Annotated in this window: 51 protein-coding genes (2 of these 51 only partly in view); 22 read left to right on the top strand and 29 right to left on the bottom strand. The window is 66.5% G+C overall.

What is annotated here, in order from left to right; all coding sequences use genetic code 11:
* Positions 1-295 carry the 3' end of a GlxA family transcriptional regulator gene (locus tag ACF66B_RS05080; protein ID WP_111431359.1) on the top strand. It extends 749 nt beyond the left edge of the window, so 295 of the gene's 1,044 nt are visible here — the last part of the coding sequence; its start codon lies off the left edge, out of view; it ends in the stop codon at positions 293-295.
* Between the two features lie 53 nt (positions 296-348).
* Here ACF66B_RS05080 and ACF66B_RS05075 read toward each other — a convergent pair whose 3' ends face one another.
* A complete protein-coding gene (locus tag ACF66B_RS05075) occupies positions 349-2,070 on the bottom strand; it encodes a BCCT family transporter (RefSeq protein ID WP_111431360.1) in 1,722 nt (573 codons plus the stop codon).
* Between the two features lie 505 nt (positions 2,071-2,575).
* On the opposite strand from ACF66B_RS05075, the gene ACF66B_RS05070 reads away from it, so the two are divergent.
* The 7 genes from ACF66B_RS05070 to purU are packed head-to-tail and all read left to right on the top strand — an operon-like array spanning position 2,576 to position 11,315.
* Positions 2,576-3,829: a sarcosine oxidase subunit beta family protein gene (locus ACF66B_RS05070; RefSeq protein WP_111431361.1), complete on the top strand. Its 1,254-nt coding sequence runs from the start codon at positions 2,576-2,578 to the stop codon at positions 3,827-3,829.
* A gap of 14 nt (positions 3,830-3,843) precedes the next feature.
* Positions 3,844-4,146, top strand: coding sequence for a sarcosine oxidase subunit delta (locus tag ACF66B_RS05065; RefSeq protein ID WP_111431362.1), 303 nt, complete (start codon positions 3,844-3,846; stop codon positions 4,144-4,146).
* Positions 4,143-7,136: a sarcosine oxidase subunit alpha gene (locus ACF66B_RS05060; protein WP_111431363.1), complete on the top strand. Its 2,994-nt coding sequence runs from the start codon at positions 4,143-4,145 to the stop codon at positions 7,134-7,136. Before ACF66B_RS05065 ends, ACF66B_RS05060 begins: the two co-directional genes overlap by 4 nt.
* A 14-nt stretch (positions 7,137-7,150) precedes the next feature.
* Entirely contained in the window at positions 7,151-7,705 is a 555-nt protein-coding gene (locus ACF66B_RS05055; protein WP_111431364.1) for a sarcosine oxidase subunit gamma family protein, read from the top strand.
* A 17-nt stretch (positions 7,706-7,722) separates the two neighbouring features.
* A complete protein-coding gene (gene glyA, locus ACF66B_RS05050; protein ID WP_111431365.1) occupies positions 7,723-8,997 on the top strand; it encodes a serine hydroxymethyltransferase in 1,275 nt (424 codons plus the stop codon).
* Position 8,998: 1 nt separating this feature from the next.
* Positions 8,999-10,408: an L-serine ammonia-lyase gene (locus ACF66B_RS05045; RefSeq protein WP_111431366.1), complete on the top strand. Its 1,410-nt coding sequence runs from the start codon at positions 8,999-9,001 to the stop codon at positions 10,406-10,408.
* 22 nt (positions 10,409-10,430) lie between these two features.
* The gene (purU, locus tag ACF66B_RS05040) at positions 10,431-11,315 is read left to right on the top strand and encodes a formyltetrahydrofolate deformylase (protein ID WP_111431367.1); all 885 of its coding nucleotides are present in this window, start codon (positions 10,431-10,433) and stop codon (positions 11,313-11,315) included.
* Between the two features lie 102 nt (positions 11,316-11,417).
* Here purU and ACF66B_RS05035 read toward each other — a convergent pair whose 3' ends face one another.
* Genes ACF66B_RS05035 through cyoA form a run of 5 tightly spaced genes read right to left on the bottom strand, consistent with a single transcriptional unit; the run spans position 11,418 to position 16,262 of the window.
* Positions 11,418-12,104: an SURF1 family protein gene (locus ACF66B_RS05035; protein ID WP_111431368.1), complete on the bottom strand. Its 687-nt coding sequence runs from the start codon at positions 12,102-12,104 to the stop codon at positions 11,418-11,420.
* 14 nt (positions 12,105-12,118) lie between these two features.
* The gene (gene cyoD / locus ACF66B_RS05030) at positions 12,119-12,559 is read right to left on the bottom strand and encodes a cytochrome o ubiquinol oxidase subunit IV (protein ID WP_111431369.1); all 441 of its coding nucleotides are present in this window, start codon (positions 12,557-12,559) and stop codon (positions 12,119-12,121) included.
* Complete coding sequence (cyoC, locus tag ACF66B_RS05025) at positions 12,556-13,191, bottom strand: cytochrome o ubiquinol oxidase subunit III (protein ID WP_111431370.1); 636 nt, start codon at positions 13,189-13,191, stop codon at positions 12,556-12,558. The genes cyoD and cyoC overlap by 4 nt, the downstream gene beginning before the upstream one ends.
* A 2-nt stretch (positions 13,192-13,193) precedes the next feature.
* On the bottom strand, positions 13,194-15,188 hold the full coding sequence (gene cyoB / locus ACF66B_RS05020; RefSeq protein ID WP_111431371.1) for a cytochrome o ubiquinol oxidase subunit I: 1,995 nt from the start codon (positions 15,186-15,188) through the stop codon (positions 13,194-13,196).
* Positions 15,189-15,191: 3 nt separating this feature from the next.
* Positions 15,192-16,262 carry a ubiquinol oxidase subunit II gene (gene cyoA / locus ACF66B_RS05015; protein ID WP_392664218.1) on the bottom strand — a complete coding sequence of 357 codons (1,071 nt, stop codon included), beginning with the start codon at positions 16,260-16,262 and terminating at the stop codon, positions 15,192-15,194.
* Between the two features lie 299 nt (positions 16,263-16,561).
* Here cyoA and ACF66B_RS05010 point away from each other — a divergent pair, with 299 nt between their 5' ends.
* Positions 16,562-17,788 (top strand): MFS transporter, encoded by a 1,227-nt coding sequence (locus ACF66B_RS05010; protein ID WP_392664216.1) that lies wholly within the window; start codon positions 16,562-16,564, stop codon positions 17,786-17,788.
* Positions 17,789-17,999: 211 nt separating this feature from the next.
* Here ACF66B_RS05010 and ACF66B_RS05005 read toward each other — a convergent pair whose 3' ends face one another.
* The 7 genes from ACF66B_RS05005 to ACF66B_RS04975 all read right to left on the bottom strand — a co-directional run bounded on the left by ACF66B_RS05005 (position 18,000) and on the right by ACF66B_RS04975 (position 24,994).
* Entirely contained in the window at positions 18,000-18,839 is an 840-nt protein-coding gene (locus tag ACF66B_RS05005; protein WP_111431374.1) for a fumarylacetoacetate hydrolase family protein, read from the bottom strand.
* Between the two features lie 10 nt (positions 18,840-18,849).
* Positions 18,850-19,578 carry an SDR family oxidoreductase gene (locus tag ACF66B_RS05000; RefSeq protein WP_111431375.1) on the bottom strand — a complete coding sequence of 243 codons (729 nt, stop codon included), beginning with the start codon at positions 19,576-19,578 and terminating at the stop codon, positions 18,850-18,852.
* A gap of 10 nt (positions 19,579-19,588) precedes the next feature.
* Positions 19,589-21,139: an altronate dehydratase family protein gene (locus ACF66B_RS04995; RefSeq protein WP_111431376.1), complete on the bottom strand. Its 1,551-nt coding sequence runs from the start codon at positions 21,137-21,139 to the stop codon at positions 19,589-19,591.
* The gene (locus ACF66B_RS04990) at positions 21,136-22,146 is read right to left on the bottom strand and encodes a zinc-binding alcohol dehydrogenase family protein (RefSeq protein ID WP_392664212.1); all 1,011 of its coding nucleotides are present in this window, start codon (positions 22,144-22,146) and stop codon (positions 21,136-21,138) included. Before ACF66B_RS04990 ends, ACF66B_RS04995 begins: the two co-directional genes overlap by 4 nt.
* Positions 22,143-22,925 (bottom strand): ATP-binding cassette domain-containing protein, encoded by a 783-nt coding sequence (locus ACF66B_RS04985; RefSeq protein ID WP_392664210.1) that lies wholly within the window; start codon positions 22,923-22,925, stop codon positions 22,143-22,145. The genes ACF66B_RS04990 and ACF66B_RS04985 overlap by 4 nt, the downstream gene beginning before the upstream one ends.
* A gap of 76 nt (positions 22,926-23,001) precedes the next feature.
* Entirely contained in the window at positions 23,002-23,943 is a 942-nt protein-coding gene (locus ACF66B_RS04980; RefSeq protein ID WP_111431378.1) for an ABC transporter substrate-binding protein, read from the bottom strand.
* A 25-nt stretch (positions 23,944-23,968) separates the two neighbouring features.
* Positions 23,969-24,994 (bottom strand): ABC transporter permease, encoded by a 1,026-nt coding sequence (locus ACF66B_RS04975; RefSeq protein ID WP_111431379.1) that lies wholly within the window; start codon positions 24,992-24,994, stop codon positions 23,969-23,971.
* 138 nt (positions 24,995-25,132) lie between these two features.
* Here ACF66B_RS04975 and ACF66B_RS04970 point away from each other — a divergent pair, with 138 nt between their 5' ends.
* Positions 25,133-26,041: a GntR family transcriptional regulator gene (locus ACF66B_RS04970; RefSeq protein WP_111431380.1), complete on the top strand. Its 909-nt coding sequence runs from the start codon at positions 25,133-25,135 to the stop codon at positions 26,039-26,041.
* A gap of 20 nt (positions 26,042-26,061) precedes the next feature.
* On the opposite strand, the gene ACF66B_RS04965 is transcribed toward ACF66B_RS04970, so the two are convergent.
* Together ACF66B_RS04965 and ACF66B_RS04960 are read right to left on the bottom strand one after the other, a co-directional pair.
* Positions 26,062-27,024 (bottom strand): aldo/keto reductase, encoded by a 963-nt coding sequence (locus ACF66B_RS04965; RefSeq protein WP_111431381.1) that lies wholly within the window; start codon positions 27,022-27,024, stop codon positions 26,062-26,064.
* Positions 27,015-28,121, bottom strand: a complete 1,107-nt coding sequence (locus ACF66B_RS04960; protein WP_111431382.1) for a mannitol dehydrogenase family protein — start codon at positions 28,119-28,121, stop codon at positions 27,015-27,017. The genes ACF66B_RS04965 and ACF66B_RS04960 overlap by 10 nt, the downstream gene beginning before the upstream one ends.
* Before the next feature lie 83 nt (positions 28,122-28,204).
* Here ACF66B_RS04960 and ACF66B_RS04955 point away from each other — a divergent pair, with 83 nt between their 5' ends.
* A complete protein-coding gene (locus tag ACF66B_RS04955) occupies positions 28,205-29,041 on the top strand; it encodes an amidohydrolase family protein (RefSeq protein WP_111431383.1) in 837 nt (278 codons plus the stop codon).
* A gap of 1 nt (position 29,042) precedes the next feature.
* Positions 29,043-29,372, top strand: a complete 330-nt coding sequence (locus ACF66B_RS04950) for an L-rhamnose mutarotase (protein ID WP_111431384.1) — start codon at positions 29,043-29,045, stop codon at positions 29,370-29,372.
* 125 nt (positions 29,373-29,497) lie between these two features.
* Here the strand turns inward: ACF66B_RS04950 and ACF66B_RS04945 are convergent, their stop codons facing one another.
* The 7 genes from ACF66B_RS04945 to ACF66B_RS04915 form a co-directional block, all read right to left on the bottom strand.
* Positions 29,498-30,334, bottom strand: a complete 837-nt coding sequence (locus ACF66B_RS04945; protein ID WP_111431385.1) for an ATP-binding cassette domain-containing protein — start codon at positions 30,332-30,334, stop codon at positions 29,498-29,500.
* Positions 30,331-31,170 carry an ABC transporter ATP-binding protein gene (locus ACF66B_RS04940; RefSeq protein WP_111431386.1) on the bottom strand — a complete coding sequence of 280 codons (840 nt, stop codon included), beginning with the start codon at positions 31,168-31,170 and terminating at the stop codon, positions 30,331-30,333. Before ACF66B_RS04940 ends, ACF66B_RS04945 begins: the two co-directional genes overlap by 4 nt.
* A gap of 13 nt (positions 31,171-31,183) precedes the next feature.
* Positions 31,184-32,086 carry an ABC transporter permease subunit gene (locus ACF66B_RS04935; protein ID WP_111431387.1) on the bottom strand — a complete coding sequence of 301 codons (903 nt, stop codon included), beginning with the start codon at positions 32,084-32,086 and terminating at the stop codon, positions 31,184-31,186.
* Positions 32,083-33,090, bottom strand: a complete 1,008-nt coding sequence (locus tag ACF66B_RS04930; RefSeq protein WP_111431388.1) for an ABC transporter permease subunit — start codon at positions 33,088-33,090, stop codon at positions 32,083-32,085. The genes ACF66B_RS04935 and ACF66B_RS04930 overlap by 4 nt, the downstream gene beginning before the upstream one ends.
* 68 nt (positions 33,091-33,158) lie before the next feature.
* On the bottom strand, positions 33,159-34,754 hold the full coding sequence (locus ACF66B_RS04925) for an ABC transporter substrate-binding protein (RefSeq protein WP_392664812.1): 1,596 nt from the start codon (positions 34,752-34,754) through the stop codon (positions 33,159-33,161).
* Between the two features lie 260 nt (positions 34,755-35,014).
* The gene (locus tag ACF66B_RS04920) at positions 35,015-35,776 is read right to left on the bottom strand and encodes a GntR family transcriptional regulator (RefSeq protein WP_162683394.1); all 762 of its coding nucleotides are present in this window, start codon (positions 35,774-35,776) and stop codon (positions 35,015-35,017) included.
* A gap of 7 nt (positions 35,777-35,783) precedes the next feature.
* Positions 35,784-37,520 (bottom strand): glycerol-3-phosphate dehydrogenase/oxidase, encoded by a 1,737-nt coding sequence (locus ACF66B_RS04915; RefSeq protein ID WP_111431391.1) that lies wholly within the window; start codon positions 37,518-37,520, stop codon positions 35,784-35,786.
* Between the two features lie 284 nt (positions 37,521-37,804).
* Between ACF66B_RS04915 and ACF66B_RS04910 the strand changes: the two genes are divergently transcribed.
* The 9 genes from ACF66B_RS04910 (at position 37,805) to ACF66B_RS04870 (ending at position 48,212) form a co-directional block, all read left to right on the top strand.
* Complete coding sequence (locus ACF66B_RS04910) at positions 37,805-39,373, top strand: FGGY-family carbohydrate kinase (protein ID WP_111431392.1); 1,569 nt, start codon at positions 37,805-37,807, stop codon at positions 39,371-39,373.
* On the top strand, positions 39,370-40,458 hold the full coding sequence (locus ACF66B_RS04905; protein ID WP_111431393.1) for an ABC transporter ATP-binding protein: 1,089 nt from the start codon (positions 39,370-39,372) through the stop codon (positions 40,456-40,458). The genes ACF66B_RS04910 and ACF66B_RS04905 overlap by 4 nt, the downstream gene beginning before the upstream one ends.
* The gene (locus ACF66B_RS04900; RefSeq protein ID WP_111431394.1) at positions 40,458-41,555 is read left to right on the top strand and encodes an ABC transporter ATP-binding protein; all 1,098 of its coding nucleotides are present in this window, start codon (positions 40,458-40,460) and stop codon (positions 41,553-41,555) included. The genes ACF66B_RS04905 and ACF66B_RS04900 overlap by 1 nt, the downstream gene beginning before the upstream one ends.
* Entirely contained in the window at positions 41,542-42,405 is an 864-nt protein-coding gene (locus ACF66B_RS04895) for a carbohydrate ABC transporter permease (protein ID WP_111431395.1), read from the top strand. Before ACF66B_RS04900 ends, ACF66B_RS04895 begins: the two co-directional genes overlap by 14 nt.
* 109 nt (positions 42,406-42,514) lie before the next feature.
* The gene (locus ACF66B_RS04890) at positions 42,515-43,297 is read left to right on the top strand and encodes a carbohydrate ABC transporter permease (RefSeq protein ID WP_111431400.1); all 783 of its coding nucleotides are present in this window, start codon (positions 42,515-42,517) and stop codon (positions 43,295-43,297) included.
* A 19-nt stretch (positions 43,298-43,316) separates the two neighbouring features.
* Complete coding sequence (locus ACF66B_RS04885) at positions 43,317-43,598, top strand: DUF2160 domain-containing protein (RefSeq protein WP_111431396.1); 282 nt, start codon at positions 43,317-43,319, stop codon at positions 43,596-43,598.
* Between the two features lie 102 nt (positions 43,599-43,700).
* Positions 43,701-45,476: an ABC transporter substrate-binding protein gene (locus ACF66B_RS04880; protein ID WP_392664810.1), complete on the top strand. Its 1,776-nt coding sequence runs from the start codon at positions 43,701-43,703 to the stop codon at positions 45,474-45,476.
* Between the two features lie 103 nt (positions 45,477-45,579).
* Positions 45,580-47,412: a thiamine pyrophosphate-binding protein gene (locus tag ACF66B_RS04875; protein WP_111432145.1), complete on the top strand. Its 1,833-nt coding sequence runs from the start codon at positions 45,580-45,582 to the stop codon at positions 47,410-47,412.
* Positions 47,413-47,642: 230 nt separating this feature from the next.
* A complete protein-coding gene (locus ACF66B_RS04870; protein WP_111430281.1) occupies positions 47,643-48,212 on the top strand; it encodes a hypothetical protein in 570 nt (189 codons plus the stop codon).
* A gap of 236 nt (positions 48,213-48,448) precedes the next feature.
* On the opposite strand, the gene ACF66B_RS04865 is transcribed toward ACF66B_RS04870, so the two are convergent.
* Genes ACF66B_RS04865 through ACF66B_RS04835 form a run of 7 tightly spaced genes read right to left on the bottom strand, consistent with a single transcriptional unit; the run spans position 48,449 to position 56,247 of the window.
* On the bottom strand, positions 48,449-49,510 hold the full coding sequence (locus tag ACF66B_RS04865) for a glycosyltransferase family 4 protein (RefSeq protein WP_111430282.1): 1,062 nt from the start codon (positions 49,508-49,510) through the stop codon (positions 48,449-48,451).
* Positions 49,507-51,090, bottom strand: a complete 1,584-nt coding sequence (locus ACF66B_RS04860; RefSeq protein WP_111430283.1) for an ABC transporter permease subunit — start codon at positions 51,088-51,090, stop codon at positions 49,507-49,509. Before ACF66B_RS04860 ends, ACF66B_RS04865 begins: the two co-directional genes overlap by 4 nt.
* On the bottom strand, positions 51,087-51,890 hold the full coding sequence (locus tag ACF66B_RS04855; protein ID WP_111430284.1) for an ABC transporter ATP-binding protein: 804 nt from the start codon (positions 51,888-51,890) through the stop codon (positions 51,087-51,089). Before ACF66B_RS04855 ends, ACF66B_RS04860 begins: the two co-directional genes overlap by 4 nt.
* Positions 51,880-52,875, bottom strand: a complete 996-nt coding sequence (locus ACF66B_RS04850) for an ABC transporter substrate-binding protein (protein ID WP_111430285.1) — start codon at positions 52,873-52,875, stop codon at positions 51,880-51,882. Before ACF66B_RS04850 ends, ACF66B_RS04855 begins: the two co-directional genes overlap by 11 nt.
* Positions 52,876-52,901: 26 nt before the next feature.
* Positions 52,902-53,861 carry a lysylphosphatidylglycerol synthase transmembrane domain-containing protein gene (locus ACF66B_RS04845; protein ID WP_392664196.1) on the bottom strand — a complete coding sequence of 320 codons (960 nt, stop codon included), beginning with the start codon at positions 53,859-53,861 and terminating at the stop codon, positions 52,902-52,904.
* Positions 53,862-53,863: 2 nt separating this feature from the next.
* Positions 53,864-55,498, bottom strand: a complete 1,635-nt coding sequence (locus ACF66B_RS04840) for a sulfatase-like hydrolase/transferase (protein WP_392664194.1) — start codon at positions 55,496-55,498, stop codon at positions 53,864-53,866.
* Entirely contained in the window at positions 55,495-56,247 is a 753-nt protein-coding gene (locus tag ACF66B_RS04835; RefSeq protein ID WP_111430287.1) for a CDP-alcohol phosphatidyltransferase family protein, read from the bottom strand. Before ACF66B_RS04835 ends, ACF66B_RS04840 begins: the two co-directional genes overlap by 4 nt.
* Positions 56,248-56,370: 123 nt before the next feature.
* Between ACF66B_RS04835 and ACF66B_RS04830 the strand changes: the two genes are divergently transcribed.
* Positions 56,371-56,381, top strand: the 5' end (the start) of a protein-coding gene (locus ACF66B_RS04830; protein WP_111430288.1) for a cytochrome b. The gene runs 550 nt beyond the window's last position; only the first 11 of its 561 coding nucleotides appear in the window; its start codon is at positions 56,371-56,373; its stop codon lies off the right edge, out of view.

Below are 56,381 nucleotides of genomic sequence, written 5' to 3'. Positions count from 1 at the left end.
GCAGCAGAACATCGACACGCCGCTTTCGGTGACGGAGATCGCGCGGCGCATGGGGCACAGCAAGCGGCAACTCGAACGGCATTTCCGCACGGCGCTCGACACCTCGCCGCAGGCGGCCTTTCTCAGCATCCGGCTGTCGCTGGCCTATCATCTGATCGAGACGACGGACAAATCCATTGCGCAGATCGCGGTTGATTGCGGCTTCTGCGATTCCTCGCATCTCAGCCGGATGTTCCAGCGCCGCTTTGACATGGCGCCGAATGCCGTGCGCCAGATAGGCAAGCCGGACGCCTGACCCCACGCGGGGGGGGAGGCAAACCCGGGCCAGGCGGCCCGGGTTTCTTGGTGTCAGCGCGGTTCGCTGGCCAGGCCGCGCCAGATCGCGACACACATCAGCAGCAGCACCAGCGTGAAGGGCAGGCCGGTCGAGATCACCATGGCCTGGAGCGACTTCAGACCGCCGACCGAGAGCAGCAGCACGATGGCGACGAGGCCTTCGAAGAGGCACCAGAACACGCGCTGCGGCACCGGAGCATCGACCTTGCCGCCTGCGGCGATGGTGTCGATCACGAGGCTGCCCGAGTCAGACGAGGTCACGAAGAAGACGATGACCAGGACGATGCCGATCATCGAGGTGATCGAGGTCCAGGGAAGCGCATCGAGCATCGCGAAGAGCTGGAGCGGAAGCTCGGCGTCCTTGGCTGCGGTATAGCCGTCATGCACGACCTGGTTGATCGCGGCGCCGCCGAAGACCGACATCCAGATCACGCAGACGAGCGAGGGCACGAGCAGCACGCTGATGAGAAACTCGCGCACGGTGCGGCCACGGCTGACGCGGGCGATGAACATGCCCACGAACGGCGACCAGGAGATCCACCACGCCCAGTAGAACGCGGTCCAGCCCTGAACGAAGTTCACGTCGTCACGCCCGACCGGGTTGGAGAGGGCGGGGAGGTATTCGAGGTAGGCGAGGAGGTATTTGCCGACGCCGGTGAGGATCAGGATCGTGGGACCGGCTGCGACAACGAAGATGAGCAGCAGGAAGGCGAGCCCCATGTTGATCTCGGAGAGCAGCTTCACCCCGGCCTCGAGGCCACGCACGACCGAGAAGAGCGCGATCGCCGTGATGAGGATGATGAGGATGATCTGTGAGGTGGTGTCGATGGGCATGCCGAAGAGCTTGTTCATCCCGGCGTTGGCCTGCGCAGCACCGAGGCCGAGCGAGGTTGCGAGGCCGAAGAGCGTCGCGAAGACCGCAAGGATGTCGATGACGTGGCCAGGCCAGCCCCAGACGCGCTCGCCGAAGATCGGGTAGAAGGCCGAGCGGATGGTGAGCGGCAGGCCCTTGTTGTAGCTGAAGAGGGCGAGGCTGAGCGCGAGGATGGCGTAGATCGCCCAGGGGTGCAGCCCCCAGTGGAAGATCGCGGCGGCCATGCCGAGTTTGATCGCACCGGCTTCGTCCGAGGCGGCGCCGAGCGGGGACCAGTCGGTACGAACCCCGTCCGCCCCGACTGCGGTACCGCCGAGCGAGGAGGAGAAGTGGCTCAGGGGTTCCGAGACACCGTAGAACATCAGCCCGATCCCCATGCCGGCGGCAAAGAGCATCGAGAACCAGCCCGTATAGGTGAAATCGGGGGTCGCATCGCGCCCGCCGAGGCGGATCTTGCCGTAGGGGCTGACGATGAGAACGAGGCAGAGCAGGACGAAGATGTCGGCCGCTCCAAGGAAGAACCAGTCAAAGCCCTGGGTCACTTCCGAAAAGATCGCATTGAAGATGGTGCCCGCGAGCTCCGGCATGGCGATCGTGAAGACCACGAAAGCAACGACCGAGAGAGCAGAGATCGCGAAGACCGGGTTGTGAACGTCGAACCCGAACGGGCCGAAGCTCCCCTCGATATTGTCCTGTCCAATCGTGTAGTCGGTTTGAATCAGACCCTCTGGCTGGGTCTCGTCGCCGATGTCCGCGGCCGACGCATCTGCATTGGCTTGGTTTGTCAAGAATATCGCTCCTGTGTTGGAATTCGGGGATGTCCCCTTGGTCGGAAGCCCGGTTGGCCGGACCTTATTCATAGTTCTCTGGGCGTGAGGGCGCCGCCGTGGTCGCGGCGACCCCTCAGGCCCGCCCTTCGCCGTTTCTCCCTCTGACCCAGTATTCGGGCGCGCTCCGGCGGGAAGACTGCCGGAACGGCCAATTTTCAGGGTATTCAGTCAATCCGTCCGGTATCTATGGGTGAAGCACTGCGACACAGTAGTTTTGCGACGGGTGCGCGGTAGTACTACGACATGAAACGGCGCGGTGCGGCTGGTCGGCGGAATACCGCGCCCCGGGGTCTCGAGCCGGGGCCTCTTGCTGCCGATGGTCGCGGCGCACCCCTGTCAGACAAGGGGTGCGGCGCGATTGCGGCGGGGCTTGACGCCCGACCTGTCCGCCGCGAGCATGGCGGCGGAGCGCCTCAAGTCGGGTGCAACAAACGTTGGCGCGTATCTCCGGTCCTGATGTCGCAATCGTTCAATGAGGCTGAACCGGGAAACGCTACGTAAGCTGATACATTCCATCTGCGGTGAGGGGCAGCCCATGACGCGTTTCAACGCCTTCAACCTACTCAAGAACGCGCTGACCGGCCACAAGAACTGGACCGAGCAGTGGCCGGACAGTCAGCCCAAGGCGGAGTACGACGTCGTAATCGTCGGCGCCGGGGGCCATGGTCTCGGGACCGCCTATTACCTCGCCACTCAGCATGGCATCACCAATATCGCGGTGATCGACAAGGGCTGGCTCGGCGGCGGAAATACCGGCCGGAACACGACCATCATCCGCTCGAACTATCTCTATGACGAGAGCGCGCGGCTTTTCGATCATGCGTTGGATCTCTGGCAGAACCTGAGCCAGGAACTCAACTACAACGTCATGTATTCCAACCGCGGCGTGCTGATGCTCGCGCACAATGTGCACGATGTCCAGAGCTTCAAGCGCCACGTCCACTCCAACCGTCTGAACGGCGTCGACAACCGCTGGCTGACGCCCGAGGAGTGCAAGGAATTCTGCCCGCCGATCAACATCGCCAAGAACGCGCGCTATCCCGTGATGGGCGGTGCGCTGCAGGAACGCGCGGGCACCGCGCGCCATGACGCGGTCGCCTGGGGCTATGCCCGCGGTGCGGCGATGCGTGGCGTGGACATCATCCAGAACTGCGCTGTGACGGCGATCCGGCGCAACGCCGACGGGTCGGTTGCGGGTGTCGAAACCGCGAAGGGCTTCATCAAGGCAAAGAAGGTCGCGGTGTCGGCCGCCGGTCACACCTCGGTGGTCATGGACAGCGCGGGCGTTCGCCTGCCGCTCGAAAGCTATCCGCTGCAGGCGCTGGTTTCCGAGCCGGTGAAGCCGGTCTTCCCCTGCGTCGTGATGTCGAATGCGGTTCATGCCTATTGCAGCCAGTCCGACAAGGGCGAGCTCGTGATCGGCTCCGGCACCGACCAGTACACCTCCTATTCGCAGCGTGGCGGCCTGCCGCTCATCGAGCACACGATTGCCGCGATCTCGGAGGTCTTCCCGATCTTCAACCGCATGCGGATGCTGCGCAAGTGGGGCGGGATCGTCGACAACACGCCGGACCGCTCGCCGATCGTCGGCAAGACCCCGGTGCCGGGGCTCTTCGTCAACTGCGGCTGGGGCACCGGCGGGTTCAAGGCCACGCCCGGCGCCGCGCATACCTTTGCCTGGACCGTCGCAAAGGACGAGCCGCACCCGATCAACGCGCCTTTCACCCTCGAGCGGTTCCGCACCGGACGGCTCATCGACGAAGCCGCCGCTGCCGCTGTCGCGCACTAGAGGAGTCTCCGAACATGCTTCTGATCCACTGCCCCTACTGCAGCGAGACCCTGCCCGAGGTCGAATTCACCTATGCCGGTGAAGCGCATATCGTCCGCCCCGAAACGCCTTCGGCGCAGAGCGACGCGGACTGGGAAGGTTTCCTCTTCCTCCGGAGCAACGTGCGCGGGCCGCACTACGAGCGCTGGCGGCACCTTCACGGCTGCGGACGCTACTTCAATGCGGTGCGCGACACCGTCTCCGACAAGTTCCTGACCACCTACAAGGCGGGCGAACCGCGCCCCGACCTCTCGACGCTGACGGTGACCCAGAAATGAGCAACTATCGTGTTTCCGGCCGGGGTCGGGTGGATACCGCGCGCCCCATCTCCTTCACCTTCGACGGCAAGACCTATCGCGGCGCGAAGGGCGACACCGTTGCCTCGGCGCTGCTCGCGAACGGCGTGCATCTCATGGGCCGCTCGTTCAAGTATCACCGTCCGCGCGGCGCCGTCGCCGCGGGCTCCGAGGAGCCCAACGCGCTCATCGGCACCCGCCGTGGCCCGGGCCGCTTCGAGCCCAACACGCGGGCGACCGTGCAGGAAATCTGGGAAGGTCTCGAGACCACCTCGCAGAACAAGTTCCCGAGCCTGAAGTTCGACGTGGGTGCCGTGAACGACGCGGCCTACATGCTGTTCTCGGCCGGCTTCTACTACAAGACCTTCATGTGGCCGCGGAGCTTCTGGGACAAGGTCTATGAGCCCTTCATCCGCGCCGCTGCCGGTCTTGGCGTCAGCCCGAAGGAAGAGGATCCGGATCACTACGCCTCGCGCTACCTGCATTGCGACGTGCTGGTCGTCGGCGCCGGCCCGACCGGGCTTGCCGCGGCGCGTGCTGCCGCGGTGGGCGGGCTCAAGGTGGTGCTGGTGGACGAGAACGCGGAAGCGGGCGGCACGCTGCTCTCCGAGCCGCAGGCGCGGATCGACGGCCGGCCGGCGTGGGACTGGCTCACCGCCGAGCTTGCGGCGCTGAAGGAGCTCGGGGTCAAGATCATGACCCGCACGACCGCCATCGGCTACTATCACCAGAACATGATCGGCATGGTCGAGAAGCTCACCGATCATCTGCCCGCGCTGCCGGCGGACACGCCGCGTGAGCGTATGTGGCGGGTGCGGGCGCGGCAGGTCGTGCTTGCGCAGGGTGCGCTGGAAAAGCCGCTGGTCTTCCACGGCAACGACCGGCCCGGCGTCATGCTGGCAGGTTCCGCGCAGACCTTCCTCAACCGCTACGGCGTGCTCGTCGGCAAGAAGCCGGTGGTGATCACCTCGCACGATTCCGCCTGGTATGCCGCCTTCGATCTGCAGGATGCGGGCGCGAAGGTGCAGGCGATCGTCGACATCCGCGGCACGGTGTCCGAGGCGCTGCTCTCCGGGGCGCGCAGCCGCGGCATCACGGTGAAGCTCTCCCACACCGCGACCGGCACGTCGGGGCGCCTGCGCGTCTCCTCGCTCCGGGTCAATCCGGTGACGAACGGCGCCGTCGGCGCCGGCGAGGAGATCTCGTGCGACGCAGTGCTGATGTCGGGTGGCTGGACGCCGTCGCTGCATCTCTTCTCGCACACGAAGGGTTCGCTCGCCTGGGACGACGACCGCACCACCTTCCTGCCGAAGGACACGCCCGAGGATTGCGTCATTGCCGGTGCGAGCCGCGGGCTCTGGGGCATCGCCGCGGTGCTGGCCGATGGTGCAGAGAAGGGCCGTGCAGTGGCCGAGGCTCTGGGCCAGACGCCCGCGCCGGCCGCCGCACAGGCGGTCGAGGGGGATCGCACCGGCAGCGGCGTCTCGATGACGGAACTGCCGACCGACCGCAGCCCGGGCAAGGCCAAGGCCTTTGTCGACTATCAGAACGACGTGACCGCCAAGGACCTTCGGCTCGCGGTGCGTGAGGGCATGCGCTCGATCGAGCATGTCAAGCGATACACCACCAACGGCATGGCGACCGACCAGGGCAAGATGTCGAACATCAACGGCCTCAACATCGCGGCCGATGCGCTCGGCAAGAAGCAGCCGCAGGTGGGTCTCACCACCTTCCGGCCGCCCTACACGCCGACGACCTTCGGGGCCTTCGCGGGCTATCACCGCGGCGGGCATTTCGAGGTCACCCGCAAGACCCAGATCGACAGCTGGGCCGAGGAGCATGGCGCGGTGTTCGAGCCGGTGAGCCAGTGGCGCCGGGCCTGGTATTTCCCGAAGCCGGGCGAGGACATGGACACTGCGGTGCGCCGCGAATGCGTTGCGACCCGCAAGAGCGTCGGCATCTTCGACGCCTCGACGCTCGGCAAGATCGAGGTCGTGGGCCCGGATGCGGTCGAGTTCATGAACCGGATGTACACCAACCCCTGGACCAAGCTCGCACCGGGGCGCTGCCGCTACGGCCTGCTTCTGGGCGATGACGGCTACATCCGCGACGATGGCGTGATCGGCCGGCTGAGCGAGGACAAGTTCCACGTCACCACCACCACCGGTGGCGCGGCGCGGGTTCTGAACATGATGGAGGACTATCTCCAGACCGAGTGGCCCGACCTCAATGTCTGGCTCACCTCGACGACGGAGCAGTGGTCGACCATCGCGCTGAACGGCCCGGATGCCGCGAAGCTGCTCGCGCCCTTCGTCGAGGGGGTCGAGCTGACCGAGGACGCCTTCCCGCACATGTCCTGCGTGGAATGCACCGTTGCGGGCCTGCCCGCGCGGCTCTTCCGGGTGAGCTTCACCGGCGAGATCGGTTTCGAGATCAACGTGCGGGCACATGAGGGCCGCAAGCTCTGGGAGACGCTCTGGGAGGCCGGGCAGCAGTATGGCATCACCGCCTATGGCACCGAGACGATGCACGTGCTGCGCGCCGAGAAGGGCTACATCATCGTCGGCCAGGACACCGACGGCACGGTGACGCCCTATGACTGCGGCATGGGCTGGGCGGTCGGCAAGAAGAAGCCGGACTTCGTCGGGATGCGGGGGCTTGCGCGCCCGGATCTGGTGGCCAAGGGACGCAAGCAGTTCGTCGGCCTGCTGACCGAGGACAAGTCGCGGCTCGAGGAGGGCGCACAGATCGTCTTCGATCCGAAGCAGGCGATCCCGATGAAGATGGTGGGTCACGTCACCTCGTCCTACCTCTCGGACACCGTCGGCCAGCCGATCGCGCTGGCGGTGATCGAGGGCGGGCACGAGCGGATGGGCGAGACCGTCTACATCCCGATGCCCGACCGCATCATCGCGGCAAAGATCACCGATCCGGTCTTTGTCGATCCAGAAAACACCCGTCTGAAGATCTGAGCCGGAGACATGCGATGACTGCCCATACTTCTTCCCTGTCCTCCGGCGTCGCCGCTGTAAGCTCGGCCGCGCGGGTTTCCGTCGAGGCGCCCTGCGGGCGGCTCTCGCTGCGGGCGCGGGGCGATCTCTCGGCGCTCGAGGGCGCGCTCGGCCTTGCGCTTCCGCGCAAGGTCGGGGGGCGCGCCGCGGCCGGCGAGCTGCAGGCGCTCTGCCTCGGCCCCGACGAGTGGATGCTGCATGCCCCGCTCGCCGCGGTGTCCGGTCTCGTCGAGGCCTGCGCGGGCGTCTATGGCGCGCTGCCGCACAGCCTCGTCGACGTTTCGGGCCGCGAGGTGAGCTTCCAGATCTCGGGGCCCCGCGCCGCCGAGCTGCTGACCCTCGGCTGCGCGCGCGACATCGACACAATTGCCGTGGGCGAGGGGCGCCGGACGCTTTTCGACGGCTCCACCGTGATCCTCTGGCGCGATGCCGCAGACAGTTTCCGCATGGATGTCTGGAACAGCTTCGCGTCGCATCTTCTGCACCTTCTTGAAGTCGGCGTGCGCGAACTCGCCGCTGAGGCCCTCTGAGTCAAAGGACCCAACCCATGATCCATTCCCTTCCCAAGGCCGTCTTGTCCGACACCGTGATCGCGTCGGCGATCGCAGAGGAACTCGACCGCCAGCAGACCCAGATCGAGCTGATCGCCTCGGAAAACATCGTTTCCGTCGACGTGATGGCGGCGCAGGGCTCCGTGCTCACCAACAAGTACGCCGAAGGCTATCCGGGCAAGCGCTACTATGGCGGCTGCGAGTTCGTCGACAAGGTCGAGGAGGTCGCGATCGAGCGGCTGAAGCAGCTCTTCGGTGCGGAATATGCCAACGTGCAGCCGCATTCCGGCGCGCAGGCGAACCAGGCGGTGTTTCTCGCGCTGCTTCAGCCGGGCGACCGTATCATGGGCCTTTCGCTCGCTCATGGCGGGCATCTGACCCACGGCTCGCCGGTCACCATGTCGGGCAAGTGGTTCGATGTCGTCTCCTACGAGGTCGATCCGGAAACCCATATCATCGACATGGAGAAGGTGCGCGAGCGGGCGCTCGAGACCCGGCCGAAGCTGATCGTGGCGGGCGCCTCGGCCTATCCGCGCAAGATCGACTTCGAAGGCTTCCGCAAGATCGCGGACGAGATCGGCGCCTATCTGATGGTCGACATGGCGCATTATGCGGGTCTGATCGCGGGCGGCCAGTATCCGAACCCGGTGCCGCATGCGCATGTCGTCACCTCGACCACCCACAAGACGCTGCGCGGGCCGCGCGGCGGCGTCATCCTCACCAATGACGAGGCGCTGGCCAAGAAGCTCAACTCGGCCGTCTTCCCGGGCAACCAGGGCGGGCCGCTGATGCATGTCATCGCCGCCAAGGCCGTCTCCTTCGGCGAGGCGCTGCAGCCCGAGTTCCGGCAGTATGCCGCACAGGTGATCGCGAACGCAAAGGCGCTCGGGGACGTGCTGATCGCGGGCGGTCTGGGCATCGTCTCGGGCGGCACCGACTGCCACATGCTGCTGGTCGACCTGCGGCCCAAGGGCGTGACCGGCAAGGTGGCCGAGATCGCGCTCGAGCGTGCCGGGCTCACCTGCAACAAGAACTCCATCCCCAACGATCCGGAGAAGCCCTTCGTGACCTCGGGCATCCGTCTCGGCACGTCGGCCGGCACCACCCGCGGCTTCGGCGTGGCGGAGTTCGAGCAGATCGGGCGCCTGATCCTGCGGGTCATCGACGCGCTCGAGCAGAACTCCGAGGGCGATGCCGCGGTCGAGGCCGAGGTGCGGGAAGAGGTTCGTGCGCTCTGCGCGGCGCATCCGATCTACGGTTCGGCAGCCTGAGATGTTCCTGTCGGTCTTTGATGTCTTCAAGATAGGCATCGGCCCCTCGTCGTCCCATACGATGGGGCCGATGGTGGCGGCTGCGCGGTTCCTCGACGATCTGCGCAGCGGGGCCGAGAAGATCCCCGGTGCGGGCAAGCTGCACCGGCTCGGCGCGAGCCTGCACGGCTCGCTCGCCTTCACCGGCAAGGGCCATGCGACCGACCGCGCGGTGATCCTGGGTTTCTGCGGGCTGCTGCCCGAGACGCTCGATCCGGATCAGGCCGAGGCGCTGGAGGCCACGGTCCGGCAGGAAGGTGTCGTGCGGCCCGAGGGCCTGGGCGAGCTGATCTTCGTCCCGGACCGCGACCTTGTCTTCGACTATGACATGGCCCTGCCGGGCCATGCCAACGGCATGATCCTGCGCGCCTTCGACGAGGCGGGCAACGCCTACCGCCAGCAGATCTACTATTCTGTCGGCGGCGGCTTCGTGCTGACGGCGGAGGAGCTCGAGGCGCAGCATGCCGCGAAGGCGAGCCTGCACGACGAGAAGTCGGCGCATTCCTTTCCCTATCCCTTCGGCACCGCTCAGGAGATGCTGGAGATGGGGGCGCGCTCGCGTCTCAGCATCGCGCAGATGAAGCGCGCCAACGAGACGGTGCTGCACGGGGCCGCGCTCGATCAGAAGATCGACCGCATCCTCGATACCATGGATGCCTGCGTCGCCCGCGGGCTCACCCAGGAGGGCATCCTTCCGGGGGGGCTCAAGGTCCGGCGCCGGGCCAAGGCGATCCACGACCAGCTTCAGTCCGAGAAGGGCATGAACCTCGCGCAGCCGCACCAGGCCAATGACTGGATGAGCGTCTATGCGATGGCAGTGAACGAGGAAAACGCTGCGGGCGGGCGGGTCGTCACCTCGCCGACCAACGGCGCGGCGGGCGTGGTGCCGGCGGTGCTGCGCTATTACCGCGACCATTGCGTCGGCGCGACGCACCAGGGCTGCCGCGACCTGCTGCTGACCGCTGCCGCGATCGGCGGGCTGATCAAGCACAACGCCTCGATCTCGGGCGCCGAGGTCGGCTGCCAGGGCGAAGTGGGGAGTGCCGCGGCCATGGCGGCCGGGGGGCTCTGCGCAGCCCTCGGGGGCACGAATGCCCAGGTTGAGAACGCCGCGGAGATCGCGCTCGAGCACCATCTCGGCATGACCTGCGATCCGGCCGCCGGGCTCGTTCAGGTGCCCTGCATCGAACGCAACGCGCTTGGCGCCATCAAGGCGGTCTCGGCCGCGTCGCTCGCACTTCGCGGCGACGGAGACCATTTCATGCCGCTCGACAACTGCATCCGCGTGATGCTCGAGACCGGGCAGGACATGAACCTGAAATACAAGGAAACCTCCACCGGCGGGATTGCCGTCAACCTTCCGGAATGCTGATCCCTCATAAGGTCCAACAGACATGTCTCAGATCATCCTGACCGTTTCCTGCCCGGTGCGACCCGGCATCGTGGGAGCGATCTCCACCTTCCTCGCCGAGCAGGGCTGCAACATCCACGACAGTTCGCAGTTTTCGGATCTCGCGAACGACCGTTTCTTCATGCGGCTAAGCTTCGTCTCCGAGCAGGGCCGGACCCGCGACGCGCTGGGCGAGAGCTTTGCTGCGACGGCTCAGAAGCTCGACATGGATTATGCCTTCCATGACCCGGCCACGAAGATGAAAGTCATCATCATGGTCTCGCGCTTCGGGCACTGCCTGAACGACCTGCTCTACCGCTGGCGGATCGGTGCGCTGCCGATCGACATCGTGGCCGTGATCTCGAACCACATGGATTACCAGAAGGTGGTGGTGAACCATGACCTTCCGTTCCATTGCATCAAGGTCACCAAGGAGAACAAGCAGGAGGCCGAGGCCGAGCAGATGCGCATCGTGCGCGAGACCGGCGCGGAACTGATCGTGCTCGCCCGCTACATGCAGATCCTCTCGGACGAGATGTGCCAGGAGATGTCGGGGCGGATCATCAACATCCACCATTCGTTCCTGCCGAGCTTCAAGGGCGCGAACCCCTACAAGCAGGCCTATGAGCGCGGTGTGAAGCTGATCGGGGCAACCTCGCATTACGTGACCGCCGATCTCGACGAGGGTCCGATCATCGAGCAGGACACAGTGCGGGTGACCCATGCGCAGAGCCCGTCGGATTACGTGAGCCTCGGCCGCGACGTGGAAAGCCAGGTGCTCTCCCGGGCCATTCACGCCCATATCCATCACCGGGTCTTCCTCAACCGCGACAAGACCGTGGTCTTCGCGGCGAGCCCCGGCGAATACGCCTCCGAACGCATGGGCTGAGGCGGGCCAAGCCCGCCTGAAGCCTGTAGCCTTGCGCGCCCCAGAGACGGGGCGTGCCCTGCATTGAAGCCCCGCGCCGGACGTTTTCGGCGCGGGGCAATGCTATTTTGCGCGCCAGACCAGCACGAGCCCGCCGGAGAGCAGGGCTGCGAGCGAGAACCAGGTGATCGCGTAGACGAGGTGGCTGTTGTGGAAGCGGATCACGGTGAGCCCGCCACGGGGCCAGCCGGAGCCGTCTGCATCCGCATCGATGAAATAGGGCGCGATGTCATGCAGGCCGCGGGCCGCGGCAATGGCAGCGACATCGCGGGAATACCAGCGGTCCGCGCCGGGATCGTTGGCCCGCAGGAAGGCGCCGCCGGGCTCGCTGAGGCGCAGGAGGCCGGTAATTTCCGTCTCGTCGCCGGGAGGGGCGGCGGAGGGCTCCGCCGGGCGGCCGTCGCCCGTGGGGAGGAAGCCGCGGTTGACGAGCACGACGAACCCGCGGTCGGTCAGGAAGGGGGCGAGCACCCAGTCGCCGCCGCCGAGCTCGGTCACCGCGAGGACGCGGGTTTCAGGACTGTCGAGAAAATGCCCCGTCACCCGGACATGGCGGTATTCGTCGCGGTCGCGGGAGACGGAAGGCCAGTCGGCAGGGCCGGGGGCAGCGGCGGGCGCCGCATGAACGCGGGCCTCGACGCGGTCGATCAGGTCGAGCTTCCAGGCGCGGCGCTCGACCTGCCAGATGCCGAGCGCGAGGAAGACCGCGACGGCGAGGATTCCCAGCCCGAGATATGCGAGCCGGGCCATGGAGGGCCTTCGGCTCAATCGTGACCGCCGTGCTGCGCCCCGTTGGTGTCATCTTCGAGCCCGAAATCCGGCATGCCCTCGGTGGTGCCGGGCTGCATCGGTGCCGGTTCGTGCATCATGCCGGGCATCATGTTCCGGTCGAGGTGATACATCACCCAGAGCGAGCCGGTGAGCGCGATGAGGACGAGAATGAGGGTGAAGATGAGCGCCATGACCGACCATCCGCCCTCCGCCTTCGTGTCCATGTGCAGGAAGTAGACCATGTGGACGAAGATCTGGACGACGGCGAAGCCGATGACGAGCACGGCGGTCAGCGCCGCGCTGTCGAAGGGGCGGCCCATCACCAGCCAGAACGGGATCGCCGTCAGGATGACGGAAAGCACGAAGCCAGTGATGTAGCCGCTCAGGGTCGAATGGCTGGGGGCGGTATCGTGATGATGTCCGTGGGCGCTCATCGCATCACTCCCAGCAGGTAGACGAAGGTGAAGACGCCGATCCAGACCACGTCGAGGAAATGCCAGAACATGCTGAGGCAGAGCAGCCGCCGGCGGTTGGCCTCGATCAGCCCGTGCTTGCGGAGCTGGACCACCATCACGGCGATCCAGACGAGACCGGACGTCACGTGCAGCCCGTGGGTGCCGACGAGCGCGAAGAAGGAGGAGAGGAACGCGCTCCGTTGTGGCCCGGCGCCCTCGGCGATCAGCGAGCCGAACTCGTAGAGCTCGATGCAGACGAAGGCCGCGCCGAAGGCTGCGGTCACCATCAGCCATTTCTGCGTCCGCTGGTTGTCGTCGTCCTGCATGGCGAGGATGGCGAAGCCGTAGGTGATCGAGGAGAAGAGCAGCATCGCCGTGTTGACCGCGACGAGCGGCAGCTCGAAGACATCCGCCGGGGTGGGGCCCGCGGCGTAGTTCGCCCCGAGCACCCCAAAGGTCGCGAACAGCATCGCGAAGATGAGACTGTCGCTCATCAGGTAGATCCAGAACCCGAGCAGGGTGCTGTGGCCGGGTGGATGGTCCGGGCCTTCCGCGACGTGAAAGACCCGGCGGTCGGTTTCAGTGCCGTGCATCAATGTCGTATCCGTCATGTTCAGGCCCCGGCCCCCAGAAGTCGCGTCCGCTCGTTCTCGGAGGCGCTCACCTCGCCGGCCGGGATCGAGTAGTCCCGGTTGTAGTTGAAGGTGTGCCAGATGGTGACGCCGATCATGCCCACGAAGGCGACGATCGCGAGCCACCAGATGTGCCAGACCATGGCGAAGCCCAGGGCGACGCTGAGGCCCGCGAGGTAGACGCCGGTGCCGGTGTTCTTCGGCATGTGGATCGGGATGAAGCCGTCCTCCGGCCGGACGTAGCCGTGCCGCTTCATGTCGGTCCAGGCATCGAGATCATGCACCACCGGCGTGAAGGCGAAGTTGTAGGCTGGCGGCGGCGAGGAGGTGGACCATTCGAGGGTCCGGCCGTCCCAGGGGTCGCCCGTGGTGTCGCGCAGCGCCTCGCGGTTGCGGATGCTGACGAAGAGCTGCATGAGGAAGGCGCCGATGCCGACCGCGATCATCGCCGCGCCGCAGGCCGCGATCACGAACCAGACCTGCAGGCTCGGATCGTCGAAGACGCGAAGGCGCCGGGTGACGCCCATGAGGCCGAGCACGTAGAGCGGCATGAAGGCGACGTAGAAACCGCCGACCCAGAACCAGAACGAGATCTTGCCCCAGAACGGATCGAGCCGGAAGCCGAAGGCCTTGGGGAACCAGAAGTTCATGCCGGCAAAGAGCCCGAAGAGCACGCCGCCGATGATGACGTTGTGGAAATGGGCGATCAGGAACAGGCTGTTGTGGAGCACGAAGTCGACCGGCGGCACCGCAAGCAGCACGCCCGTCATCCCGCCGATCACGAAGGTGATCATGAAGGCGACCGTCCACATCATCGGCAGGTCGAAGCGGATCCGGCCGCGATACATCGTGAAGAGCCAGTTGAATATCTTCGCCCCGGTCGGAATCGAGATGACCATCGTGGTGATCCCGAAGAACGAGTTCACGCTCGCGCCTGAGCCCATGGTGAAGAAGTGGTGCAGCCACACGAGGTAGGAGAGTATCGTGATGACCACGGTGGCATAGACCATCGAGGTGTAGCCGAAGAGCCGCTTGCCCGAGAAGGTCGAGGTGACCTCGGAGAAGATCCCGAAGACCGGCAGGATAAGAATGTAGACCTCCGGATGCCCCCAGATCCAGATGAGGTTCACATACATCATCGAGTTGCCGCCGAAATCGTTCGTGAAGAAGTTCATTCCGACGTAGCGGTCAAGCATGAGCAGCGCGAGGACAGCGGTCAGCACGGGGAAGGCCGCGACGATGAGGATGTTGGTGCAGAGCGCCGTCCACGTGAAGATCGGCATCCGCATCAAGGTCATGCCCGGCGCGCGCATCTTCACGATGGTGCAGATCAGGTTGACGCCCGAGAGCAATGTCCCGATCCCCGCGATCTGCAGCCCCCATATGTAGTAATCCACCCCGACATCCGGGCTGTAGGCGATGCCCGAGAGCGGCGGATACGCCAGCCAGCCGGTCTTGGCGAATTCCCCGATGAACAGCGACATCATGATGATGACGGCACCGGACACGGTCATCCAGAAGCTGAAGTTGTTGAGGAACGGGAACGAGACGTCGCGCGCGCCGATCTGCAAGGGCATGATGTAGTTCATCATGCCCGTCACCATCGGCATGGCGACGAAGAAGATCATGATGACGCCGTGCGCGGTGAAGATCTGATCGTAGTGATGGGAGGGCAGGTAGCCGTCGGAGCCGTTGAAGGCGATCGCCTGCTGGAGCCGCATCATGATCGCGTCGGCGAAGCCCCGGAGCAACATGATGACGCCGAGCACCATGTACATGATGCCGATCTTCTTGTGATCGACGCTCGTGAACCATTCGCTCCAGAGATACCCCCAGAGCCTGTAGCGCGTTATGGCGAAGAGCACGGAGCTGCCAATGAGAGCGACGACAATGAATGTCACCACCAGAATCGGCTCATGATAGGGAATGGCAGACCAGGTCAGTTTGCCGAACAGGAAATGGGTCAGTGCATCCATCGCTCAGTGTTCCTCTTCGGATCCGTGATCCATGGCGGCTTCGTTCGTGCCATGAGCGTCCATCGGTCCGCCGCGCCGCGTGGTCTTGTCGTATTCGAGTGCGTCGGGTGGGGCCCAGCTGTGGTGGCCCTCGCCGCCGTGCGCCTCTGCGGCCTGCGCGCTGCCGTGCGGTCCGTGAATGTCGCGCAGGCAGAGCTTGCCGGGCTCGACACACATGCTCACCACGTCGTCGAAGAGAGACGGGTCTGTCGCGCCGAAGTATCGGACAGGGGCGTTCTCGCTCGGCTTTTCAAGTTCGAGATAGGCTGCGCGATCAAGGGTTCCCTCGCCGCCGCGCACCTTCGCGATCCACTGGTCGAAGGCCTGGCTGTCGACGCCGTGGAACTCGAACTTCATGCCCGAGTAGCCTGCGCCGCTGTAGTTCGACGAGAAGCCGCCGAACTCGCCGGGCTCGTTGATGACGGCATGGAGCTTGGTCTCCATCCCCGGCATCGCGTAGATCTGGCCCGCCAGTGCCGGGATGAAGAAGGCGTTCATCACCGTCGAGGAGGTGAGCCGGAACCGGATCGGCCGGTCCACGGGCGCGGCGATCTCGTTGACCGTGGCAACGCCGTATTGCGGGTAGATGAATAGCCATTTCCAGTCGAGTGCGACTGCCTCGATCTCAAGCGGCTCGGTGCCGGCGGCGACGGGCGTGTCGCTGTCGATGCGCTCGATCGGGCGGTAGGGATCGAGCAGATGCGTCCCCATCCAGGTGAGCGCGCCGAGCCAGATGATGATGAGGAGCGGTGCGCCCCAAATCACAAGCTCCAGTTGAGTTGAGTGGTCCCAATCGGGATCATAGCGCGCTTCGCGATTTGCCTGGCGGTACTTCCAGGCAAAGAAGACTGTCAGGAACAAGACCGGAATGATGACCAGAAGCATCAAGACGGTCGAAATGATCAGAAGATCTCGTTGCTGTGCTGCGATATCGCCGGATGGGGAAAGTACCACCCACTTACAACCAGCAACCGTCAGGAGAAGAACGAACGGCAATACATGCCGGCCTCGAAGTCGTCTCAAGAGATAGCCCACCTTGCCAGCGTCCATTAGCTTGGCGCAATTTGACCTCTGTTTAGAGAGTAGAGGTCGCCTGCCTGCTATGACATATTGCCCCGACTCATTTTCCTATGCCTCATCGGCGATCGGTTCAACCCGCCTTGACGTGACCGGGGAATGATCGTCAAAAGTTTGCTGCACCAATGGAAGGCTGTCAGATGAACACTGATCCATCCGCCGCTGCACTGCCGTCGTCCGGCCATGGAGGCTCAATGGGCGACGGAAGAGGGCACTCCGGCCAACACGGAATTGGCCCCGGGGAGACCGCAATCGGCGTGATCATCGGACGAACTTCCGAGTTCTTCGACTTCTTCGTCTTCGCGATTGCGTCGGTCCTCGTGTTCCCGCGCCACGTGTTTCCCTTTGTCGATCCCGTGACCGGGACGCTCTATTCCTTCGGGTTCTTCGCGATCGCGTTCCTCGCCCGGCCCTTCGGCACGGCGCTGTTCATGAAGATCGACCGGGCGCACGGGCGGGGCGTGAAACTCACCACGGCGCTCTTCACGCTCGGCACATCGACGGCAGGGATGGCGTTCCTGCCGAGCTACGAAACGATTGGAATTGCTGCGCCAATTCTGCTCGCGCTCTTCCGTATCGGACAAGGGCTCGCGATGGGCGGGGTCTGGGACGGGCTCGCCTCGCTGCTCTCGGTCAACGTCGATCCGAAGCGCCGCGGCTGGTATGCGATGATCCCGCAGCTCGGCGCGCCGCTCGGTCTGGTCGTCGCGAGCGGACTCTTCGCCTACTTTTACGGCAACCTGACCCGGGCCGACTTCTACGACTGGGGCTGGCGCTATCCCTTCTTCGTGGCCATGGCGATCAACGTGGTGGCGCTTTTCGCCCGGCTGCGCATCGTGGTGACGGAGGAGTATCAGAACCAGTTCGAGGCGCGTCACCTGCAGCCGACACCCATTTTCCAGACGATTCGGGAAGAGGGGATGACTATCGTTCTCGGGGCCTTCGTGCCGCTCGCAAGCTTCGCGCTCTTCCACATGGTCACGGTATTTCCGCTCTCCTGGGTCTTCCTCTACACCGAGGAATCGATCTCTCACTTCCTTGTGATCGAGATGATCGGGGCGCTGTTCGGCGTTGCGGCGATGGTTGTCGGCGGCTGGCTCTCCGATCGCCACGGCCGACAGTTGATGCTTGGGGCGACGGCGCTCGCCATCGCGATCTTCAGCGGATTCGCTCCGCTCCTGCTCAATGGCGGTGATATCGGCGAGCTCGCCTTCATGATCATCGGCTTCAGCATCCTCGGCCTCTGCTTCGGCCAGGCCTCGGGATCGGTCGCGTCGAACTTTGGGGTAAAGAACCGCTACACCGCCTCGGCGCTGACCTCGGACTTCGCCTGGCTGCTCGGCGCGGGATTCGCTCCGCTCGCGGCACTCTCGCTCGCCAGCGCCTTCGGGCTCGGCGCCTCGGGCGGATATCTGCTCTCGGGCGCGGTCTGCACTCTCATCGCGCTCTATGTAAGCTATCAGAAACGCGGCCGGCTCGACTGAGCCGGCACGCGCACCGGCAGGCCGATGGAGCGTCTGCCGGTGCGCCATCGCGGGTGCCCGCGAGTGCGGACCTTTTCCGGTGTACCGAAGCGGCAGCGGAGCGGGTTCTGTCGAGCCGGCCCGTGTTTTGCCTTTTGGCGGATATGCAAACGCCAGCATGCGGGGAGCATGCTGGCGTTGCGGTCTTCGAGCGCGCCTCCAGGCTCCGCCGTCAGGCGGGGATGCAGGTCTGGTGCTGGGTGCCGAGGCCCTCGATGCCGAGGGCCATCCGGTCGCCGGCTCTGAGATAGGCCGGCGGCTTCTGGCCCATGCCGACGCCCGGCGGCGTGCCGGTGGAGATGATGTCGCCAGGATGCAGGCTCATGAACTGCGAGAGATGGGAGATGAGCTGCGCGACGCCGAAATGCATGGTGGCGGTCGAACCGTCCTGATAGCGGGTGCCGTTGACCTCGAGCCACATCGAAAGGCGCTGCGGGTCGGCGATCTCGTCGGCGGTAACCAGCCATGGACCGATCGGGCCGAAGGTGTCGTGGCTCTTGCCCTTGACCCACTGACCTGAGCGATGAAGCTGGAAGTCGCGCTCGCTGAGATCGTTGACCACGCAATAGCCTGCGACATGGGCGAGTGCATCAGCCTCGGAGACGTATTTCGCGGGCTTGCCGATCACCACGCCGAGCTCGACCTCCCAGTCGCTCTTCACCGAACCGCGGGGGATCTCGACATCGTCATCGGGGCCGCAGATTGCGGAAACCGCCTTGGAAAACAGCACCGGCTCCTCGGGGAGCGCCATGCCGCTTTCGGCGGCGTGGTCGGCATAGTTGAGGCCGATGCAGAGAAATTTGCCCACCCGGCCCACACAGGGGCCGATCCGCTGGCCACTGACCGCGGGCAGGCTCGAGAGGTCGGTGGCGCGGAGCCCATCGAGGCCCGCGGGCGTCAGCACCTCGCCGGCGATGTCGTCCACAAGGCCGGAGAGATCGCGAACCGTGCCGTCGGTATCGAGAATGCCGGGCTTTTCCTGGCCTTTCGGGCCATAGCGCAAGAGTTTCATGCTGTTTCCTTCAAATCGCCCAGCCGCCGTCAATCACATGGGTCTGGCCGGTGACAAAGGCCGCCTCGTCCGAGGCGAGCCAGACCGCGAGGGCCGCGATCTCCGCGGCAGTGCCGATGCGACCCATCGGCTGGCGCGCGATGAACTCGGCAAGCGCCGTGTCGTAATCCCCGGTGGCGCGCAGCCGGTCGTGCAGGGAGGGACTGTCCACCGTGCCGGGGCAGATCGCGTTGCAGCGGATGCCGCGGGTCACGAAATCGGCGGCGACCGCTTTGGTGAGGCCGATCACGGCGGCCTTGGAGGCGGAGTAGGCGAAGCGGTTCGGCACGCCCTTGAGCGAGGAAGCGACGGAGGCCATGTTGATGATCGCCCCGCCACCCGCGGCCAGCATCTCCGGCAGGGCGCTGCGGATCAGGCGATACATCGAGGTCACGTTCAGATCGAAGGTGAAGCTCCAGTCCTCGGGCGCGCAGTCGAGGATCGTGCCGGAATGGACGTAGCCTGCGCAGTTGAAGAGGATGTCGAGCGGGCCGAGGCGCCCGATGAGGGCGGACACCGCAGCGGAGTCGGTCACATCGAGATGCACGGTCTCCGCGCCGGCAAGGCTCTCAAGCGCCGGGGCGTTGATGTCGCAGGCGATGACCCGCGCGCCCTCGGCCATGAAGCGTTCGGCGGTTGCGCGTCCGATGCCCTGGCCCGCCGCAGTGACCAGGGCGGTCTTGTTTTCCAGTCGTCCCACGGGATCTCCCCTACATTACGGCGCCGATCTGCCAGGGCACGAACTCGACCCCGCCAAACCCCTGCGCCTCGCTTTTCGTTTTTTCGCCCGATGCAACGCGCAGCATCAGCTCGAAGATCTCGCGGCCCTTTTCGGCGATCGGGACACCCTCGACGATGTCGCCGCAATTCACATCCATGTCTTCCTGCATGCGGGCATACATCTCGCTGTTGGAGGCGAGCTTGATGCAGGGCACGGGCTTGTAGCCCGAGACGCTGCCGCGGCCGGTGGTGAAGGCGATGAGGTTGGCGCCGGATGCCGTCTGGCCGGTGACCGAGCAGGGGTCGTAGCCGGGGCTGTCCATGAAGGCGAGGCCGGGGCTGTCGATGGGCTCGCCGTAGCGGTAGACGCCGGAAAGCGGCGCGGTGCCTGCCTTTGCGACAGCACCGAGGCTCTTTTCGAGGATCGTGGTCAGGCCGCCGCGCTTGTTGCCCGGCGAGGGATTGTTGTCCATCTCGCCGAAGTTCCGCGCCGTGTAGTCTTCCCACCATTCGATCAGATCGACGAGCCGGCGCCCGGTGGGTTCGTCGACCGCGCGGCGTGTGAGCAGGTGCTCGGCGCCGTAGATCTCGGAGGTCTCGGAGAGCATGGTGATGCCGCCCTGGCGCACGAGCAGGTCGGAGGCCACGCCGAGGGCGGGATTGGCGGTGAAGCCCGAGTAGCCGTCAGAGCCGCCGCACTGCATGCCGACCGAGAGGTGCCGGGCGGGTACGCTTTCGCGCCCGACCCGGTCGGCCTCGGCAGCAAGCTCGCGCAGGATCGCGACGCCTTTCTCAACCGTTGCCCTCGTGCCGCCGGTCTGCTGGATCGTCATGTAGCGGAAGCGGGCGCTGTCCTTCAGCGCCTTGCGGTCGATGAGATCGGGGATCTGCATCACCTCGCAGCCGAGGCCGACCATGAGGATCGCGCCAAAATTGGGGTTGTGGCCGTAGCCGGCGATGGTGCGGAAGAGCGTCTCGTAGCCATCGCCCTTGCCGGACATGCCGCAACCCGTGCCGTGGACGATGGGCACAACACCATCGACATTGGGAAACGCGTCGAGCCAGCCCGCGCGCTCGGCGGCCTCGGCGATGAAGCGGGCGACCGAGCCTGCGCAGTTCACCGAGGTGAGGATGCCGATGAAGTTGCGGGTGCCGACCCGGCCGGAAGGGCGGACATAGCCGCGGAAGCGCGCTTCGGTCTCGGCAGGCGGCAGCGGGCGCAGGTCGGCGCCGAAGGCATAGTCCTGCCGGTGGGCGCCCATGCCGAGGTTCTGGACGTGGACATGCGCGCCGGGCTCGATCGTGGCAAGTGCAGTGCCGATGATCTGGCCGTATTTCCGGATGGTCTCGCCCGCCGCGATGGTGCGCGACGCGACCTTGTGCCCGGCCGGGATATCCTCGCACGCAGCCGGTCCGCCGGGTTCGAGCACGGTGCCCGCCATGATGGCGCGCGGTGCGATCAGCACGTTGTCGTCGGGATGCAGGCGGACGGTTGCGGGGGCGGCTCCTGTACGGGCCGCCGCGTCTGGCAGCGAGGTCATGGTGTCACGACGATCTTGATGATGGTCTCCCGGTCCGAGGCAAGCCCGGCGAAGCGGTCAGGCAGGTCGGTGAGCGGAACGACCTCGGAAAGCAGCGCGCCGGTGTCGATTTCGCCGCCGCGGATCGCCGCGATCACCCGGGCGAAATCCGCCGCGAGCGCGTTGCGGCTGCCGATGATCCGGGCTTCGCGCTTGTGGAACTCGGGGTCGGAGAAGGTGATGTCGTTCTTCACCACGCTCACGAGGGTGTAGGTCGCGCCGTGGGCGAGGAGGGGGAAGCCCGCCTCGATCGCGGCGGCGCTGCCGGTGGCATCGAAGATCGCATCGAACCCGTCGGCGCGTTCGCCGGTCAGGATGTCGCTGCCCGTGAGATGGGTGTCAGAGAAGCCGAAGCGGTCGCGCGCCTGGGCGAGCCGTGCCGCACTCTGGTCGAGCAGGTGGACCTCGGCCCCCTCGGCGCGCGCGAAGAGTGCGGTGCCGAGACCGATCGGGCCGGCGCCGGTGACGAGGACCCGGTCTCCGGCGGAAAGCTTCGCGCGGGCGACGGCGTGGGCGCCGATGGCGAGGAACTCGACCATAGCGGCCTGGATCTCGCTGAGCCCGTCGGCCGGGACGATGTTGCCTTCGGGCACGGCGACGCGGGCGCACATGCCGCCGTCGCGATGGACGCCGAGAACTTCGATCTTCATGCAGCAATTGGGCTTGCCGCGCCGGCAGGCCCGGCAGGTGCCGCAGGAGAGGTAGGGGTTGATGGCGACGATCCGGCCGGCGTCGGGCCCGTCCGCGAGCCGTCCGCCAAGCTCGTGGCCGATGACGCGGGGGTATTCGAGATAGGGGTGCTTGCCCTCGAAGATGTGGTAGTCGGTTCCGCAGATGCCGATGGCGGCGATATCCACAAGCCGCCAGCCTTCGGGGGCCGAAGCCGGCAGCGTGCGGGGCGAGAGCGAGAAGCGGCCGGGTGCGTCGCAGGTGCCGCAGAGCTGGGTGGTGAGCACGTCGTCCATCATTGTGCCATCTCCGCGGAGCGCGGGGTCCAGTCGAGCGGCAGTTCGCCCTTGATGATGAGGCTCAGGATGTCGTCCTTGGTGACGTCCTCGATGTCATGTTCGCCGACGAGGTTGCCCTTGTTCATCACGACGACCCGGTCGCAGAGCTCGAAGACGTCATGCATGTCGTGGCTCACCAGCAGGATGCCGATGCCTTGAGCCTTCAGCCGACGGACGAGATCGGCGACCATCGCGGTTTCCGAGGGGCCGAGTGCCGCGGTCGGCTCGTCCATGATGAGGACCTTCACGTCAAAGTAGATCGCACGCGCGATGGCGATCACCTGGCGCTGGCCACCGGAGAGGCTCAGGACGGGATCGGTCAGGTTGCGGAAATTGGGGTTGAGCGTGGCGAGGACCTTGCGGGCCTCGCTCAGCATCCGGGCGTCGTCGAGATTGCCGAAGCGGGTCTTGATCTCGCGCCCGAGGAAGAGATTGGCCGGCGCATCGAGGTGATCGGCGAGCGCCAGTGTCTGGTAGATGGTCTCGATCCCGAGGTCGCGGGCATCATTGGGCGAGTCGAAGCTCACCGTCTTGCCGCGGATGCGGATCTCCCCGCCGGTCGGCAGCATGGCGCCCGAAAGGATCCGCATGAGGCAGGATTTTCCCGCGCCGTTATGCCCGAGCACGCCAACGATCTCGCCGGGGAAGAGCTTGAGCGATACGCCGTTCACGGCATGCACGCCGCCGAAGTGCTTCTCGATGCCGATCATCTCGACGAGAGGGGGCGCGGGGGATGTCATGGCGGGCCTTTCGCAATTCCGGTTCAGGTTCGGCCCGCCCCCCGGGGGGAGGGGGCGGGCGTGGCGCAGAGCGGGCTCAGTAGAGAACGTTTTGTGCGCTGTCGCTGTCGACGTTGTCCTTGTCGACGAGGACGACACCGGTGTTGATGAAGGGCTCGACCTCGCCGCCGTTCAGCACATCGAGGACCGCGCTGACGCCCTTCTCGCCCATCTGGAACGAGCCTTGGACGGCGATGGCATCGAGCACGCCGTCGCGCACGAACTGCTGGAGATCGGCGTTGCCGTCGAAGCCGATGGCGGTCAGGGTCCCGGCGCGGCCCGACTGGACGAGCGCCCGGCCCATGCCGACGGCCGTAGGCTCGTTGGCCCCGAAGATGCCGACGAGGTCCGGATTGGCGGCGAGCACGTCGGTCGTCTGGTTGAGCGCGGTCGCCATCTGCGACTGCGAGTAGTAGGGGCCGACGATCTCGAGCTTGGAATTGGCCTCGATATACTTCACGAAGCAGCCGACACGGCCGATCTCCGAGCCGACCCCGGCCACGTAGGACATGACCGCCACCTTGCCCTCGCTGCCGGCCTTGTCGATCATGCGCTTGGCGACTTCCTCGCCCGCGGCGCAGTTGTCGGTTGAGAGGAAGGACTGGTAGGCGCCCTTGGCCTCGTCGGAGAGCGCACTGTCGATAATGACGACGGGAATGGCGTTCTCGTAGGCGCGCTTGACGACGGGCACGAGCGCCTCCGGATCGGAGGGCGCGAGCACGATGCCCGCGACGCCGCGATTGATCGCATTCTCCACGAGGTTTACCTCGTCGGCGACGGCGCTCTCGGTGGCGGGGCCGTCGAAGCTCATCGTGTGTTCGTTCTGGCCGGCAATCGCGGCCTCCGCGCCGAGATTGACGTTCTGCCAGAAGTTCGAGTTGGTCGTCTTGACGATGACGGCGATCTCTCCCGCCTGCGCCTGGGCAGCCGTGAGGGCCAATGCCGAGGCCGCGAGCATGCCGGCTTTCTTGAAGGTCATTTCAGTTCTCCCTGGACGTTGTTTTTCAGTTTCTGTTGCGCAGCTGATCGATCCAGACCGCGCCGATGACGACGAAGCCGATCACGATCTGCTGGATGAACGCGGAGACCCCGGCCATGTTGAGACCGTTGCGCAGAATGCCGATGATGAAGGCGCCGATCATCGTGCCCGAAATGCCGCCGACCCCGCCCATGAGAGAGGCACCGCCGATCACCGCCGCAGCGATGGCATCGAGCTCGTACATCACGCCCTCGCTGGGCTGGGCGGTGACGAGGCGCGACATCAGCACGTTACCCGCGAGCCCGGCCAGTGCACCCGACATCACGTAGGCCATGATCTTCGTGCGGTCGACGAGCACGCCGGCGAGCCGGGCGGCTTCCTCGTTGGAACCGGTCGCATAGATGTGGCGGCCGAGTTGGCGGCGGCGGAGCAGGTAGGCCGCCGCTGCCGCGACGATGACAAGGAGGATCACCGGGTAGGGGATGCCGGGAAAGACCACGCGGGGAAAACCATTCTCGCGCAGTTCCACGACCCGGAACAGGCTGCCGTTGCCGAGAATGCCGAAGGGCTCGCCGAGCCCGGAGACCGGCGCGGCCCCCGTCAGCTGAAGCGCGAGGCCGCGGGCGATGAGCATCATGCCGAGCGTGGCAACGAAGGGGGTGATGCGCATCCGGGTGATGACAAAGCCGTTGAAGGCACCGCAGAGAGCCCCTGTCACGACGCCAAGCATCATTGCCGGGATGACCGGGAGGCCCGCCTTGACGCTGAGGCCGGTAATGACGCCCGAGAGGGCGAGGACCGATCCGACGGAAAGATCGATGCCTCCGGTGATGATCACCATCGTCATGCCAATGCCGAGCAGGCCGATGACGGATGTCTGCAGCAGCACCGTGAGGCCGTTGTTGACGGAAAGGAACGCAGCGTTGCCGAAGGCAAAGACGACGATGAGAAGCGCCAGCGTCATCAACGCTGTCAGGCGATGAAAGGTGTCGGCGGAGAACTTCAACGCGCCCGCCGTCTCGCCACCTCCGGCCTGGGTTGCCTCAGTCATGGATCCTCCCCGGGTATCGCTGAATGCGAAAACGGAACTTTATGATTAAAAACAATTTGCGTGGCACTGGTGGAGATGTCAAATGTTTTTAATAATTGCTGGCCCGGGATCAGGTCGGAAACAGGCAGGAGGAATGCCATGGCACGGACGGACGTGCGGTTCAGGCGGGCGTACAATCGCCTGATCGAGCTCTGTGGCGCACTGGCTCCGGGCGGCTCGCTGCCTTCGGAGAATGCCCTGGCGGCAGAGTTCGGCGTAAGCCGCACGGTGGTGCGCGCCGGGCTCAAGCGACTCGTCAAGGTCGGCATCCTTTCCTGGGACGGCCGCGAGAAGACCGTGCTCAGGTGCCCCGAAGAGCGTGACAGGCTGGCGCTGGATGGCGCGGCCTCCGGCGATGACATGGAGGAGCTCGAGGCGCGGTTTCTCGACTGGGTGCTGCGCTTCGACGTGCCGGCGGGCACACCGCTCAACGTGGCCCAGCTTTCGCGGGATTTCGGCGTGGCACCGCACCGGTTGCAGGAGTTCCTGTCAAGCTTCACGCCCTTCGGGCTCGTCGAGCGGCGCCCGCACGGCGGCTGGACGCTTCTGGGCTTCACCCGCGACTTCGCGGTGGAGCTGTCAGAATTCCGGTCCGTGCTGGAGCTGAATGCCGTGCGGCATGTGGTGAACGCCCCGGTCGATCATTCGATCTGGCGGCAGCTCGGGCAGATTCGCGGCGAGCATCTGGCGCTCAAGGAGCAGATCGACGCGAAGTTCCACGACTTCTCGAAACTTGACGAGCGGTTTCACACCGCGCTGAATTCGGTGGTGCGCAACCGGTTCGTGGCCGAGTTCCAGAAGGTGATCTCACTCATTTTCCATTACCACTACATGTGGGACAAGACCGACGAGCGCCGCCGGAATGCGGCGGCGATCGAGGAGCATCTGGCGCTTATCGATGCGCTCGAGAAGCGGGACGCGGCGGCGGCGGAGGAAGCGGCGCGCGGCCATCTCCGCACCTCGATGACGACGCTTCTCTCCTCGCTCCGCGACCATCAGCTCGGCTGATACGGCGGACGGGCCCCGTTTCAGGCGAGGGCTGCGTTTGCCTCCTCGGGCAGCGGCCTTGCCAGCAGTTCGAGGTTGCGCAGGAGGGAGCTGGGCTTTGCCGTGCCGAGGAGGACCGAGGCGGTTGCGGGCGCGCGCCGGGCGAAATGGAGCGCGGCGGCGGCGAGGGAAATGCCGGAGGCTTCTGCGCGGGTCTGGAGCGTACGCACCCGCGCAAGCACTTCTTCCGGCGCGCGGCCGTAGTCATAGGTGGCGCCCGGAACCGGGCCGGTGGCAAGGATGCCGGAGTTGAAGATCCCGCCGAGTACGAGGCTGGTGCCGGTTTCGAGGCAGCGGGGCAGGAGGGCCGCCTCTGCGCTGCGATCGAGCAGCGTGAGGCGCCCGGCCAGAAGGATGACGTCGATCGGCCCGTGCGCCATCACCTCGAGGCAGACGTCGCATTCGTTAACCCCGAGGCCGAAGGCGCGGATCCGGCCGCGCTCCTTGAGGCGGACGAGGCGCTCGTAGCCGGTCTCGAAAAATTCTTTCATGTGCAAGTGGTTGCTGGCACCGTGGGTGTAGGCGCCGATGTCATGGACATAGACGATCTCGATGTGGGTGCGGCCGGTTCGGGCAAGGCTCTGCTCGAAGCTCTCCTCGATCCCGTCGCCGCTGTAGTCGTAGCGGACATCGTTCTGGGCGGGACTCACGAAGCCGTCGGCCTCGGCGATGGGCGCGCGCGCCGGGGAAAGCACGCGGCCGACCTTGGTGGAGAGGATGGCGTCCGGGTGGGCGGCGAGGAAGGGGGCGAGCCGCATTTCAGAAAGGCCGCGTCCGTAATGCGGCGCCGTGTCGAAATAGCGGATGCCGCTTTCCCAGGCCGTTTCGAGAACGGCGCGAACGTCGGCTTCCGCGACCTCGCGATAGAGATTGCCGATGCTTGCGCAGCCGAAGGAGATCTCGCTGACCGAAAGGTCGGTGCGGCCCACGAGGTTCATGCGCATGTAATGGCCTCCAGTGCTGCCGAGAGACGGGGCTTTGCGACGGTATCGCCCTGCGACCGGGCCCAGTCGAGGAAGGCCACGATCCGGCGCTCGACCTTCTGCACGTGGTTCTGGGCGATGTCGGCAAGCGGATGATCCAGGAACGGGTTGGCGAAGCGGTCGAGAATAACGGCGACATAGTGCCGGGCTGCTTCACCCTCGCCCGCTGCGATGAAGGCGGGCAGCACCTCCTCGCCGTAAAGGTCTTCGAGCCGCTGCGCCCAGGCAGGATCGCAGACCAGCTCCCGGACGAAGCGATGAGGACGGCCTTGCCTGAGCCATTCCGAGACGAGCCAGGTGTGGCCGAGATTGAGGAAGAAGAGCTTGAGCCGGGCGACGGCGTCGAGATCCTGCACGACGCGAATTGCTGGATGGGTGCAGGGGAGTCGCAAGCCAGGGCGGGACTGGATCGCCCAGAGCGCGTAAGGCTCGGCGACTGCGCCCGCGGGCTCAAGAGGTTCGGAAACGATGCGGTCGACGAGGGAATCGACCCAGGTTACCTCGTCACGCAGCCAGGCGCAGAAGTTCGGGTCCATGGCCTCGGCGGCATCCAGCGTCAGGGCGCAGAGTGCGGCGCCGTTCCGCTCGATGAGCTCGGTGGGCATGACCTGGATCCGGCGTCCGCCCGCCTCGAACCGTGCGCGCAGGAGATGGGCGAGCTTGGCCGGATAGGACATTCCCTGCTCGAAACTCTGCGCGCGATCGGTCGGGCGGGGAGCAAAGCCCGCGTCGGAGGTGTTCGAGAGGATAATCTCCGCCTCCTCGGCGATGATCCGCTCGATCTCGGGCAGATCCGTTGCGGTCGAGAGGCCGCGGACGACGCTGGTGACGTGCGCATCCTCCTCTATCACCGCTCCATTCTCGAGACCGCGGACGCGAACAGTGTATCCCGCGACGAGACCGGCGAGGCGCCGCGCGCGCCTCGGATCGCCGCTGCTCTGCACCACCGTGACCGGCCCCAGCGCCCTGCCGCGCGCCATGGCGTCGGAAACGAAGAGATCGGCATGGGCCTGCAGGAAGCGGCTCGTGCCGAACTGAATGATGGGCGTTGTTGACATGAATGTCCTCCCTTGAAATAGTGTTTAAAATCATAAAAGACATTCAGTCAACGGATTCCGTTGGCGCCCGTGGAGGACAGTTGATGATCGACGCGCACCACCATCTCTGGCGCATTGATCGCGGGGATTATTCCTGGATGGATGACAGCGTCGCCGCGATCCGGCGGGATTTCCTGCTGCCGGATCTCGCGGCGGTCACGAGGCCCGCCTGCATCGCGGGGACGATGATCGTGCAGGCCGCGCCGACGCTTGAGGAAACCGAGTTCCTGCTCTCGCTCGCGGATGCATCCACCACGCCCGAGATCCTCGGCGTGGTGGGCTGGGTTGACCTCGAGGGCAATATGGAGGCGCAGCTTGACCGTCTCCGGCATCCGAAACTCAAGGGCATCCGGCCAATGCTGCAGGATATCGAGGACACTGGCTGGATTCTGTCGCCCGATGTGATGGCGGGGCTCGAAACCGTTGCCCGGCGCGGGCTGGCGCTCGATGCCCTGATCACACCGCGCCATCTCGAGGTCCTTGCGCACGTGGCGGCGCAGCTGCCGCGGCTCCGGATTGTCATCGACCATTGCGCAAAACCGGTCTTTGCAGGCTCCGGTCCGGGGGAGGCATGGCGGACGGGTATGGCGCGGCTCTCGGCGCTTCCGCAGATGCATTGCAAGCTTTCGGGTCTTGCCAACGAATTCGGGCCTGGCTGGTCGGAGGCCGGACTGCGGCCGGTCTGCCGCCACGTTCTGGAGCATTTCGGTCCGGAGCGGGTCATGTGGGGCAGCGACTGGCCGGTTCTCGACCTTGCGGGGTCTTACGCCGACTGGTTCGCCGCCGCGCGGGCCCTGACGGCACATCTGCCGCAAGCTGCGCGCGAGTCAGTTTTCGGGGGTACCGCAACCCGGTTCTACCAGCTCGGAGAGGGGGCCTGACATGCAGAGGATGGGACTGGTGATCGGCATCGATCCCGCGCAGATAACGGAATACCGGCGGCTTCACGCCGCCGTCTGGCCGGAGGTGCTCGCCCGGCTTACGACGTCGAATATCACCAACTACTCGATTTTCCTGCGCGAGCCGGAAAACCTGCTTTTCAGCTACTGGGAGTATGTCGGTACGGATTTCGCCGCCGACGATGCGGCCATTGCGGCTGACCCGGTGACGCAAGAGTGGTGGAAGCTCTGCGGTCCGATGCAGCGGCCGCTCGCAACGCGCGCCGAAGGGGAATGGTGGGCCGGGATGCTTGAGGTCTTCCACCTCGACTAGACTGAAAATGGTTCGGAGCGAAACACTCCGAACCATTTTGGCGCCAGATCATTGGCCAGACCAAAAGCCTTGGTCGGGCCGCGCTACACTCCGAAGCGGCTTTGCTTCGAGAACTCGTGCCGGCGTCAGTGCGCGTGCAGAGCGCGGCGACGTGCCACCCGGGCCCGGATCGCCTCGATGTCGGTTTCGGGCGTCGCGGCGAAGAGCTGGCGCGTGTAGGGGTGTTGCGGGTTGGAGAAGACCGTATCGCGGCTGCCCTGTTCCACCACCTCGCCCTTGTTCATCACCATGACTTCATCGGCGATGTAGCGGACGACCGAAAGGTCGTGGCTGATGAAGACATAGGTGAGGCCGAATTCCTCCTGGAGATCGGCCAGCAGGTTCAGTACCTGTGCCTGCACCGAGAGATCGAGCGCGGAAACCGGCTCGTCGAGCACGAGGAGATCGGGATTCAGCATGAGGGCGCGGGCGATGGCGATGCGCTGGCGCTGACCGCCCGAGAACATGTGCGGATAGCGGTTGAAGTGCTCCGGGGCGAGTCCGACCTTGATGAGCATCGCCTCGGCGCGGGTTCGGCGTTCGGCAGCGGGCAGGTCTGTGTTGAGCTGGAGCGGCTCCATCAGGACGTTGCCGATCTTCTGGCGCGGATTGAGGCTGCCGTAGGGGTTCTGGAACACCATCTGCACCTTGGACCGCAGGGCCGGCGACGGCCGGCGGGTGCCGATGTCGACCTCGTCGCCATCGATGCGGAGCGTGCCGCCCGATTGACGGTCGATCAAGGCGATGATGCGGGCGAGGGTCGATTTGCCTGAGCCCGACTCGCCGACGATCGCAAGCGTCCGGCCCTTCTCGACCGCAAAGCTCGCGCCCTTCACCGCACGGATGGTCTCGGCCTTGCCGAAGAGCCCGCCGGCGACAAAATAGTCCTGCGTGAGGGCGTTGCCCTCGACGACAATACTCATTGCGCGCCCTCCGCGCCGAAGAAATCGGAAACCGTGGGGAGCCGGTCGCCCGTCGCATTCTCTGGCAGGGCGGAGAGCAGCGCGCGGGTATAGGGGTGCTGCGGCGCCTCGAAGAGGCTGAGGACGTCGGCCTCTTCCATCTTTCGGCCCTTGTACTGCACCACGACCCGGTCGGCGGTCTCGGCAACCACGCCCATATCATGGGTGATGAGGATGAGCGCCATGCCGTGCTCCTCCTGGAGTTTCATCAGCAGGTCGAGGATCTGCTTCTGGATCGTCACGTCGAGAGCCGTGGTGGGTTCGTCGGCGATGAGCAGGCGGGGGTTGGTTGCGATCGCCATCGCGATCATCACGCGCTGGCACTGTCCGCCGGACATCTGGTGCGGATAGGACTGGATCTTGGCCGCCGGTTCGGGAATGCCCACCGCCTGAAAGAGCTCGATGGCGCGGGCATGTGCCTCGCGCCGGCTCATGCCGAGATTGAGCCGGAGCACTTCCTCGATCTGGAACCCGACGGTGAAGGAGGGGTTGAGCGAGGCGATCGGCTCCTGGAAGATCATGGTGATTTCCCGCCCGATGATGCGCCGCCGCTCGGCCCTCGAGAGGCGCAGCAGATCCGTGCCGTCGAAGATCATCTCGTCGGCGGTGACGGTTGCGGTGTCGGGCAGGAGCCCCATCACCGCGAGCATCGACACGGATTTGCCCGAACCCGACTCGCCCACGATCGCGAGCACTTCGCGGGGCGAGACCGAGACGTCGATGCCATCGACGGCGGTGAAGGCTCCGGTCGCGGTGGCGAAGCGGACCGTGAGGTTGCGGATGGTGAGAATGGGCATCGGCGTCCTCCGTTCAGCTCTTCTTGAGCTTGGGATCGAGCGCATCGCGCAGCCCGTCGCCCATCAGGTTGATTGCGAGCACCGAGACGAGGATCGCGAGGCCGGGGAAGGTCACCACCCACCAGGCGCGCAGGATGAACTCGCGGGCCTCTGCGAGCATCGTGCCCCATTCGGATGCGGGCGGCTGTGCGCCCATCCCGAGAAAGCCGAGTGCGGCGGCATCGAGCACGGCGGAGGAGAAGGAGAGCGTTGCCTGCACGATGAGCGGTGCGAGGCAGTTGGGCAGGATGGTGCGGAACATGAGCCGCATGTTGCCCGCCCCTGCGACCTGCGCGGCGGTGACATATTCCCGCCGCTTCTCGCCCATTACCGCGGCGCGGGTGAGGCGGGCAAAATGCGGCTGGTAGACAATGGCGATGGCGATCATCGCGTTGGTAAGCCCCGGCCCCAGCACTGCGACGAGCACAAGGGCGAGAAGGAGCGAGGGAAAGGCCAGGATCACATCCATCACGCGCATGATGACCGCGTCGACCCACCCGCCGAAGAAGCCGGCGACAAGGCCGATCACGATACCGCCCGAGAGGGCGATCGAGACCACGACGACCCCGATGAAGAGCGAATACTGCGCGCCGAAGATCAGCCGCGAGAGCATGTCGCGGCCAACCGCATCCGTGCCGAGCAGGAATTCGGCGCGCCCGCCCTCCTGCCAGACCGGCGGCACGAGCAGCGCGTCGCGGAACTGCGCGGCCGGATTGTGCGGGGCAATGAGCGGCGCGAAGACCGCCATGATCACGAGGCAGATGAAGACGGCGAGGCCTGCAACCGCGCCGCGGTTCTGGCGGAAGTGATACCAGAATTCCGCGAGCATCCGGCGCCGGATTGCCGCACTGCTGAGCTTTACGGTCGTATCGGTCATCGGCGGCGGATCCTCGGATTGATGAGGCCATAGGTTAGATCGACGAGAAGGTTCACGATCATGACGAGGCCCGCGATCAGCAGGAGCCCGCTCTGGACCACCGGATAATCGCGCCGCGAGATCGAATCGATCATCCATTTGCCGATGCCGGGCCAGGAGAAGATCGTCTCGGTCAGGATTGCGCCGGCCATCAGCACGCCGACCTGAAGCCCGATGGTGGTAATGACCGGGATCATCGCGTTGCGTAGCGCATGGACCATGACCACCCGGCGGAATGGCAGGCCCTTGGCCTTCGCGGTGCGCACATAGTCCTCTCCCATGACCTCGAGCATCGCCGAACGGGTCTGGCGGGCGATCACCGCGAGCGGGATCGTCGCCAGCACGATCGAGGGCAGGATCAGGTGCGATACAGCGGAGGCGAAGGCGCCCTTCTGGCCAGAGAGCAGGCTGTCGATCAGCATGAAGCCGGTAACGGGCGGAAAGAAATACATGAGCGAGATACGCCCCGAAACCGGCGTCCAGCCGAGCGTGCCGGAGAAGAAGATGATGAGAAGCAGGCCCCACCAGAAGATCGGCATGGAGAAGCCGACGAGCGCGACGGTCATCGAGATCTGATCGAACCAGGAGCCGCGCTTGATCGCCGCGAGCACGCCGACCGGCACGCCGATGACCGTCGCGATGACGATGGCGACGAAGGCGAGCTCAAGCGTTGCGGGGAAGAGTGCCAGAAATTCGGTCAGCACCGGCTTCTTGGTGACAAGCGAATTGCCGAGATCCCCGTGCAGCAGCCGGCCGAGGAAGTCGAGATACTGCTGCCAGAGCGGGCGATCGAAACCGAGCTGCGCCGCCAGCTCGGCATGCCGCTCCGGCGACAGACCGCGCTCTCCCGCCATCAGCAGGACCGGGTCGCCGGGCAGGACGCGGACGAAACCGAAGGCGATGATGGTGATCCCGAGAAAGGTCGGGACGAGATAGAGCAGCTTGGTGAGAAAGAACCGGATCATGATGTCGCTCCCCTTTCCGGGCGCGCGGCGGAGAATGGCTCGCGCGCCCGGTCCCCATGTCCGAGCGGTTACTCGGCGAGATCGACGGTATCGAAGGCGAAGTCCCCGAGCGGGCTCATGACAAACCCGGTCACGTCGGCGCGCATCGGCACGAACTGTGTCGAATGGGCGAGCGTGTCCCAGGGGGCCTGTTCCTTGAAGATCACCTGGGCCTCTTCATAGAGGCGGGTGCGCTCGGCAATGTCGTTGGTGGTCTTGGCTTCGGACAGGAGTTTGGAGAAATCCTCGTTGCACCACTGCGCGCGGTTCGCACCGCCGTCGCCCGTCGCGGCGCAGGAGAGCAGCACCCCCATGAAGTTGTCCGGGTCACCGTTGTCGCCGGTCCAGCCGAGAATCACGGCGCCGTCGCGGTTCACTTCGGTGGATTTCTTGAGATACTCACCCCACTCGTAGCTGACGATTTCGGCATTGACGCCGACTTTCGCCAGATCGGACTGCATGAGCTCGGCCGTGCGCCGCGCATTCGGCATGTAGGGCCGCTGTACCGGCATGGCCCAGATCTTCATCGAGAGACCGGAGGCACCTGCCTCCTCGAGCATCGCCTTGGCGGTATCCGGGTCGTAGGGATCATCCTCGATCGCGTCGTTGTAGGACCACATTGTCGGCGGGATCGGGTTCTTCGCGATCTGGCCCGCGCCCTGAAACACGGCATCGATGATGGCCTGCTTGTTGATCGCCATGTTGAGGGCCTTGCGCACCTTCGGATTGTCGAAGGGGGCGACAGTGGTGTTGTAGGCGAGATAGGCGACGTTGAGCCCCGGCTGCTCGTCGAGCTTGAGGCTGTCATCGGCGCGGATCGAGTCGAGATCGGCCGGCGCAGGGTAGGGCATCAGGTGACATTCGCCCGCCTTGAGCTTCTGAAGGCGGACCGAACCGTCCGGGGTAATGGCAAAGACCAGATCGTCGATCTTCGGCGCTTCGCCCCAGTAGTCGGCGTTCTTCTGATAGCGGATCACCGCATCCTTCTGGTAGGCGACGAAGCGGAACGGACCGGTGCCGATCGGCAGGTTGTTGAGGTCTTCCTTCGTGCCGGCCTCCGCCAGCGTGTCGGCATATTCTTTCGATACGATCGAGGCAAAGGGCATCGCGATATTGGCCAGGAAGGGAGCCTCCGGCCGGTTCAGCACGAACTTGACCGTGTGGTCATCGACCTTGACGATCTCCTTGACGAGGTCGGGCATCTCCATGGCGTCGTAATATTCGTAGGTTATGCCGGGGATATACTGGTGCCACGGGTCATCGGTGCTGGCCTGGCGCATGAAACTAAAGATCACGTCGTCGGCGTTGAAATCTCGGCTTGGGGTGAACTTGTCATTCGAATGGAATTTGACCCCTTCGCGGAGGTGGAAGGTATATTCCAGCCCGTCCTCCGAGACCTCCCAGCTTTCGGCAAGTGCGGGCTCGACTTCGGTCGTCCCGGGCTTGAACTGCGCGAGGCGGTTGTAGACGGCGTGCGCCGAGGCGTCAAAAGTGGTGCCCGCCGTATAGGGGGCCGGGTCGAAACCTTCGGGTGAGGCCTCGGAGCAATAGACAAACGTCTTGGCGGCAGCGGGCATTGCTGCGCACAAGGCAAGGATAGAAGCGGCAATCAGGCTTCGGGACATGCGTCTCATGGTCGTCCTCTGTCGCTGTTGGGGCCCGGATTCCTTCACCCTGCCGAGATTTCGGATGATGCGATCTGCTGATGCCCGGCCCCGTTCTCGGTCCATGACAATTTTTTGACCATTTGCTCAAAACTGCAAGCACGGAGTTTCGGGACACGCCGTCGCGTCCCGCCCGCTGGACGGCGGAGCAGGGTGCATGACCCTGCAAGGCGATGCTCTGCCGGGTGAAAAGAGTTGTGAAGGCCGTGTCCTGACCGGCGCTATTTCACATAGAAATGCAGCCGTGCACGGTCAGTACGGTGCGTTGCAAAATAGAGTTCGACCGGCGTTCCGTGCTGATCGCTCGAAAGCGATTCGATTCCCAGAAGTGGCGTGCCGGGTTCGACCTCGAGCAGCGCCGCGGTCTCTTCCGACGCGCTGATCGCCTCGATCCAGCGTTCCGCGCGGGTGAGGACGATGCCGTAGCGCCGCCGCAGTGTCTCGTAGAGCGAGCGGTTCTCCATTGGCGCCGCCTCCATGCCGGGAACGGCGGAGGGGCGCAGCAGGGCGAGGACCCGGGTGCGCGGCTCGTCATCGACGCAGAGCACGCGGTCGAGCACGGCGACGTTCGGCTCGTCATCGCGCAGGCTGAGCTTGTGCGCTTCATCTGCGGTGGCCGGGCGCAGGCCCTGGAACAGGATCCGGCGCGAGACGATCTTGCTCGTGCCGACAAAATCGCTGGTGAAGGAGATCGTCGTGCCGATGAAATCCTGATCGGTGCGGGCTTCGGAGACGAAGGAGCCCTTGCCCTGCATCTTGTAGACCCGGCGTTCGACCACGAGCTGGTTGAGGGCTTCGCGCACCACGGTGCGTGACACGCCGAACATGCGGCAGAGCTCCGCTTCAGATGGCAACTGGTCGTGGGGCGAGAGGTTGCCCGAGGCAATCATCTCGATAAGGCGCGCCTTTGCCTGGGCCCAGAGCGGCGCGCTGCCCTCCTCGGCGGAGCGGTGCAGCACGGCGGTTGCGATACCGGCCCTCATGGCGGCTTCAGGCTTGGGCGCTTGCGACATGGCGAATCTCGGTTTGCGGTTGGGCCGGCACGCGATGCCTGCTGGCCAGAAGGTCGAGGGTGGCGGCGATCTCGGCCTCCTTGCGCTCGGGGCTCCACCCAAGCAGTGTTGCCGCAATCTCCGCGCAATCGCAAATTGTTGCAGCGCTCGTATGGCCTTCGAACGCCATCAGGGTCCGGCGCAGCACGATATCCTCGAGGCGGGTGACGCGCTCGCGGGTCGTGATCCAGGCAATCTCGCCCGCGTGGTAGGCAGGGGCGCCGGCAAGCGGACGTCTGCCCTCGGCATCGAAGCTGGCCGCGACCTCGGCGCCAAGGCTGCCATACCGGTCGAGCAGGCGCTGCGCGTCCTCCGGTGTTATCCGCCCCTTGCCGGCGATATCGCCAATGGCCGCTGCGCGGCCTTCGGGCGTGCGGGGGAACCCGTGTCCGCCGCCGATTGCGAGGGCTTCCGTCGAGGCGCTCCGGCTGGCATCGATCATCGGCAGGATCTTGTCGGTGAGTTGCTCGGCGCAGGCACGGTACGTGGTCCATTTGCCGCCGATCAGCGTGACGACGCGGAAAGGGCGGCCGGGGGCGGGCTCGAAGACGCGGAAGGTATGATCACGGCTGATGGCGCCCGTGGCACCATCCCCGCTGAGAGGCAAGGGGCGCACACCGGAATAGACGAAACGGATCTGATCCCGCGCAGGGGCCGCCTCAGGCAGCAGATCGGTCAGCACATCGAAGAGGTAGTCGATCTCCGCATCGGTGCAGACGCTCTCGTCGGGGTTCGTCACCCTGAGATCGGTGGTGCCGAGCAGGACCATGCGCTCGTCGAGCCGGAAGATCAGGCAGGCGCGGTGATCGCGGGTTTCGAAATAGAGCATGACATCACCGAGTTCGGCGGCGAGATCGGGGCGCTCAAGGACGAGATGCGATCCGCGGGTTCCGCCGATCAGCCGGTCCGGCACACCGATGCGCTTGTCCACCCTGTCGGCCCAGGCGCCTGCGCAGTTGACGACGAGGCTCGGACGGATGGTGGTGGAGCGGCCGGTCTGGCGGTCGAGCAGCTCGACGGCACCGTCGATCATGCTCGTAACTTCCGTATAGGGTGCAGCGAAGGCGTCCGGGCAGGCCGCCTCGGCATCGGCGACGAGTTCGAGCGACAGGCGCTCCGGCGAGTGGATCCGGGCGTCCCAGTATTCAAGTACGGCCCGGACATCCGCGGCGAAGGGGATCTGCTTCCGGGCTGTGGCGATCGGCACCGGACGGTGCCGCGGCATGGTGCGCTTGAGCTTGCCGAAATGATCGAAGATCACGAGGCCCGCGCGTACGGCGAGCGCGCCCTTCGGGCCCGGCGTGCGCTTGAGCTTGAGGAAGCGAAGGCCGGCGTCGATGAGCCCTCCCGTCCAGCTCAGCGCGGGCACCCAGACCGGAATCGGCCGGACGAGATGCGGGGCGTTGAGGAGGAGGCGATTGCGCTCCTCGACGGATTCGCGGACGAGAGCAAATTCGCCGGTCTCGAGATAGCGCAACCCGCCGTGGATGAGCCGGGAGGGGGCCGAGCTGGTTCCGGAGGCAAAATCACCACGCTCGACGAGCACCGCAGGGATGCCCTGTGCGGCGAGATCGCGGAATACGCCGATCCCGTTGATTCCCCCACCGATGATGAGAACCCTGCCATCCCCTTCGCCGCGGGCGAGGCGCCCCATCACTTCATCTCGGCTTTGCATGTTGTCCTCCGGTCATTTCGCAGCGTCTCCGCGCCCTTGCTTGTTATTACAACTTAGAACGGAAGTCCGATCAAGGGGATGTTTTCGCTGCAATGCGGGAATAAATGTTGCGGATGCGGCACGAAAAACGCCATATTTCAGTCATATTTTGCTTCTTGACAGGTCGATCGTTCTCCCCTTCTATGAACATATCATAACAAGTTGGCTTGTGGCCTCAGGCGAGGCCGGCCGTAAAGACGAGCTGCGCCGGGGAAGAGCGCGGCCGAATCAACGGGAGGAAAGGAATGGCCGCTCGGCTGTTGGGAATCGATTCTGGCGGAACCATGACCAAGGTCGCCCTCTTCGACGAGGAGGGGAAAGAACTCGCCTGCGACCATCGCCCGAACCGCATCATGTTTCCGGCGGCAGGCTGCACCGAGCGGGACCCCGATGCGATGTGGCATAGCACGGCGGAGGCGATTGCCTCTGTGCTCGAGCGAAGCGGAACGGCGCCCTCCGACATCGCTGCGGTGACGCCTTCGGGTTTCGGCGCCGGACTCTACATGGTCGATGGGGCAGGGCGCTCGGTGCGACCTGCCTTCGGATCGACGGATTCCCGCTCGGTACCCGTGATCGAGGAATGGCAGCTCACGGGCGTCACGCGCGAGATCGAGCCGCGCATCAGCCAGCAGGTCTGGTCCGGTCAGAGCCTTGCCATCCTCGGCTGGCTTCAGCGCCACGAGCCGGAGACGCTGGCGGCGACCCGTCACCTTCTGCTCTGCAAGGACTTCCTCCGCCTCCGGCTCTGCGGCGATATCTCGACCGATCCGACGGACGCGGGCTGCGCAGGCTTTGCCGATATCGAGGCCGGTGCCTATGCCGAGGACGCCTTCGCCGCCGCCGGACTCGAGGGCTGCATTCCGAAATTGCCGCCAATCGCGCCCTCCACTGCGGTGGCGGGCCGTGTTTCGGCCGAGGCCGCGCGCGCCACGGGGCTGCTCGAGGGCACGCCGGTCGCGCGGGGGGTCTACGATGTCGTGGGCTGCACGCTCGCCTCTGGCGTGAGCGCATCCGACCAGCTTGGCGTGGTCGCAGGAACCTTCAGCATCAATTCGACCCTGCACCGGAAGCCCTGCCTCGATCCGAACCCGACGCTTCAGGTCCCCTATCCGCTCAACGATCTCTATCTCGCCACCATCGCGACGCCGACGTCGGCGAGCAATCTCGAGTGGTTCTGCAAGACGCTGCTCGGTGCCGAGGCGGAACGCGCCCGCGGCAAGGGGCGCTCGATCTACGAGGTCTGCAGCGATCTCGTCTCGCGCAGCCTCGACCGGCCGCGCGACATGCTGTTCTTCCCCTATGTCTTCGGCGGACCGCAGGGCGCGCCGGCGGGGCTTCTCGGTGCGACCGCGCGCTCGGGGCTTGCCGATGTGATGCGCGCAGTCTTCGAGGGTATAGTCTTCGCCCACCGCGCCGACATCGACTATCTTCTCGGCGGGCCGGATTCGGCGCCCGTTGCCTCCGTTCGCCTCTCGGGCGGCCCCTCGAAGAGCTCGGTCTGGTCGCAGATCTTCTGCGACGCCCTGGGCCTGCCGCTCTCCATCGCCAACGGTTCGGAATTCGGCGCCAAAGGGGCGGCGATGTGCGGCGCCGTGGCAACCGGGCTCCATGCCGACATGCAGACCGCTTCGCGGAAGATGATCCGCGTTGCCCGCGAACATACCCCCGATCCCGCGCGGCATGAGGATCTCGACCGCGCCTACCGTCATTACCGGCGGGTCGGAGCCCGGATGGCGGAGGTCTGGGCCGATCCGGCGCCCGCGGCTGAGGCCCGCGCGCGCGCGGACAGCCGCCTTGCGGGAGCCTCGGCATGAGCATCGTCCTGAAAGGGGTCGGCCGGAGCGTCAACGGCGCGGCCTGGCTCTCCGACATCAATCTCACGCTCGAGCCCGGCGGGCTCTACGTCATCCTTGGCCGCACGCTTGCGGGCAAGACCTCGCTCCTGCGCATTCTTGCCGGGCTCGACCGTCCGAGCCGGGGCGAGATGCAGGACGGGGCGGAGAACCTCGTCGGCGTGCCTGTCCGCAAGCGCGACGTGGCCTTCGTCTACCAGCAGTTCGTCAATTACCCGTCCTTCACCGTCTACGACAACATCGCGGCCCCGCTGCGCCGTCAGCGGCTCGACCGCGCCGAGATCGACCGGCGGGTGCGCAGCGTGGCGGAAATCGTGCATATCGACGGCTTTCTCGATCGTTTGCCGCAGCAGCTTTCCGGTGGCCAGCAGCAGCGGCTTGCGATTGCCCGCGCGCTTGCCAAGCGCGCGCACCTGCTGCTGCTCGACGAGCCACTGGTCAACCTCGACTACAAGCTGCGTGAAGAGTTGCGCGCCGATCTCCGCAACATCTTTCGGGATGCCGAGCACACGGTGGTCTATACCACGACAGAGCCTGACGAAGCGCTGCAGATTGGCGGCACCACCATCGTGCTCCACGAGGGCAGGGTGCTCCAGATCGGGCCGGCGGCAGAGGTGCATCGCAATCCTGCCTCCACAACCGTGGCCGAGGTCTTCTCCGATCCGCCGATGAACATCTTCGAGGGCCGGATCGAGGAGGGGCTTCTGGCCTTCGCGGGGCTTCGTGCGCCGCTGCCCTTTCACATGCAGGGTGGCCCCTCGGGGCCCTGCCGCCTCGGCCTGCCGCCGCACCGGATCACCGAAACCGCAGCACCAGGACGGGTGCAGCTCACCGGCACCGTCACGCTCGCCGAGGTCGACGGCTCTTCGACTTTCACGCATTTCGAGGCGGCCGGTGGGCACTGGGTCATGCAGCGCGATGGCATCCGCCCCAAACCGGCGGGGAGCGCGTGCACCGTCCATCTGGACCCTGCCGACTTCTTCCTTTTCGGCACGGACGGCATGCTGCGCACAGCGCCCGGCGCCAGAACGCGGAAGGTGGCGTGATGGCCGAGATCGCAATCGACAACCTCCGGCATTCTTATGACAATGACCTGTCGGACCCTTCGCGCCTTGCGCTGAAGCGGGTGGATCTCACCTGGAAGAACGGCAGCGCCTATGCGCTGCTCGGGCCTTCGGGCTGCGGCAAGACCTCGATGCTCAACATCATTTCGGGGCTCGTGCGGCAGACAACCGGCCGCGTGCTCTTCAATGGCAATGACGTGACTGACCTGCCAACAGAGGCACGCAACATTGCCCAGGTCTTCCAGTTCCCGGTGCTCTACGACACGATGACAGTGGAGCAGAACCTCGCCTTCCCGTTGCGCAACCGCGGCGAGGACAAGGCGACGATCCGCCGCCGGGTCGGCGAGGTGGCCGAGATGCTCGATCTCGTGCCGCTGCTGAAGAAGCGAGCCGCGGGGCTCGGCGCCGCCGAGAAGCAGAAAATCTCGCTCGGCCGGGGGCTGGTGCGCGAGGACGTCGCGGCGATCCTTTTCGACGAGCCGCTCACGGTGATCGACCCGCATGTGAAGTTCGAACTTCGCCGCAAGCTCAAGCTCGTCCATGACGCGCTGAACCTCACGCTGATCTACGTCACCCATGATCAGAGCGAGGCGCTCACGCTCGCCGACGAGGTGGTGGTGATGTCGGATGGCGAGGTGATGCAGGTCGGCACGCCGCAGGATCTCTACGAGCGGCCGAAACACCGCTTTGTCGGAAATTTCATCGGGTCGCCGGGCATGAATTTCATTCCCTGCACGCTCGAGGGCGAACGCCTGGTCTTCGCGGGCGGGGCGCTCGCAGCACCGAACTGGCTCGGACCGCGGCTGAAGCCGGATCAGAAACTCGCCATCGGTGTGCGCCCGCAGGCGCTGTGCGTCGCCGGTGCGGGGGAGGAAGCCGTCGCGGGCCGGATCGTCGAGGCCCAGCTTCGCGGCGACAGCTACATCGCCGATGTGGCGATCGGCGAGACGCTGGTGAAGATGCGCCTCCCCGACCATGTCGCGCTGCCGACGGATGTCTTTGGGGTGCATTTTCCGCCCCGCTCCACACTCGTCTTCGCGGATGACCGGCTCCTGGGAGATCTCCATGAACAAGATTGAGGACAATCGCGCCTGGTTCCTGATCCTGCCGGTGGTGCTGCTCGTCGCCTTCAGCGCCGTTGTGCCGCTCATGACAGTGGTCAACTACTCGGTGCAGGACATTTTCGGCCCGCACCAGCGTGCCTTCATCGGCGTCGAGTGGTTCCGCGAGATGTTGCGCGATCCGGATGTGCAGGCCTCCTTCGTGCGCCAGATCCTGTTCTCGGTCATCATTCTCGCAATCGAGATCCCGCTTGGCGTGCTCGTCGCGCTCGGCTTGCCGCGCAAGGGGTGGAAATCCTCCCTCGCGATCGTGCTGCTTGCCATCCCGCTGCTCGTTCCCTTCAACGTCGTCGGCACGATCTGGCAGGTCTATGCCCGCCCCGAGATCGGGCTGCTCGGCTCGACGGTGAACGCGCTGGGCATTCCCTACAACTACACCGCTGACGGGATCTCCGCCTGGGTCACCATCGTCGCGATGGATGTCTGGCACTGGACGCCGCTGGTGGCGCTGCTGGCGTTCGCCGGTCTCCGCTCCATCCCGGACGCCTACTACCAGGCGGCCCGGATCGATGCGGCCTCGCGTCTGGCGGTCTTCCGCTACATCGAGTTGCCGAAGATGCGGAGCGTGCTCACGATCGCGATCCTGCTGCGGTTCATGGACAGCTTCATGATCTACACCGAACCCTTCGTCGTTACCGGTGGCGGTCCGGGCAGCGCGACAACCTTCCTCTCGATCCGGCTGGTGAACATGGCGGTCGGCCAGTTCGACCTCGGTCCGGCGGCGGCGTTCTCGCTGATGTATTTCCTCGTGATCCTGCTCGTCTCCTACGTCTTCTACACGATCCTCCAGCGGATCAATGCGAGCTGAGAAAGGACAGGCGATGGTTTCCGATGCTAATGTGACCTCTCTCGCGGACGCAGCTACGCCCCGGTCGAAGGCCCGCTCCAGCGGCGCGCGCCGCCATCTTGTCGGTGCGATGCTCCTCGGGCTCTTCCTGACCTTTCAGATGCTGCCGATCTACTGGCTCGTGCGCATGTCGCTCATGAAGCCCGCGGACATCATGGCAAGCGCAGACTTCCTCCCAAAGGCGCCGAGCTTCGACAACTACATGACGATCTTCACCGATCCGACGTGGTACAACACCTACATCAATTCGCTGACCTACGTGATCCTGAACTCGATCATCTCGCTCAGCGTGGCCCTTCCTGCCGCCTATGCCTTCTCGCGCTACAAGTTCATCGGCGACAAGCACGTCTTCTTCTGGCTCTTCACCAACCGGATGGCGCCGCCGGCGGTCTTCCTGCTGCCGTTCTTCCAGCTCTATTCGGCGGTGGGCCTGTTCGACACGCCCTTTGCCGTGGCGCTCGCGCACTGCCTCTTCAACGTGCCGCTGGCGGTCTGGATCCTTGAAGGCTTCATGTCGGGTGTGCCGAAGGAGATCGACGAGACGGCCTATGTGGACGGCTATTCCTTCCCGCGCTTCTTCATCACCATCTTCCTGCCGCTGATCCGCGCCGGGATCGGGGTGACGGCCTTCTTCTGCTTCATGTTCTCCTGGATCGAGCTGCTGCTCGCCCGGACCCTGACCTCGGTCGAGGCCAAGCCGATCGTGGTGGCGATGACCCGCGCGGTATCGGCGTCGGGGCTCGACTGGGGGCTGCTCGCCGCGGCCGGTGTGCTCACCATCCTGCCGGGCATGGCCGTGATCTGGTTTGTCCGCAACTACATCGCCAAGGGCTTCGCCCTGGGCCGCGTCTGAGACGGGAGGAGGCTTTCTCATGGATCTCGAATGGATGGCCTGGACGGTCCCGACCGCAACCTTCTTTGCCGTCATCGCCCTCATTCTGGTTGCGATGACGCTCGCGGAGATCCGCTGGCCTTCGGTGCCGCGGCGGGGCCTCATTCCGATGGTGACGACGCGGGGCGACCGGCTGTTCCTGAGCCTGATGCTCGCCGCCTTCATTCATCTCGGCTTCGTCTATGCGACCGATATGGAGGCTCTGTGGCTGCCTCTCGGAGTTTCGGCGGCGCTGGGCATTCTTATCCTGCGGTTCGGCTGAGAGCCGGGCTGCAAGGTGTGTCGGCGCGCGCAGCGTGGTGGCGCAAAACAAGGCCAGGCCCGCAGAGACCTGGTTCAACAAGGGAGAAAATGGATGAGACACATGGAGCGATTGCGGCCGTCCTGGCCGCAGGCCGGCCTCATTGCGGTGTTGCTCGCAGGCGCCGCTCTGCCGCCCGGTGCAGCCTTTGCCCAGGATTACCAGGCTGCCGCGGCACGCTGGATCGACGACGAGTTCCAGCCCTCGAGCCTGTCGCGCGACGAGCAGGTTGCGGAACTCCAGTGGTTCACGGACGCCGCCGAGCCCTTCCGCGGCATGTCGATCAACGTGGTCTCGGAGAACATCCCCACCCACACCTACGAATCCCAGACGCTCACCAAGGCCTTCGAGGAGATCACCGGCATCAAGGTGACCCACGACCTCTTGCAGGAAGGCGACGTGATCGAGAAGCTGCAGACGCAGCTCCAGTCGGGCCAGAACGTCTATGACGCCTATATCAACGACAGCGACCTGATCGGCACGCATTACCGCTATGGCGCCGTCGTGCCGCTCTCGGACTTCATGTCGGGCGAAGGCGCCGACGTGACCAATCCGGGGCTCGATATCGACGATTTCATGGGCATCTCCTTCACGACCGCGCCCGACGGCAAGGTCTACATGCTGCCCGACCAGCAGTTCGCCAACCTCTACTGGTTCCGACAGGATCTATTCACCGATCCGGACCTGATGGCGCAGTTCAAGGAGAAATACGGCTACGATCTGGGTGTTCCGGTGAACTGGTCGGCCTACGAGGACATCGCCAACTTCTTCTCGAATGACGTGGGCGAGATCGACGGCAAGAAGATCTACGGCCACATGGATTACGGCAAGAAGGATCCCTCGCTCGGATGGCGCTACACCGACGCGTGGTTCTCGATGGCCGGCAGCGGCGACCGGGGTCTGCCGAACGGCAAGCCGGTAGACGAATGGGGCATCCGCGTCGAGGATTGCCATCCCGTCGGCTCCTCGATCGAGCGCGGCGGCGACATCAACGGGCCCGCGGCGGTCTACGCGCTGACGAAGTCGATCGAGTGGCTGAAGGACTATGCTCCGGCCGAAGCGCAAGGCATGACCTTCTACGAATATGCCACCGTGCCGACCCGTGGCGACATCGCCCAGCAGGCTTTCTGGTACACTGCCTTCACCGCCGACTACGCCAAGAAGGGCATCCCGGTCGTGAACGAGGATGGCACGCCGAAATGGCGCGTCGCGCCCTCGCCGCACGGTGCCTACTGGCATGATGGCATGAAGCTCGGCTACCAGGATGCGGGCTCATGGCTGCTGCTGAAGTCGACGCCCGTCGACCGTCGCAAGGCCGCCTGGCTCTATGCACAGTTCGTGGTCTCGAAGACCGTCGACGTGAAGAAGTCGCACGTCGGGCTCACCTTCATTCGCAACAGCACGGTCAACGACGAGAGCTTCTCCGAGCGCGCTCCATATCTCGGCGGTCTCATCGAGTTCTACCGCTCGCCCGCCCGGGTGATGTGGACGCCCACGGGAACCAACGTGCCCGACTATCCGAAGCTCGCGCAGCTCTGGTGGCAGAACATTTCCACCGCGATTTCGGGCGAAACGACGGTCCAGACCGCACTCGACAATCTCGCCGATGCCCAGGACAAGATCATGGAGCGTCTCGAGCGGGCGAACGTGATGGCCGTCTGCGGGCCGAAGATGAACCCCAAGACCTCGGCCGAAGACTGGTATGAAAAGGCCGAGGCCGAGGGCACGCTCGCGCCGCAGCGCAAGCTCGAGAACGAGAAGCCCGAGGGCCAGACCGTCGCTTATGACGAGCTGCTGAATGCCTGGGCCACCGGAAAGGCGATGCCTGACAACATGTAGGCTCCCCCTCGGCGGGGGCTTGAGGGCCCCCGCCAGCGGACATCGTCCGGCGTGACGATGTCCGCCTTTTTTCAACCGAACATGTGAGAACGAGGACCGATTGATGCCGCATATAGGCGATCTTGTAGCGGAGATGTTGGCGCAATATGGCGTTGAGCTTGTGTTTGGGATGCCTGGAGGGCAGACGACGGCGCTGCATGACGGGATATCCCGGCGGCAGGATCGGATCCGCCACATTCTGATGCGGGACGAGCGGAACGCGGCGTATGCGGCGGATGCCTATGCGCGGCTGACGGGCAAGCCCGGGGTGTGCGACGTGACGGTCGGCCCGGGGGCGAACCTGCTTCCGGCGGGGTTTCTGGAGGCGCTGAACGCGTCGATCCCGATGGTTGGGATCGTGGGTGAGCTGCCGCTCGACTGGCTGCCGCTGAAGGAGAAGGGGATCGCGAGCCAGGGCTTCGATCAGCTTTCCTTCTTCAAGACCTGCACGAAGGATGCCTGGCTGGTGCCCTCGATCACCGCCCTGCCCGAGCTCATCCGGACGGCCTTCCGGGTGGCGACGGCGCCGCGACCGGGGCCTGTGGCGCTGATCATTCCCCATGACATCTTCGATGCGGAGTGGGACGAGGATCTGGTGAAGATCGCGGTGGACGACCGGGCGAAGGCGATCCCCTATCTGCGCTCGACGGCGCCGGGGGAGGACATCCAGGCGGCGGCGGATCTGATCCGGCGGGCGAAGCGGCCGGCGCTGGTCTGCGGCGGCGGCGTGCACGGCTCGGATGCGGCGCGCGAGGTGACGGGGTTTGCCGACCGTCTCGGCGGTCTGGTGGTGACCTCGCTCTCGGGCAAGGGATCGGTGCCGGAGACGCGGGCCTATGCGGCGGGTGTGCTGAACCCGCTCGGGTCCTGGGCGGCGATCGAGCTGATCAAGGAGGCGGATCTGGTGATCTGGTGCGGCTCGAAGGTGAGCCAGAACACCGGGATGAACTGGTCTCTGCCGACGCCGGAGCAGGCGACGATCACCATCGATTCCGATCCGCTGGAGCATGGCCGGACCTTCCGCCCAACGATCCCGCTCCTGGGGGATGTGCGCGAGATCGTGACCGCGCTCGATGCGGCGCTGGGGGCGAGCCTTGCGCCGGTGAACCGGGACTGGCTGGCGCGGATCGCGGAGGTGAAGGCCGAGGGCGAGCGGGTGAAGGCGGCGGAGACCGCCTCGGCGGCGATCCCGATCGCGCCGCCGCGGGTGATGGCGGAGATCGCCGCGCGTCTGGGCGAGGACGACATCGTGGTCTCGGACGCCTCGTTCTCGGCGGGCTGGATCGCGGGCTACATCCCGGCGAAGACGCCGGGGCGGCAGTTCCTGTTTGCCCGCGGGCAGGGGGGGCTCGGCTATTCGGTTCCCGGTGCGATCGGGGCGGCGGCGACGCGGCCGGAGGCGCGGATCGTGACGGTGGCGGGGGACGGGGCGTTTTCCTACACGGTGGGCGAGCTGGCGACCCAGGCGCAGTTCAACCAGAAGATCGTGAACGTGGTGATCAACAACGGCCGTCTGGGCTGGATCCAGCTCTGGCAGGAGATCTTCTTCAAGAACGTGCAGTCTGCGATGCTGGAGACCCAGAGCGTGCAGCCGGGCTATGCCGGGGCGGCGGAAGCGCTGGGGCTGAAGGGGATCTACGTCGAGAAGCCGGACGACATCGGGGCGGCGCTCGATGCGGCCTTTGCCCATGACGGGCCCTCGGTGGTGGAGGTCCGGATCGACGACCGGGCGACGCCGATCCACTCGTTCAAGCGGCGGATGCAGGAGGGCGAGGACACGGCGCGCCCGCGTCCGGGCACGGTCTACAAGCTCCGGGACTGGAAGATCTCGCCGGACCTTCCCGAGCCCGAAGCCCGGGCTGCGGACCCGGCGGAGACCGAACCGGCGGAGGGCTGATCGGGGCCTGCCTGCACGTCTGGAAACCATATGGAAAGCGTATGGAATCCATATGGCAGGAAACTCCCCACCACCTGATCCCCGCGGCGCCCCGAAAGGGCGCCGCGCTCCCTCTCAGGGACACCCGCAACAGAGCGAGAACCGCCCCTCGGGACCGCACGCTGAAGCCGACCTCCGTTTCGTGACGCCACCGACCTGACGATCGAAATGATCGAAGACCGGTGCGGGAGATGATCACGGCCGCACGCCGAAGCACGGGGAGCCCCGGCGCGGATGGCGTCTGGCCTTTCGACCCGATCGACGGCATCGCTTCCTTCCTTGCGGGCATGCCGGTTTATGGCACGCCGATCGCAAAGGCCGTCGACGGTGGATCATCGACATGCCGGCTATCCCCGCCCGTCGGATCGGGGCGCTCCGCCATGGCGGGCGTGCTCACCGTCCATCATCCCTCGCTGGAAGAGAAAAAGACCAACCCTTTCGTCGGGCAGGTCGCGAAGGATCTGCCGGATGTGACGCTCAACATGCTGCGCCTCTCGGGCGGCAACATGGCTGCGCGGCGGATTGCAGAAGAATCCGGAGGAGATCATCTGGTCCGGCACGGTCGGTGCGACGATCTAGAGTGGGCTCTTCGGCATCTGCGCCTGCCCCCTTGCCGCAGAAGCCCGGCGTGTTTCACCACATCAACCTTCCCGAACTGCCGGACCGACGAGCGGGCCGCTCCGTGCATCGCCCTGCTCAGGCGGTGGGCCCATGACTGTCGCGGCGAGCGGCGGCTGGAAGGGAGGGATTTTCCGTGTTGACGGGTTTGCTCGGCGCATGATGCGCGTGACCGCGCGCCCGGAAGCGATGTCGAGGCGATGGCAGAGAAGGCCTCGGCCGCTCGGCGCCGCGCTTCGAGCTGAATGATCATGATTAGAACGACGCATTGCGCCGGTCGCTCGCAGCGAGGGCGACCTGACGGTCGAGAGGTGATGGCAGACGGCGGTTCAGGTTGGGCCTGATGCCTGCGCATGAAAGGCGTCGGTATTGTCAGCGCCTAGGTGCGGTTGCGGTCGAGGCCGTCGAGGACGGTGCCTGCGACGGCGGCGGTTTCGGTCCAGCCGGGGAGATGGGCTCCGGCGGCCGCGGCGTGGCAGGCGAGCGCGGCGCGGCGGGCCGGATCCTCGAGGAGGCTGCGGAGCGCCCCGGCGAAAGCCTCGGGATCCTCGGGCGGCACGAGCAGGCCCGCGCCTTCGGGCACGGTTTCGGGGACGGCGCCCGTCGCGCAGCTCACGATTGGCAGGCCGTAGCTCAGTGCCTCATCGAAGACGAGCCCGTAGCCCTCGTAGCGGGTTGCGAGCGCGAAGACCGATGCGGCGGCATAGAGCACCTGCAACTCTGCGCCCGGGACCCGGCCCGCGAGCTTGAGCCGGGGCCCGAGGCCGGTGGCCTCGGCCCTTGCCGCAAGCTCGGCGGAGTGGCCGGCATCCCAGGGGCTGCCGGCGATCACCGCGCGCCAGTCGAGGTCGGCGATGCGGGTGAGCGCGTCGATGAGGATGTCATGACCCTTGCGCGGATGCTGGATGCCGACGGCAAGGATGAGCGGTGGCGTGGCGGGGGCCGGCGCGAGGGCGGGGCGCGCGGCGCCGGGCCGCGCGACGGAGATCCGGCCCGGCGCGACGCCGTAGCCGCTGGTGAGGATGCTGCGGGTGTGGGGGCTTGGCACCAGAACGTGGCGCGCGAGCCGGAGATTGTCACGCTCGGTGCGGAAGAGGTGATCGCGGCGCGCCGGATCGAGGCCGGTCTCGAGCGCAAGCGGGTGGTGGATCATCGCGACAACGGGGGCTGCGACGGCGGCGAGGCCAGCGGTATCAATGGCGCCGAAGACGAGCCCGTCGAGGATCAGGACGCGTTCGGGTGGCAGCGCCCTGAGGGCCGCCAGCGCCTCGGCCATTTCGGCGGGCGTGGGGTCGGGAAAGCCCGGGGGGAGCTCGAGATGCAGCATGTCGCGGCCCTGGGCGCGGAGTTCCTCGAGCAGGCGGCGTTCGTAGATGTAGCCGCCGCTGAGGCTCGTGATGTCGCCGGGAATGGCGAAGGCGGCGGGGCGGCGCTGGTTCATGCGGGGACCTGTTCGGCGGCGTAGACGGAGAGGACGCGCCGCTCCAGTGCGGCGACGGCGGCGTGGCAGAGGACGGAGAGCAGGGCCACCAGTGCGACCGCGCTCCAGAGCATGTCATAGTCCGAGAGCGAGGCCGAGAGCGCCATGAGGCTGCCGAGACCGCGGCCGGTGGCGAGCCATTCGACCACGGTGACGGCGAGGATGGCGGCGGGCACGCTCATGCGGGCCGCGGCAAAGAAGGCGGGGAGCATCGCGGGCAGCCGCACATGCAGGAGCCGGGGCAGCGGCCCGGCGGCGTAGCTTTCGAAGACATCGAGGATCTGTCCCGGTGCCTGCCGAAGGCCGTAGAGGCAGGCGACGAGGGTCGGGAAGAAGACCATCACCGCGACGAGCGCGATCGCCCCCGCCGCGCCGCGCCCGAGCAGCAGCACGATGAGCGGTGCGGTGGTGACGATCGGGACCGAGCGCAGGGTGACGGCAAGCGGCATGGCGACGGCGGAGAGGACCGGCGCGAGGGTGAGCAGGACGGCAAGGGCCGCGCCGAGGCCGAGCCCGGCGAGATAGCCGGGCAGGACGGCGCGGGCGGTCTCGCCCAGGGCCGTGGCGAGGGTGGCACGGGTTTCGGCAGCGTCGGGTGCCCAGACGAGGGCCGCGAGCACATCGCCGGGGCGTTTGGCGAAGAAGGGGTTGAGGCCGAAGGCTGCCATGGCGCCCCACCAGAGCAGGAGCGCGAGCGTGAGGACCGCGAGTGCATGGAGGAGCGCCGGCAGCGTGCCGCGGGTGGCCCGGGTGTCTGGTGGGGGGGCGAGGATCACCGGCGGACTTTCGTGGAGCAGGGCGCGGGCGAGGCGGCCGATCGCGGCGTAGGCGAGGATCGAGACCGCGGCGGCGGCGGTTGCGAGCGCCCAGATCGCGGGCACGTCGAGGGCGCGCATGTAGCGGATGGTGAGCACGCCCATGCCGCGCTCGGCGCCGGTGAATTCGCCGACCATGGCCCCGAGGAGGGCGGCGGGCGCGGCGATCTGGAGGCCAGCGAAGAGATAGGGGAGGGACGCGCGGGCACGTATCGCGGTGAGCTCGGCCAGCCGTCCGCGGCCGTAGCTCCGGACGAGATCGAACCAGGCGGCGGGGGCGGCATTGAGGCCGACGAGGAGCGGCACGAGGGTCGTGTAGTAGACCGCGAGGGCGGCGAGCACGATCTCTGGGCCGTCGCCGGGGCCGAGGAGCACGCGCAGGATCGGGCCGGTGGCGACGAGCGGCAGACAGAAGACAAGAAGGGCGAAGCCGGTGACGAGGCGGCGGCCGCCTGGCCAGAGCAGGGCGGCGGCGGCGAGGGCGATCGCGGCGAGGTTGCCAGCGAGAAAACCCGCTGTGGCATTCGCAAGCGTGGTGCCGAGGGCCCGGGCGAGCAGGCCGGGGTGGGTGGCGATCCAGGCGGTGATTTCGGACGGCGCGGCGAGGACGAAGCTGCCTGAAAGGAGGCGGGCGCCGGCTTCCCAGGCGAGCGCGAGGGCAGCGAGGCCGAGGAGCGTGGCGCGGCCGGTGCTGCCGGACCGGGGGAGCGTTGCCGTGCCGGTCATTGTGCGGCGAGCGGCGGGTGGGCCCGGGCCGCGCCGTCGGCCAGCGCGGCGGAGACGCGGTCGGTCAGGGCGTGAAAGGCCGCGGTCGCGGTGATGGCGGGATCGCGTGGCCGGGGCAGCGGCACCGCGATGTCGGTGACGATCCGTGCCGGGCGGGGCGAGAGCACGAGCACGCGATCGGCGAGCAGGACGGCTTCGACAACCGAATGGGTGACGAGCAGTGTCGTGGTGCCGCGGGGTTCCCAGAGCCGGGGCAGGTCGCGGGCAAGCTGGCGGCGGGTAAGCTCGTCCACCGCGCCGAAGGGCTCGTCGAGAAGGAGGAGCTGCGGGTCGGTGGCCATGGCGCGCGCGATGGCCGCGCGCTGGCGCATGCCGCCCGAGAGCGCGGCGGGGCGGGTATCGCCGAAGCCCTCGAGGCCGACGAGGCGGATGAGATCCTCGATCCGCTCGGGATCGGCGGGAAGGCGGGCGAGGCGCCGGGCGAGGCGGATGTTGCCGCGCACCGTCCGCCAGGGGAGCAGGGAAGGATCCTGGAAGGCGAGGGCGAGCCCGGCGCGGCGGCGCATTTCGGCCGGCGTGAGGCCGCCGATCCGCACCGTGCCCGCGCTCGGGCGCTCGAGGCCCGCGATCAGGCGCAGGAGCGTCGACTTGCCGCAGCCGGACGGGCCGACGAGCGCGGTGGTCCTGCCGCCCGCGAGCGCGAGGTCGGTGGGGAGCAGCACCTCTCGGCCGCCGGGGAAGGTCTTGGCGAGCCCGGTGCAAGTGATGGCGGGCGCGCGCGGGGGAGGATCAGCCGGCATGGACCTCTTCGAGGATCGAGCGGTCCCAGAGCGCCGGTGTCACCTGGCGGCCGAGCAGCGCGAGGGTCTCGATGTTGGCCGCGACCGTCTCGGGCGTCCACCAGCCGAAGCCGTGCGCTTCGGTGAGCTCGGAGAACATGAGCGGCACCTGGCGCCGTGCCTGCAGCATCTGGGTCGGCAGGTCGAGGCCCGCGTCGGGGAAGAGCTCGACGGTGAGCTCGGCGGCTGCGTCGGTATCGTCGCGGTAGGTCTCCCAGCCGCGGCTTTCGCCCGCCATGAGCGCGACGATCTCGGCACGGCGGTTCGCAAGGCTGTCGTCGGTGACGATGTAGGTCTGGGAATGCACCGCGTAGCCGTGATCGGCCATCAGCATGGTCACGCTGTCGATGCCCTGGATCGCCATGGCGACGGGCAGGTCGGTGGCCCAGCAGAGCAGGCAGTCGACCTCGCCTGCCATCAGCGGCTGGGCGGAATACTGGGTGGGCACGATCTCGATCGCGTCCATGTCGGTGTCGTTGAGGGTGCAGAGCGCCTTGAGCACCGGCGTATTGGCGAGGGCCATGCCGATGCGCTTGCCTTTGAGGTCGGCGGGCGTGTTCACCGGATTGTCCGGCAGCGAAGCGATGGCGAAGGGGTTCTTCTGCATTGCGACGCCGATGATCCGGAAGGGCGCCCCCTCGGCGACGGCGGCGGCGGTGTAATCGGCGGCCGAGATGCCGACGAGTGCGGTGCCGGAGACCACGGGCGGTTCGACCGGGGCGTTGGGGCCGCCCTGGAGCAGTGTGACGTCCAGCCCGTCTTCCTGCCACCAGCCGTTCTCGCGGGCGATGTAGCTGCCGGCGAACTGGACGGAATGGAGCCAGGAGAGCTGGAGGCTCACAGGCGTGGCGGCACGGGCGGGTCGCCAGGCGAGGCCGGATGCGGCGGCCAGCCCGGCCGCACCGGTTGCGAGGAGCCTGCGCCGTGTCAGTGTCGTGGGGATCATGGGGATTTCCTCCGTATCCTGTAGAGCTAGGCGCTCGGGCGCTCCGGGCAAGCGGTTGCGGCTGGGGTCGGGGCGGAACGGCGGTCGCTCACGGCGATCACGGCGATGCCGGGAAGGGCGGCTGCGAGGACCATGAAGCCGAAGGCGACGCTTGCCGCAAGGCCCGCGGCCGCGCTCGCGCCGACGAACGGGAAGAGGGCCGCGGCCGCGCCTTCGCGCAGGCCCCAGCCGCTGATCGTGACGGGCAGGACCATGGTGAAGAGCACCAGAGGCACGAGCGCGAGCGTGGCAACGGGGCCCAGCACGGTGCCGGTGGCGCGTGCGCAGAAATCGAAGGCCAGCAGGTTTGCCGCGGCGGTAGCGAGGCTGAGGGTGATCTGGGCAGGAAGCACGCGGGGGCCGACAAGCGCGCGGCCGATGCTTTGGCGGAGCCCGGTGGCGGCGCGGCCCGCGCGGCCGGGCAGGCGCGGTGCGGCGGCGATGGCGGCGGCAAGGGATATGGCAATGAGAAAGAGCGCGCCGGCGGTTGCCAGGACAGGCGCGGGAAGCGCGGGGCCGCCGGGCAGGAAGATGGCCAGAAGGATGCCCGCGAGCATGAGGGCGAGGAGCCCTGCCTGGCCTGCGAGGCGTTCGAGCACCACGGCTTCGGCAGCGCGCCGGAGACCCGCTTCCGCCCGAGCCCGGACCGCGCGGCCCGCATCGCCGAGCATGCCGCCGGGGAGCGTCTGGTTCAGGATCTGCGCGAGATAGTATTCGCTGAGTGCGCGGCCGGGCGGGATGCTCTGGCCGAGCCCGCGGGCGGTCAGGCGCCAGCGCCAGGCGGAGAGGACCGTCTGCGCGGTCAGGGCAAGGAGCGCGCCGCCGAGCCAGCCGGGGTCGGCCCCCGCCAGCTGGCGCAGCGCGGCGGGGCCGTCGAGCCGCGACCAGAGCAGCCAGAGGAGCGCCACGGTCACGAGGATCCGGGCGGCGCGCGCGATCCTCAGCATCCTCATGAGGGCGGCGGCGCGCTTGCGCCTTCGGTGAAAGTGCCGAGGATGAGGTCGCGCATCCGTTCCATGGGAATGGCTTTTGCGCTCTCTGCCGGGATCAGGCCCGGGGCAATCCCCCAGCCGCGGGTGGGATCGACGAGCGCCGCGGGGCCGATGACATGGAATGGCACGTCGCGCCGGTCGTCGAGCGCGATGCCGGGCGCGGCCTGGTGATCTCCGAGGATGAAGAGGAGCGGCGGGTTCGCAGCGTGGCGCAGCACGTATTCGGTGAGGGTCTCGAGCGTGTAGGAGATGCAGTCGCGATACTGTGCCCGCACACGCTCCCTGTCGCGCCAGACGACGTCGGGCGGATCGCCCGAAACCGCCATCGCGTCGAAGACCTGGCCGTCGCCGAGCGTGTCCCAGTCGAGGAGATGCGGTACGGGCGTCCAGGGCGCGTGGGAGGAGAGGAGCGCGATCTCCGTGAAGCTGCGCCGGGGATCGCTCGGGGTGGGCAGCAGGCGGTCGGCGGCGGCAAGGGTGAACTGGTCGGGCATCGTCACCCAGTTGAACGGCTTGCCGCGGTAGCCGAGATCGGACGCGGCGAAGACCTCGTCAAAGCCCATCTGTGCCGCCTCGGGCCAGGGGCGGGTGATGCCGGGCATGACCGCGGCGGTGCGGAAGCCGGCGCGCCGGGCCTGATGGAAGAGGCTCGCCCGGCCGCTTGCCAGCGCCGCCTGATAGCGGGTCTGGTCGGTGATCTCGAGGCCATTGGCAAAGGTTGCGTGGGCAAGCCAGCTCTGGCCGCCCTGGGTGGGCGAAGTGAGGAAGCCCGAGCGCATGGCGAGCCCTGCGGCGGCAAGGCGCTCTTCGGCGGCATGAAGGAGCGGGAGATGGTCCTCTGCATAGAAGGGTGTGTCGAAGCTCGTGCGGCCGTAGCTCTCGACGAAGATCACCATCACGTCGCGGTCGATCCGGTTCATGAGGCCGGTGGCGCCGCCGAAGCGATCCTCGGCGGCGGCGACGCGGAAGGCGCGCAGCTCCGTCACGGTGCGCTGGGCGAGGGCCGCCCGCGCAAGGACGAAGCGCGTGGTGTCGGTGTCGCCAGCCCAGGCGAGTGGCAGGTGCCATTTGCCCGCGGCATGGCCAGCCTGGGTCGCGAAGAGGGCGACAGAGGCCGCAAGGGCACCTGCGGCGAGACGCGGATGCCGGGGTGGCCGAAGCCGCGCCCAGACGCCGGTCGCCCACCAGAGCCCCGCGGCGAGGAGGAGGGCGAGGAGGACTGCACCGACCACCGCGGCGGCGGCCGCGGCAGGCCCGACCGCCCCGGCAACAAGCCGCACCGAGGCGTCGACCAGCGGCAGGTCGGCCACCGGATTGAAGGGGCGCCCGAGCGCGCTCCGCATCGCGAGATCGGCAAGCTTGAGCAGGGTGATGCCCGTGAGCAGGAGGGTAAGGCCGCCGCGCAGCGCGCGCCCGGCGCGGCCGTCTCCCATGGCCAGCAGCAGGAGCAGGATCACCGGCAGCTCGAGCGGCAGGGCGACCAGGGCTGCGGGGGTAAGCTCCCCCGGGAGGTCGGGCATGACGAGCAGAAGATGGAGAAATGCCGCGGCGGCCACGGCGGAGAGGATGCGGCGGACCGGCGTGCCGCTCACGGCCGGTGTCTCGCAAGCCAGAGGATGTCGGCGCCGAAGGAATACGCCAGCGCAACGGTGGCGATGCGGGCAAGCGTCACAGCGGCCTCGGGCGGCAGGGGCGGGAGCAGCAGGACGATCAGGGCTGCAAGCTGGAAGACGCAAACGGCCTTGCGGCGAAAGCGCTGGGGCAGGGGACGGGCGAGCCAGGGCCAGGGCGCCATGGCGGCGACGAAGGCATAGCGCGCGAGGCCGAGCAGCAGCACCTCCGGCCCGACGGCGGTGCCGGCGAGCGCATGGAGTGCGAGAATGAGGGCAAGGGCTGCGTCCACCTCCATGTCGAAGCGCGCGCCGAAGGCGGAGGCGAGCCCGCTCCGCCGCGCGAGCCAGCCGTCGAGCCCGTCGAGCGCCAGTGCCGTGGCGGCGATGGCGGCAACGGCCCAGCCCGCGGCGGCCCCTGCAAGAAGCGGCGGCGCCAGGGCGGCCGCGAGGGCGGCGCGGAAGAGGGTGACCCCGTTGCAGGCGCCGAAGGCCGCATGCGGGTAGTGGCGCAGCGCCAGGCGCTCGAGCCAGGCGCAGAGCAGGAGAAAGCCGGCCGCGGTCGCGATCCAGACCGCGGGGCTGCCCGGAAGGCCGAGCAGGCCGAGCCCCGCCAGTGCCGCAAGCCCGGCAAGGGCCGCAGTGTGCAACCCCGGCCGCAGGGCCGTGCTGCCGGTCGGGAGCGCCGGACCGGGCGGGCGGACGTCGAGGCTGGGATCGAGGTTGCTCATCCTGACGAGGCTATACGCGGGCGGCGGGCCGTCAAGGCATCACCGCGCGTGAGATCACGCTTGATTGAGGCCGCAACTGCGCTACCCTCCCGAAATGGTAGACAGCAACCGGATACCCTTCCGATGCCGAACGG

This window comes from Amaricoccus sp. B4 (assembly GCF_043226085.1).
Classification (GTDB): domain Bacteria; phylum Pseudomonadota; class Alphaproteobacteria; order Rhodobacterales; family Rhodobacteraceae; genus Amaricoccus.
Note: the sequence above shows the minus strand (reverse complement) of the source record. Positions and strands in the feature narration are given on the sequence as shown.

Coding starts and splice junctions, on each gene's coding strand:
- ACF66B_RS05065 (WP_111431362.1), top strand. CDS start 3,844: ATGCTTCTGATCCACTGCCCCTACTGCAGCGAGACCCTGCCCGAGGTC.
- ACF66B_RS04935 (WP_111431387.1), bottom strand. CDS start 32,086: ATGACCGATACGACCGTAAAGCTCAGCAGTGCGGCAATCCGGCGCCGG.
- ACF66B_RS04965 (WP_111431381.1), bottom strand. CDS start 27,024: ATGCGCATGAACCTCGTGGGCCGCACCGACCTTTCGGTCAGCGAGATC.
- ACF66B_RS04925 (WP_392664812.1), bottom strand. CDS start 34,754: ATGTCCCGAAGCCTGATTGCCGCTTCTATCCTTGCCTTGTGCGCAGCA.
- cyoB (WP_111431371.1), bottom strand. CDS start 15,188: ATGGATGCACTGACCCATTTCCTGTTCGGCAAACTGACCTGGTCTGCC.
- ACF66B_RS04880 (WP_392664810.1), top strand. CDS start 43,701: ATGGAGCGATTGCGGCCGTCCTGGCCGCAGGCCGGCCTCATTGCGGTG.
- ACF66B_RS04850 (WP_111430285.1), bottom strand. CDS start 52,875: ATGATCCCCACGACACTGACACGGCGCAGGCTCCTCGCAACCGGTGCG.
- ACF66B_RS04860 (WP_111430283.1), bottom strand. CDS start 51,090: ATGACCGGCACGGCAACGCTCCCCCGGTCCGGCAGCACCGGCCGCGCC.
- ACF66B_RS04990 (WP_392664212.1), bottom strand. CDS start 22,146: ATGATGGACGACGTGCTCACCACCCAGCTCTGCGGCACCTGCGACGCA.
- ACF66B_RS04885 (WP_111431396.1), top strand. CDS start 43,317: ATGGATCTCGAATGGATGGCCTGGACGGTCCCGACCGCAACCTTCTTT.
- ACF66B_RS04915 (WP_111431391.1), bottom strand. CDS start 37,520: ATGCAAAGCCGAGATGAAGTGATGGGGCGCCTCGCCCGCGGCGAAGGG.
- ACF66B_RS04930 (WP_111431388.1), bottom strand. CDS start 33,090: ATGATCCGGTTCTTTCTCACCAAGCTGCTCTATCTCGTCCCGACCTTT.
- purU (WP_111431367.1), top strand. CDS start 10,431: ATGTCTCAGATCATCCTGACCGTTTCCTGCCCGGTGCGACCCGGCATC.
- cyoC (WP_111431370.1), bottom strand. CDS start 13,191: ATGACGGATACGACATTGATGCACGGCACTGAAACCGACCGCCGGGTC.
- ACF66B_RS04855 (WP_111430284.1), bottom strand. CDS start 51,890: ATGCCGGCTGATCCTCCCCCGCGCGCGCCCGCCATCACTTGCACCGGG.
- ACF66B_RS04950 (WP_111431384.1), top strand. CDS start 29,043: ATGCAGAGGATGGGACTGGTGATCGGCATCGATCCCGCGCAGATAACG.
- ACF66B_RS05005 (WP_111431374.1), bottom strand. CDS start 18,839: ATGAAACTCTTGCGCTATGGCCCGAAAGGCCAGGAAAAGCCCGGCATT.
- ACF66B_RS04985 (WP_392664210.1), bottom strand. CDS start 22,925: ATGACATCCCCCGCGCCCCCTCTCGTCGAGATGATCGGCATCGAGAAG.
- ACF66B_RS04970 (WP_111431380.1), top strand. CDS start 25,133: ATGGCACGGACGGACGTGCGGTTCAGGCGGGCGTACAATCGCCTGATC.
- ACF66B_RS04890 (WP_111431400.1), top strand. CDS start 42,515: ATGCTCCTCGGGCTCTTCCTGACCTTTCAGATGCTGCCGATCTACTGG.
- ACF66B_RS04920 (WP_162683394.1), bottom strand. CDS start 35,776: ATGAGGGCCGGTATCGCAACCGCCGTGCTGCACCGCTCCGCCGAGGAG.
- ACF66B_RS05060 (WP_111431363.1), top strand. CDS start 4,143: ATGAGCAACTATCGTGTTTCCGGCCGGGGTCGGGTGGATACCGCGCGC.
- ACF66B_RS04910 (WP_111431392.1), top strand. CDS start 37,805: ATGGCCGCTCGGCTGTTGGGAATCGATTCTGGCGGAACCATGACCAAG.
- ACF66B_RS04905 (WP_111431393.1), top strand. CDS start 39,370: ATGAGCATCGTCCTGAAAGGGGTCGGCCGGAGCGTCAACGGCGCGGCC.
- ACF66B_RS04975 (WP_111431379.1), bottom strand. CDS start 24,994: ATGACTGAGGCAACCCAGGCCGGAGGTGGCGAGACGGCGGGCGCGTTG.
- ACF66B_RS04895 (WP_111431395.1), top strand. CDS start 41,542: ATGAACAAGATTGAGGACAATCGCGCCTGGTTCCTGATCCTGCCGGTG.
- ACF66B_RS04835 (WP_111430287.1), bottom strand. CDS start 56,247: ATGAGCAACCTCGATCCCAGCCTCGACGTCCGCCCGCCCGGTCCGGCG.
- ACF66B_RS04900 (WP_111431394.1), top strand. CDS start 40,458: ATGGCCGAGATCGCAATCGACAACCTCCGGCATTCTTATGACAATGAC.
- ACF66B_RS05075 (WP_111431360.1), bottom strand. CDS start 2,070: ATGAATAAGGTCCGGCCAACCGGGCTTCCGACCAAGGGGACATCCCCG.
- ACF66B_RS05045 (WP_111431366.1), top strand. CDS start 8,999: ATGTTCCTGTCGGTCTTTGATGTCTTCAAGATAGGCATCGGCCCCTCG.
- glyA (WP_111431365.1), top strand. CDS start 7,723: ATGATCCATTCCCTTCCCAAGGCCGTCTTGTCCGACACCGTGATCGCG.
- ACF66B_RS04980 (WP_111431378.1), bottom strand. CDS start 23,943: ATGACCTTCAAGAAAGCCGGCATGCTCGCGGCCTCGGCATTGGCCCTC.
- ACF66B_RS04995 (WP_111431376.1), bottom strand. CDS start 21,139: ATGACCTCGCTGCCAGACGCGGCGGCCCGTACAGGAGCCGCCCCCGCA.
- ACF66B_RS05035 (WP_111431368.1), bottom strand. CDS start 12,104: ATGGCCCGGCTCGCATATCTCGGGCTGGGAATCCTCGCCGTCGCGGTC.
- ACF66B_RS04865 (WP_111430282.1), bottom strand. CDS start 49,510: ATGAACCAGCGCCGCCCCGCCGCCTTCGCCATTCCCGGCGACATCACG.
- ACF66B_RS04945 (WP_111431385.1), bottom strand. CDS start 30,334: ATGAGTATTGTCGTCGAGGGCAACGCCCTCACGCAGGACTATTTTGTC.
- ACF66B_RS04845 (WP_392664196.1), bottom strand. CDS start 53,861: ATGCTGAGGATCGCGCGCGCCGCCCGGATCCTCGTGACCGTGGCGCTC.
- ACF66B_RS04875 (WP_111432145.1), top strand. CDS start 45,580: ATGCCGCATATAGGCGATCTTGTAGCGGAGATGTTGGCGCAATATGGC.
- cyoD (WP_111431369.1), bottom strand. CDS start 12,559: ATGAGCGCCCACGGACATCATCACGATACCGCCCCCAGCCATTCGACC.
- ACF66B_RS04960 (WP_111431382.1), bottom strand. CDS start 28,121: ATGTCAACAACGCCCATCATTCAGTTCGGCACGAGCCGCTTCCTGCAG.
- ACF66B_RS04955 (WP_111431383.1), top strand. CDS start 28,205: ATGATCGACGCGCACCACCATCTCTGGCGCATTGATCGCGGGGATTAT.
- ACF66B_RS04870 (WP_111430281.1), top strand. CDS start 47,643: ATGATCACGGCCGCACGCCGAAGCACGGGGAGCCCCGGCGCGGATGGC.
- ACF66B_RS05070 (WP_111431361.1), top strand. CDS start 2,576: ATGACGCGTTTCAACGCCTTCAACCTACTCAAGAACGCGCTGACCGGC.
- ACF66B_RS04940 (WP_111431386.1), bottom strand. CDS start 31,170: ATGCCCATTCTCACCATCCGCAACCTCACGGTCCGCTTCGCCACCGCG.
- ACF66B_RS05055 (WP_111431364.1), top strand. CDS start 7,151: ATGACTGCCCATACTTCTTCCCTGTCCTCCGGCGTCGCCGCTGTAAGC.